The following is a 56,565-nucleotide window of genomic DNA, read 5'->3' on the forward strand; positions in this document are numbered from 1 at the left end:
GAGCCCGCCCGAAGGCGGCCGGCGCGGCACGCGGCGGGACGCCCCGGGCGGCGGCCGAGCCGGCGGACTCCACGACGGCCGCGGCGGCGCCGTCCAGCCGCCCGGCCCCGCCGCCGTCCCCGAGCAGCCGCGCGACCGCCCTCTCGTCGGGCTCGACGCCCACGACCAGGACGATGTCGGCGCGGTCGGCGGCGATGAGGTTGCGGGCCCAGTACAGGGCGTCGATCCCGCCGGTGGCGCCGTTGCACACCGTGAGGTTGGGGCCGCTGAGGCCGTGGTCGATGGCGAGCCACCCGGCGGTCATGTTCGCGCCGGTGTGCGGCAGGCTCATCGGGCTCAGCGCGGCGGAACCCCGCTCGACGATCACGTCCATCGCGCCGCAGACGTTCTCCAGGACCCCGAAGTTGGAGCTGACCACCACCGCGGTCCGGTTCCCGGGGCCGCGGTAGCCGCCGCCGTCGAGGAGCCGCGCCCGGCGGAGCGCGGGCTCGGCCGCGCAGGACGCCAGCCGCGACGCGCGGTCCCGGTACTTCCACCCGCGCCGTTCCAGGTCCCGGGCGGGGTCGAAGCCCTTGCCGCCGGACGTTCCGTCGCCGGACGTCCCGTCGCCGAGCAGGTCGGCGGCCTCGTTCAGGCCCGGCACGGCCAGCCCGGTCCCGGTGATCACCGCGCGGGGCCTCATGCGGCGGCCCCCGCCCCGAGGACGGCGACCGCGTTGATGCCGCCGAACCCGAAGGCGTCGATCTGCGCGGTCGCCAGCGCGGCGCGGCGCGGCTCCCCGGCGACCAGGCCGAGCCCGGCCACCTCCTCGATCGGGTCTTCCAGCCCGGCGATCGGCGGCACCGTGCCCCGCTCCAGCGCCAGCATCGCCATGACGAGGCTGAGCAGGCCCGAACCGCCGAGCGTGTGCCCGGTGACGGCCTTGACGGCCGTCATCAGCGGCCGGGCGTCCGGGGCGCCGAACACCTCGGTCAGCGCCCTGGCCTCCGACACGTCGTTGAGCGGGGTGCCGGTGCCGTGCAGCATGACCAGGTCGATGTCGGCGGGTCCCACCCCCGCGCGGCGGTGCGCGTCGTGGATCGCCGCGGTGATGCTCTCGGGCGTGGGGGCGGTCGGGTGCCGGGCGTCGCAGTTGGTGCCGACGCCCAGCAGCCGGGCCCGGGCCCGCTCCGGGTGCAGACCCGTCCTGGACAGCACGACCGCGGCGGCGCCCTCGCCGGGCAGCATCCCGCGGCGGCTGCGGTCGAAGGGCAGCAGCGCGGTGGGGACCGCGTTCTGGACGCGGTCCAGCGTGCCGAAGACGCTCTCGGCGATGGAGTCGGTCCCGGCGACGACGACGGTCTCGGCCTCTCCCAGGTCGATCAGGTCGGTGCCGAGGGCCAGGGCGCACAGCGAGGCCGCGCACGCGTTGGCGAAGGTGTGCGACAGGCCGACGCCCGGCCGGCCAGCGAGGGCGGTGCCGAAGTGCAGGTCCTCGGGCCGCAGCGGCGCCTCACCGGTCCACCAGAGCTCCGCCGTCCGCTGCTCGCGCAGCGTCGTGCCGATGAGCACGGGGAGGCCGCCGGGCGCGCCGTCGAGGCCGGCCTCGCCCAGCGCCTGCGCGATCGCGGCCTTCAGCCACCGGGTCGCCCGGCCCGGCTCGTCCCGCCCGGGGGTCTCCCGGTCGTCGATCTCGTAGGCGGCCCGGGCGCGGTACCGGCCGGGTGGGAAGGCGCGGAGTTCGGCCAGGCCGCGGGTCCCCGAGCACAGCGCGGCGAAGATCTCCGGGGCCGAGCCGCCCACGCTCGCGACCGCTCCGGTTCCGATGACGTCCCAGCTCATCCGCGGTTCACCTGGTCCCGGAGCCGGTAGCGGGCCAGCTTGCCGGTCGAGGTCGTCGGCAGCTCGTCCACGAACCGCACCTGCGCGGGCCGCTTGTAGGCGGCGAGCCCCTTGCGGATCGCGGCGCGGACGGCGCGGCCCAGGTCCTCCTCCGCGCCCGCCTTCTCCGGGACGACATAGGCGATCGCCTGGGCGAGGCCGGCCTCGTCGGTGCCCGCCACGACGGCGCAGCGCGCGACGCCCGGCACCCCGCCCACCACCGCCTCGATCTCGGAGGGGGCCACCTTGTGGCCGCCGAGGTTCAGCACGTCGTCGGCCCGGCACAGGTACGCCAGGCGGCCCTCGGCCGTGCGGCTGACGATGTCGCCGGTGTAGACGCCGCCGTCGGCGAAGACCTCGCGGTCCTGCTCCGGGCGGTCGAGGTAGCCCAGCGCGACGCTGGCCCCCCTGACGTGCAGCCGCCCGGGCTCCTCCCCGGAGACCACCCGCCCCCGCTCGTCGCGCACCGTCGCGGTGACGCCCGGCACCGGCACGGCGCCCCGGCGCGGGCCCTCGTCGGCGATCAGCACGATGTGGCCGGCCTCGGTCGCGCCGAGCGCGTCCACCAGCGGGGTCCCGAACCGGGCGGTGAAGCGCCCGCTCAGCTCGTCGGGGAGATGCTCCCCCGCCGACAGGCCGAGCCGCAGCGAGGCGAGGTCGGACCGGTCCCGGACGTGCTCGAGGAGCAGGGCGTACATCCGCGGGACGGTGCACAACACCGTCGGCCTGTGCCGGCGGAGCGCGGCCAGGAGCGTGTACACGTCGACCGGCCCCGCCAGCAGCACGGCGTGCGCGCCCGCCGCCAGCGGGCACAGCAGGGAGCTGCCGAACCCGTACCCGAACGACAGCTTCGCCGTCGAGAGCACCACGTCGCCGGGCTTGAGCGGGACGCGGCGCCCGAAGCCGTCGATGACGGCGAGCAGGCCGCGCAGGCTCTGCCGGACGCCCTTGGGACGGCCGGTGCTGCCGGAGGTGTACTGCAGCAGCACCTCCGCCTCCGCGCCCTCCTCCTCGCCGAAGGCGGCGGAGACCTCGTGGCCCCGGACGGCGCGTTCGTCGAACGCCTCGTTCGCCTCCTCGGCCGTGAAGACGGCCAGCCCGTCGGCGAGCAGCGGCCGCAGGGCCCGCCGGCGGGCCTCGGGAACCCCGAAGTGGACCAGGGTGGCCGCGGAGTCCCGGGCGATGAACGCGATCTCCTCGTCGGTGAGCAGCGGGCTGACCGGCACCGCGACGCAGCCGTTCGCCCAGAGCGCCAGGCACGCCAGCACCGCGCCCGCCGAGTCGTCGGAGACGACCAGGCCGCGCGTGCCCATGACGCACCCGCCCTTGCGCAGCCGCGTCGCGTACCGCCGCACGGCGTCGTGCAGCGCCCGGTAGCTCACCACGCCCAGGGTCTCGTCGGTGAAGGCGGCTTGGTCACCCTGCCCCGCGGCGACGCGGTCGCCGACCAGCCTGGCCACCAGTCCCATGCCTCACACCTCCCCGCCGACCAGCCGGAGCAGGTCGTCGACGCTGCGCGCCTCCGCCGCCTGCTCGGGCGCCAGCGTCACCCCGAACCGCTGCTCCATCGCCACCACGACGGCGGTCTTCTGGAGGGAGTCCATGCCGAGGTCGGTGGGGAAGGACGCCTCCGGCGTCACCTCGCCGACGTCGATCTCCATGATCTCCGCGACCATCGCGCGAAGGGCCTCGGACGTCGGCCGCTGCCGTGTGTGCTCCTGCATCGCCATCCCTGTCGTACGGTCAGGACACCGGCTCCGCGCCGGCCGGAGCGAGCGCGGCCAGCAGCCGCCCGGTGCTCGTGGCGACCGCGCACCGTTCGGCCGCGTACCGGACGGCGAGCCGGTGGTATTCCTCGGTGAAGTCGGCCACCGCGTCGGAGACGAAGAAGGTCTCGATGTCGCGGGAGAACGCGTCGCACGCGGTCATCAGGACGCCGACGTGCGCGTAGACGCCGCACACGATCAGCTGGTCGCGGCCCCCGGCCCGCAGCCGCTCCTCCAGATCGGAGCCGACGAAGGCGCTGTAGCGCCACTTGGTCAGCACCGTGTCGCCGGGCTCGGGCGCCAGCTCGTCGACGATGCCGTTGTCGACGGGGTCCTTGCGCATGCCCGGTCCCCAGAAGTCGTGCAGCAGGCCCCGCTCGCGCGTCGTCATCCCGCCCGGCTGCGCGGTGTACAGGACGGGCATGCCGAGGGCGCGGGCGCGGCCGGCCAGCAGCCGGATGTTGCCCACGAGCTCGGCCGCCGGGGACCTGACCTCCTGGTACGGCGCCAGGAAGTAGCGCTGCATGTCGTGGATCAGCAGCGCCGCCCGCGCCGGGGCCGGCCGCCAGTCCACCAGGGGCTCCGGCAGCGCCGACTCCGGCGGCATGGGATAGGGCGGTATCGCGGCGATTCCCATCGGGATGTGTGCTCCGTCCCTGTCGACGCCGCCGGTCAGAGCCGGAGGGTGGCTCCGCCGTCGACGATCAGCTCCTGCATGGTCAGGTGGCGCGCGTGCTCGGACGCCATGAACGCCACGACGTCCGCGATGTCCTCAGGTTCGGCCACCCGGTTCAGGGGGATCCGGTTCCGGTAGTTCTCCAGGGACCCGGCGACGGCGTTCGAGACCGCGTCGCCCTCGCTCAGCAGCGCCCCCAGCATCGTGGTGTTGGTGGAGCCCGGGGAGACCACGTTGCAGCGGATCCCGTGCGGCGCCAGTTCGAGCCCGAGGCACTTGGTGAAGGCCGCGGCCGCGGCCTTGGAGGCGCTGTAGGCGGCGAGCGCCGAGCGCGCCACCGAGCCGGCGTTGGAGGCGACGGTGACGATGGCGCCCTCCCGGCGCGGCACCATGCTCCGGGCCGCGGCGCGCGAGCAGTGCAGCACGCCGTCCAGGTTGACGCGCATGACCTCGGCCCAGGTCGCGTCGTCGAGCTCGGTGACCGGGCCGCTGCGCAGCACCCCCGCCACGTTGGCCAGCACGCCGACCGGGCCGAGGTCGCGCTCGATCTGCTCGAGCGCCTCGTCGACCGCCGTGCTGTCGCCCACGTCCACGGCGTACGGACGGCCCGCGGCCCCGTCGGCCGACAGCTTCCCGGTGAGCGTGGAGAGCCGTTCGGCGTCGACGTCCAGCGCCGCCACGACGGCGCCGCCGGCGGCCAGGCGCCGGGCGACCGCGGCGCCGATTCCGCCGGCCGCCCCGGTGACCACGGCGACTTTTCCGCCGAATCCGTTTTCTGTCACAACCGGCATCCTAGGTAGGGCGTTCATCGGCTTCCAGACATCGAAGGGGCACGGCACCAGGCATCAATCAGATGAAGGGCCTGTTCGGTATTCAGCCGGGGATCGCAGAAAGTCAGGTAGCGCTCGGGGACGTCCTTTTCGCCCGCCACGGAACCGCCCACGCATTCGGTCACCGGGACCGCGGAGACCTCCAGATGCAGGCCGCCGGGATGCAGTCCCCTCCGTTCCAGGATCGTGCGGAACAGCAGCGCCTCCTCCACGATCTCCTCCAGGTGCCGGGTCTTGTGCCCGGACGCGGTGAGCCTGGTGTTGCCGTGCATGGGGTCGCTCAGCCAGACGACCGGATGGCCCGCCCGGCGGACCGCGTCCAGCAGCGGCGGCAGGGCGCCGGCGATCCGCCCCGCGCCCATCCGGGCGATGAGCGTGAGACGACCGGGACGGCGGTCGGGGTCCAGCGCCGCGCACACCCGCAGGACCTCGTCGGGCCGCGCCCGCGGCCCGATCTTGCAGGCGACCGGGTTGGCGACGGCCGACAGCAGCCGCACGTGGGCGCCGCCGGGCTGCCGGGTCCGCTCCCCGATCCACGGCATGTGGGTGGAGCCGAGGAGGCGCAGGCCCGACACCGCTTCGGTCCGGACGAGCGGGCCCTCGTAGTCGAGGACGAGCGCCTCGTGCGCCGTCCACGGGCCGGCGCCGCCGTCCCCGCGCAGCCCGGCCAAAGCGGTGAGGACCCGCGCGCTCGCGTCGTAGGCGCGCAGCATCCGGGCGGGGTCGTGGCGCCGGGCGGCCGCGTCCTCCTCGGGTCCGTTGACCATGTGGCCGCGGAACACGGGAAGCTCCCTGTCGCCGACGCGTTCGGAGGCGTTGCTGCGCGGCTTGGCGAACTGGCCGCCCATACGGCCCATCCGCACGACCGGAAGCCCCGCCGCGCCGTCCAGCCCGTCGGCGAGCCGGGCGAGCACGGACGCCTTGGCGAGGGTGTGGTCGCGGGTGGTCTCGTCGAGGCTCTCGGCGCAGTCGCCTGCCTGGAGCAGCAGGGCCCCACCGGCGGCGACGCGGGCGAGGGACTCCCGCAGGGTCCCCAGTTCGGCCGCGGTGACCAGGGGAGGCAGGGCGGCCAGGCGCGCCCGCGCGGGTCCGAGGCCGGGGTGGTCGTGCCACGACGGCTGCTGCTCGGCGGGGAGGCCGTCCCAGGGCGCGGCGCCGGCGCCGTCCGGCTCGCTGCCGTCGAGGCCGGGCCCGCCCGTCGTCTGCTCGCGCGGGCCGCTCATCGGACCGGCTGGGGGTTCAGGGTCCATGCCAGCAGGTCCTTGAGGATCTCCTCGCCGTGCTCGGTCAGCAGGGACTCGATGTGGAACTGCACCGAGGCCAGGCCGCGGCCGCGGACGGCGTGCACCTTCCCGCTGGCCGGGTCCCGGCAGATCGAGAACGGCCCGCGGCCGTCCGGGGCGGGGATCAGGTCCACGTCGCTGACCGCGCTGTAGGTGTTGTAGAAGCCGACGCGATGGGGTTCACCGAAGAAGTCGATCCGCTCCTGCAGGCCCTGGCTGGGCGTGGCCTGCTCGCGCACCTCCAGGCCGAGCAGCGACATCACGACCTGGTGGCCCAGGCACTCGGCGAGGAACGGCGGGCCGTCCGGTTCCAGCAGCCGCGCCGACAGTTCCCGCAGCCGGGAGATGCGCGGGTCGCGCACGTCCCGGGGGTCGCCGGGGCCGGGCCCGATCACCACCAGGTCGTAGTCGGCGACGTCCACCGGGGCGTCCCACGGCAGGATCGCGACCTGCGGCCCGAGCGCCTCCAGTTGGCGGCCGAGCATGGCGGTGAAGGCGTCCTCGGCGTCCACCACCAGCGCCCGCAGCCCGGGCAGGACGGGCTCCCCGCGCTCGGGACCGAGCCAGAAGCGCGAGAGCGTGGCGTTGCGCGCGGCCAGGGCCGCCTGGACCCGCGGGTCTCCGCCGAGCGATCCCGGCGGGGCCGGGCGGGACGGCATCGGGCGCGGGGGCTTCGCGGGGCCGGCGGCCGCGCGGGAGGGGGTGCGCGCGTCCCAGGGGGTCTGCGCGCCCATGCCCAGCGCGTCCAGCAGGCCGGCCGCCTTCGTCCAGGTCTCCTTCGCCTCGCTCGCGGCGACCGACGTCCGGACGAGCGTCGCGCCCACGTCCAGCCGCAGGACGCCGCCGCGGTCGATGTCGGCGGTGCGGATCACGATCCCCGAGTCCATCGACGGGCCGCCGTCGGCCCCGCGGCCGAACAGCGCCACCACCCCGCTGTAGTAGCGCCTGCCGGTCGGCTCGTACCTGGCCACCACCCGGCAGGCGTTCTCCAGGGGGCTGCCGGTGACCGTGGGCGCGAACATCGTCTCGCGCAGGATGCGCGGCCCGCCCATGCGGGTGCGGCCCCGCACGAAGTACTCGGTATGGGCCAGCCTCGCCATCTCCTTCACGCGGGGGCCCTCCACCTGGCCGCCGCGGTCGCACACCCGCGCCATCATCTTCAGTTCCTCGTCGACCACCATGTAGAGCTCCTCGGTCTCCTTGGGGTCGCCCAGGAACTCCAGCAGCCCCTCCAGGGACGGGCCGGCCTCCGGATAGCGGTAGGTGCCGCTGATCGGGTTCATCGTCGCGACGCCGCCCTCCAGGCTGACGTGCCGCTCCGGGGTGGCGCCGACGAAGGTGCGCGCGCCGGTGTGCACGATGAACGTCCAGTAGGCGGAGGGCTCGCCGACGATCAGCCGCGCGAACAGCCCGAGGGCGTGCCGGACCGTGTAGTCCCTGATCGTGGCGGTGTAGGTGCGCTTGATGACGAAGTTGGACCCGGCGCCGCGGCCGATCTCCTCGCGGATCACGCGGTCCACGATCGCCCCGTAGGCGTCGTCGTCGATGTCGAAGCCCGCTCCGGCGAGCTCGATGTGCTCGTCCGGCAGCAGTTCCAGCGCCCGCTCCAGGGGCAGGACCGCGCGTTCCCGCACCGGCATCGCCAGCACCGGTTCGCCGTCGTCCACGCAGGCGAAGCCCCGCTCGGTGATCTGGCGGTACGGGACGAGCGCCAGCACGTCCCGTCCGCCGATGTTCACAAGTGCGTCGAGCCGTTCCAGCCGATCGGTCTCCTGAAATTCACCCAGCAGGATTTCCAGTCCGCCGCCCACATCGCGCCGATAGAGCAGGGCGAAGGGGCGGTCGGGATTCTGGAGTATTCGGCTGAGCAGTTTCTCGGCGGCGGAACGGGAATTCTTCCTCTCGCCCGGATATGCCATGGAGCCGATTATGCGTTCGGCCATGGTCGGTGGCGACGCATTGCGGACCCGGCGGGACAGCCCGTTCCGCGGCCCGTTCCGCCGCCCGTCTCGCCGGCGGGACAGTCGTCCCGCGCGGCGGGGACGGCGGGGGCGGAGAGCCCTCAGGCCTCCTCGTCGGCCGCCGCCCGGTCGAGCTGCTGGGAGATCCAGTCCCCGAGGTTGCTGCCGGTCACGTCGGCGGCCTGCCGCCACCGGCTCACCTTGCCAGGCTCCACGGTGAACTGCAGCAGGGTGTCGGGCCCCGGCTCGGGCTCGGGCTCGCCCGCCCGGCTGGCCTTGAGATGCTGGCGCAGCTTGTTGCGGGACCAGCCGAAGCGCTCGGCGCGGTCGAGCCAGCGCTCGCGCATGTCGGGCGGCAGCGCGGCCACCTCGGCGTGGTGCTGGATGCTGAGCCCCTCGTGGCGGGCGGGCGGCTCGAACTTGCGCGCCACCCAGGCGTAGTTGCGCAGGGTCTGGTAGTTGAGCCCGGTCTCGTCCAGCGCCTTCTGGTAGCGCTCGGGGTACCGGTTCTGGCCGTAGACGAGCCAGTCGCCCAGCCACCACGCCGACGCGTCGGAGATCACGAAGATCTGCCGGCCGATCCGCTGCCAGTCCTCCAGCGGCAGGCCGGTGGGCAGGTCCAGCCCCGTCCTGGAGGTGAGGGCCTGCTCATCAAGGGTGATCTTGCGCCGCATGGGGGTGCGCGTCCGGTCGATCTCGTCGGCCATGGGTGACGTCCCTACCTCATCTTCACCACGCCGCCGTCCATGATGGCCCGTTCGACCAGCGCGGCATCGTGCTCCAGCCCCAGGGGGCGGAGAATGGACAGTGCTTCTTCCAGTGCGGCGCGCGCCTGGACGCGATCGCCGCGCTCCTGGTGGCAGACGGCCAGCCACAGCAGGCTCTTGATCTCCATGTGGGGGGCCCGGTGCCGGTCGAAGATGGCGCGCGCCCGGACGAACTTCTCGATGGCCCGCCGGTAGTCCTCCAGGCCCCAGTGCGCCGCGGCCAGCATGAAGAGGAAGTGGGCCTCGCCGAGCTGGGACCCGATGCCGGTCACCAGGTCCAGCCCGTGCCGACCCGCGTCGACGGCGCCCCGGTGCCGGCCGAGGATGATGTTGGTCTGGACCAGGTTCTGCAGGGCGAACACCTCGGTGGCGGGGCGCCGGATCTCGCGGGCCAGGTCGAGCGCCTGCTCGCACAGCGCCATGCCGGTGGGCCCGGCGCCCGTGCGCACCATCACCGCGCTCAGCACCGACATGCTCAGGTACTCGGAGTTGCGGTCACCGACCCTGCGCGCCTCCTCCAGCCCGCGCATCGCCATGCGCAGCGCGGAGACGTACTGCTTGCGCCGGTGCCGCCCGTAGGCGACGCAGCTCAGCGACCGCGCCAGGTTCGCATGGTCGTTCTCCCGCTCGAAGATCGCCAGACCGCGCTCGAACAGCTGCAGCCCGGCCAGGTCCTCGCCGTGCTCGGCGCGCAGGATCCCGATGCGCACGTCGGCCTCGGCGGCCAGGGAGAGGTCGCCCGCGGCCGTCGCCGCCTCGCTGATCTGATGCCAGGTGCTCGTGATGCCGCCGGTGTCGCCCTGGAGGTACTGGAAGGCGAAGCGGTGCGCGCCGAGCTGGGCCGCCGCGCGGTAGCGGCCCGCGGCGCAGGCGTGCTCGCCGATCGCCTGCAGGTTGGCCTGCTCCACGGAGAACCACCGCGACGGGTCGGCGACGACCCGGTCGATCACGCCCGCGGGAACGGTCCGCACGGCGACCGCCGCGGCCCCGCCGGGCTCCGGCGCCGCGTAGTACGGGTCGCGGATCATCCTCTGGTCGGCGAGCACGGCCAGGTGCCGCCAGCCGTCCAGGACCCGCTCCAGGGCCGTCTCCCGGGTGAGCGAGGGGATTTCCCCGACTCGCTCGCGCGCGTACTCGGCCATCAGGCCGTCCAGGCGGTAGCGCGGCTGCCCGGTGAAGTCGACGCCCTCCGACCGCAGCACGTGCTGGTCGACGAGCCCGTCCAGCGCCGCCCGCACCAGCGGCCCGTCATGGAGCAGGCCCGCGACCCATTCGGGCAGGTCCGGCGTCCCGATCAGGCTGATCAGCTCGAACAGCCGCCGCTCCTCCTCGGCCAGCCCGGTGTAGGTGGAGGCGAGGCCCTCGCGGACCGACATCCGCTCGGCCGACAGCTGGTCCAGCTGCCGGCCCATCGCGAGCAGGTCGGCGAACGTGCTCAGCGGCCAGCGCTCGTGGGTGTGCAGCCGGGCGCCAGCGATCCTGATCGCCAGCGGCAGCCGGCCGCAGGACTCGACGATGCGCCCGGCCACCTCCGGCTCGCGGTCGACCCGTTCCGGACCGACCATGTGGCGCAGCAGCGTGACGGCCTCGCCCCGGCTCAGCACGTCCAGGTGGACGGTGCGGGCGCCCGGCAGCCAGGCCAGCCGCGACCGGCTCGTCACCAGCACCGCGCAGCCCGCCGTGCCGGGCAGGAAGGGCAGCACCTGGTCGCTCGCCGCCGCGTCGTCGATCACCACCAGCACCCGGCGCCCCGAGAGCCGGGACCGCAGCAGCCCGGCGCGGCCGGTGGTGGCGACGGGGATGGTGGAGACCGGCACGCCCAGGCCGCGCAGCAGGTCCTCGAGGGCGGCGCCCACGTCCGGCGGGGCGCTCGACCCGCCGAGCTCGACGTACAGCAGGCCGTCGGGGAACAGGGGGCGCAGCCGGTGCGCCACGTGCGCGGCCAGCGACGTCTTGCCGATGCCGGGGCGGCCGCGGATCACCGCGATCGGCACCCCGGCGCCCGACCGCGCCGAGGTGAGCGCGTCGGCCACGGCGGAGGTCTCGGCCTCCCGGCCGACGAAGTCGGTGGGCTCGGGCGGGATCTGGTCGGGCACGATCCGCGCGGTCTCGATGGTGAGCGCCTCGGAGGCCAGCAGGGGCAGGCTGTCCAGTTCGGGGGCCTCGGCCAGCACCATCCGGTGCAGGCGGCGCAGCTCGCCCCCCGGCTCCAGCCCGTAATCCTCGGTGAGGATCGAATGCGCCTGACGGTAGGCGGCCAGGGCCTCGGCGCGGCGGCCGCTGCGGCAGAGCGCGAGCATGAGCTGCGCCCAGTAGTGCTCGTGCGTGGGATCGCCGGCGACCAGTTCCCGGATCCGCGGGATGATCTGGCGGTACCGGCCGAGATTGAGCTCGGCCTCGATGAGCAGGTCCTGCGCGGCGCGGCGCTGGGCGTGGCACCGCTCGACCCGTCCGGCCAGGGCGGGGGTGGCCGGAACGTCCTCCAGCGGTGGTTCGCGCCACAGCCGCAACGCCTCTTCCAGTAGCCCCACCGCCTCCAGCGTCCTGCGGCGGCCGAGGCCCGCACGGGCCTCTCGGAGGAGCCTCTCGAACTCCTCGGTGTCGAGTTCGCCGGGGCGGACGTCGAACTGGTAGCCGCCGCTGCGGGTCCTCAGCCGGTCGTTGAGGGCGGGCACCCTCCGCAGCGACCACACGTGCGTGCGCAGCGAGCCGCCGACCGAGCGGGGCCGGTCCGCCCCCCAGAGGGCGTCGATGAGCGCCTCGCCGGGAAGCGGCTCGTTGGCGTGCAGCAGGAAGGTGGCCAGGAGTTCGCGCCTGCGCCGTTGCGGGAGCGGGATCGGTTCACCATCGTCCTGCCGGATCTCCAACGGCCCGAGAACCCGGAACTTCATGGACCCTCCACTGGACTGTGCCACGACTGGTCGATCCCTGCCCCTCTCCACCGCCGGGATGCGGGTCATTCCTGATTTCTCGCATAGGTGCGACCGGTCGTCCCCGCCTCGGGCCCGTCGGCGGCGGCGCGGCGCTCATGCCTCATCAGCAGCAGCGTCGGCACGGTCGCCGCCAGCGTCACCCCCACCACCCACCAGAAGGCGGTCCCGTACGCCGCCGCCCGCTCCGCCTGCGTGGCGGCCTCGTCGAGCCGCCACTGCAGGACGACCGCGAAGATGGCGGTGCCGACCGAGCCGCCGATCCGCTGCAGCATGTTCAGCTGCGGCGCCGCGTCGTTCACCGCGGCCGGGCTCAGCGCCCGGAACGCGGCGGTCATGGCGGGCATCGTGATGAGCCCGATGCCGACCCCGCGGACCAGCGTCACCGCGCCGATCAGCCAGTACGAGGTGGCTCCGTCGAGGAAGGCCAGGGGGGCGCTGGCCAGGCTCATCGCCACGCCGCCGGCCAGCGCGGTCGCGCCCGCGCCGAACCGGTCGGTGGCGCGGCCCGCCAGGTACATGCCGACGGCGGCGCCGACCCCCTGCGGGACCAGCAGCAGGCCCGTGGCCACCGCGCTCTCGGCCCGCGCGGACTGAAGGTAGAGCGGAAGCAGGATCATGCCGCCGAACACCGCCCCGCCCGAGCAGAAGGTGGTCAGGCTCGCGGAGCCGAACGCCCGGGACCGGTAGAGCCGCAGATCCAGCAGCGGATGCGCGGAACGCAGCGCGTGCACGACGAAGCCCGCGGTCAGCACGGCCCCGGCCAGGATCGGCAGCAGGGCCCGGGGCGATCCCAGCTCGCCGCGCGTGCCGATCTCCGCGAGCCCGTAGGTGATCCCGACCATCCCGGAGGCGGCCAGCAGCAGCCCGGCGACGTCCAGCCGGTCGCCGGGCCGCCCCTGGTCGGGCGACAGGTACCGGTGCCCGAGCAGGACGGTGACGATCCCCACCGGCACGTTGATGAAGAAGATCCAGCCCCAGCCCGGCCCGTCCACCAGCAGCCCGCCGATCGCCGGCCCGATGATCGGGGCGATGATCATCGGCACCCCGACCGCGCTCATCACCCGCGCCATGTTCGCCCGGTCGGCCCGCATCACCAGGAGCATCTGCCCGACGGAGGCGATCACCCCGCCCGCGGCGCCCTGCAGGACGCGCAGCACGATCAGCTGCTCGATGGTCTGCGCCAGCCCGCAGAGCAGCGACACCGCGGCGAACACCGCCACCGACGCCAGGTAGAGCCGCTTGACCCCCACCCGCCGGGCCGCCCAGCCCGTCATCGGCGTCACGGCGGCCAGTGCCAGCAGGTAGGACGTCACCACCCACTGAATGGTGATCAACGGAGCGTCGAAACGCGCCGACAGAGCGTGCAGGGCGACATTCACAATGGTCGAGTCCAGGAGCGACATGATCGCCCCCAGCGCGGATATAACGATCGACCAGCGCAGTTCCGGCGAAAACGGGACTCGGGCCCCGTCCCGCTCGGTCGCGCCAACAGCGTCCGCCATGCCACCAGAATCTTGTGCAGTTGATCAGCTCGTCAACCCGGTAACGACATCGCGTGCCACACGGTCGCGGGGTTTAGGACGCCCCGCTGTCGGAAAGATCCAGCCACCACGGATTTCTCCGGGCCCATTCGATTGTTTTGGCCAGTCCATCGCGGAATGAAGTGTGACATTTCCAACCGAGCACCCTGGCCGCCCTGGTGGTGTCGGGCATCCGCCGCATCAGGTCCTCGTACGCGTCGCCCAGCGCGACCCGCGTGTCGACGGGCGAGGGCGGCGCCGCGTGCCCGGTCAGCTCGGCCACCGCCCGCACCGCCTCCGCGACGGTCATCTCGTCCATGCTGCCGATGTTGAACGCCCCGCCCTCCGGCGAGGCCACCGCCGCCAGCGTCCCCTGGACGGCGTCCTCGACATAGGTGAAGCACCGCGTCTGGGACCCGCCGTCGTACACCACGGGTGCGACGCCGTTCAGGGCCCGGTGGATGGACCGGCTCAGCACGTACGCCGGCCGCTGCCGCGGCCCGTACACGTTGAAGTAGCGCACGATCGTGGCGGCCACCCCGTGCTGCCCGGCGAACGCGTACGTCATGTGCTCGGCCATCGCCTTGCTGGTGGAGTAGGTCCACCGGTCAGCGGAGGTCGGGCCCAGGACGCGGTCGCCGTCCTCGGGCCACGGCACGGCCGGGTTCTTGCCGAACACCTCGCTCGTGCTCGCCACCAGGACGGCCGCGCCGGTCCGCGCGACCAGATCCAGCACGTTGCGGGTGCCGCCGCAGTTGATGTCGATGACGTCCAGCGGCCGGGACAGGTAGCGGTCCACGCCCACCACCGAGGCCATGTGGTAGACGACGTCGACGCCCGGCCGGATCGCGTGGGCGAGCGCCTCCGGGTCCCGCATGTCCGCTTGGACGAACGCGGCGTCCTCCCTCAGCCGCCCGAGATGGCCGGGCGGCGGGACGTTGTCGACGATCGTCACGTCGTCGCCGCGTTCGACGAGGGCCTCCGCCAGGTGCGCGCCGACGAAGCCGCACCCTCCGGTGACTACCGCGCGGGCCATGCCGGCCGTCCGATCCCCCGGTACGCGTAGCCCCGGGCGCCGAGTTCGGAGATCTTCTCCGCCGACAGGTAGGCGCGGCCGTCCACCAGCAGGCACGGCGACGCGACCGGCAGCGCTCCCAGGTCCACGTCGTGGAAGCACCGATGGTAGGCCAGGACCGCCACGCAGTCGGCGTCCCGGACGGCGTCGGCCAGCTCGGGCTCCGGCCTCGCGCCGAACACCTCCTCGGCCTCGCCGGGGTCCACGAGGGGGTCGTGCAGCCGCACCTCGGCCCCCGCCTTGGCGAGGGTCTCGATGACGCCGCGCGTCGGCGTGGCCCGCAGGTCGCCGGTGTCGTTCTTGAACGCCAGCCCCAGCACGGCCACCTTCGCGGAGGCGATATCGCGGCCGAGCTCGGCGAGCCCGTCCACGACCAGCCGCGCGGTGTAGTCGGGCATGCCCGCGTTGACCTCGCGCCCCGCGGCCGCCGTGCGGATCTCCAGCCCGCGCCGCGCCGCCGACTCGCGCACCAGCAGCGGGTCCTTGGTGAGGCAGGAACCGCCGACCCCGACGCTGGGCAGCAGGATGTTGACCATGCCGCCGCCCTTGGGGATGGTGTTGGCCGCCGCGATGACCTCCAGCGAGTCCACCTCGTACAGCGAGCAGTACTTCGCCAGCTCGTTGGCCATCGCGATGTTGAGGTCGATCCACCAGTTGTCGGCGAGCTTGACGATCTCGGCGACCTCCGCCGACGCGACGGTGATCGTCTCGACCTCCAGGGCGCGCCGCCAGAAGGCGGCCGCCTCCGCGGTGCCCTCGGGGTCGAGCCCGCCCACCACGATCGGCAGGGTTCGCAGCTCGCGCATCGCGACGCCCTCGGCGAGCCGCTCCGGGGTGAACACCAGCCGGAAGTCCCGCCCCGCCCGCAGCCCGCCCGCCTCCAGCAGCGGGGCGACCAGCCCGCGGGTGGTGCCCGGCGGCACGGTGCTCTTCACCACGACGAGCTGACCGCGCCGCAGATGACCGGCCAGGGCCTCGCAGGCCCGCCGGAGCTGCCCGTCGGCCAGCGAGCCGTCGTCGGCGACGGGCGTGCCCACGGTGATCAGCACGACGTCCGCGTCCGCGGCGGCGGCCGGATCGGTCGTGGCCCGCAACCGCCCGGACGCGAACCCGCCGCGCAGGGTCTCGGCCAGCCGGTCCTCCTGGAACCGGCAGCGGCCGGAGTTCAATTCCTCGACCAGTTCCGCGTCGATGTCGACACCGACCACCCGCATTCCGCGGTCCGCCAGGGTGGCCGCGACGCACGCGCCCACATATCCCAGGCCGATGATCGCCACGGTCGTCTCGGCGGAATCCTCGGTAACGCTCATTCCACCTCCTTGAGAGCAAGAGAGAAGCATGCGCCGGGAGCGGAAATTTATCCGGCGCCAACCTCAATTCAGCTGAATCCTAAGAAATACCGGCACTCGATATAAAGGCGTAAAAAACGCGGCGGAGATTTTCGGCGCGGCGGTCGTCTCGCCGGCGAGACGCGACCGGCCGGGTCAAGGGCCCGGCGCCCGCCGGCGCGCGGCGCGACAGGCCCGTGAGCACCCCGGAGGCGGGAGACAGGGCCACCGGGGGCAGGCCCGCCGCCCTCGCTCTGACAGCGAATTCGTCAAAGCCTCGTCAAAGCCCGGACCGCCGCGCGGCATGGCCGCGCGGCTGATTCAGCCGGAGGACGAGCCGTCGGTCTCTACCGCTGTCCCCCGTCGTTCATGGGGCTGCACTCCAGAACCCGATAGCCCTGCAACATCCTGCTGTCAGGCGATCCGAGGCACGGGCCGACGACGTCCAACCGCAGCCCCGCCGCGGCCGTCAGCGCCCTGAACCCGGTCTCCGTACGGGCCTGGCCGCCGGTGTTCAGCAGCATGCTCACGTCGTTCATCACCGCGCCGAAGTCGCGCATCGGCTCGGCGCGCTCCGGCAGGACGGGCTCCACGATCAGCAGGACGGCCTCCGGCCCCATCGCCGCACGGCAAGCCCTCAGGATCCGCCCCGCCTGCTCGTCGTCCCAGTCGTAGAGGACGTTCTTCAGCAGGTAGGCGTCGCCGCCCTCCGGAACCGACCGGTAGAAGTCGCCCGTGACCAGCCGGACCCGGTCGCGGACCCCGGCCGCGGTCAGCACCGCCTCCGCTCCCCCGATCGCCACCGGGAGGTCGAACAGGACGGCGTCGAGCCCGGGATGGGCGGTGAGGACGGCCGAGAGCAGCGTGCCGTCGGCGCCGCCCACATCGACGATCGTGCCGAAGCGCGCGAAGTCGACCCGCGCCAGGAGCCGGGGGGCCAGGAGCCGGGTGTGCGCGGCCATCCCCGCGTAGAAGGTCGCGAACTCCCCCGCGTCCCACTCGAACGCGCCCTTGCCCGTGCTGAGACTCAGCGCCGGGCGGCCCGTCCGGACGCTGTGCGCGAGATTGCCCCAGGTCCTCCACGCCTCGTCGCCGCAGAACAGCCTGCCCAGCGGCAGGACCGAGCCGTCCGTCCCGGCGCGCAGCGGGGCCGCCTCCGGCGTCGCCGCGAACGAACCGTCGTCGCGTTCGCGCACCAGCCCCAGGCAGCTCAGGGCCCGCAGGAGCCGGACGGTCGCCACCGGGTCGGCGCCGGTCGCGCCGGCCAGTTCCGCTCCGGTGCGGGGACGCTCCGCCAGATGGTCGAAGACACCCAGTTCGCCCGCGGTGTGGACGATCTGGGCGGGCAGGTGGCCGAACAGCAGGTCGAGGGCCGAGGTTCGCGGTGTCGTCATCTCAGGCGCCGTCTCCAGCGGGTCCCCCAGCCGGCGGCGCCCCGCCCAGCACCACGTGAACGTTGTCGATGAGCCTGGTGATGCCCACCGTCGCGGCCACCGCGAGGACGGCCGGGCCGGTCGCCTCCGCGGTCACGGACTCGAAGGTGTGCGGCTCGACCAGTTCCAGATAGTCGGTCTTCACCGGCGGGTCCAGGGCCGCGGCGTCCTCCAGGACGCGGCGGCCCGCCTCCAGTACCGCCCGCGGCCCGCGCTCCGACTCGGCCTGACCGGCGCGCAGCGCGCGGACGAGCGACAGCGCCGAGTCGCGCTCGGCGGGCGAGAGATGGGCGTTGCGGCTCGACAGCGCGAGCCCGTCGCCGTCCCGCACCGTCGGGACCGCCTCGATGGCGACGGGCACGTCGAGGTCGGTCACCATCCGCCGGATGACGGCGAGTTGCTGGGCGTCCTTCTCACCGAACATCGCGATGTCGGGAAGCACGCTGTTGAACAGCTTGAGCACGACCAGCAGCACCCCGTTGAAGTGGCCGGGGCGCCGCTCGCCCTCCAGGACATCCGCCATGGGGCCCGGTTCCACCGTCACCCACGGCTCGTGCGGGTACATCTCGTCGCGGTCCGGGGCGAAGACGACGTCGACGCCCTCGGCGCGGCAGATCTCCAGGTCGGTGTCGAGGGTCCGGGGATACCGGTCGAAGTCCTCGCCGGGACGGAACTGCCGGGGGTTGAGGAAAATGCTCACGATGACGGCGTCGGCCCGTTCCCTGGCGTGCCGGATAAGGACACGATGCCCTTCGTGCAGCGCGCCCATCGTCGGCACGAACGCGACCACACGGCCCTCTGCGCGCAATCCTTCCCGCACTTCCCTGAGCCGCCGTCTTGATTCGACCAGGACGGGCAGGGCGTGGACCGGTGGCGCACTCACATTCATTCTCCTCCCCGGCGAATCCGGTGGTCGCGTACACGGCCGGAGTGGACCTCAGGCAACCACGCCGCCTCGGACAGGGGAAGGGAGCATGCGACGTCTCGCCGGCGGGACGGTTCACCTGCCATTACTTCCCACGTCGGGGCGGCCCCGGACGCCGGCGGGCGGGTCCCCGCGGACAGATCTGGTCCCCGAACGCTGCAGCGCGGTGTGCGCGTTCCTCAACCTCCCGAGGACGGGTCCGGCTTGCACAGTCGGCGGGCGCTCAAATCTGGGTCTTGCGCAACCCCAAATACGAGAGTTGCGTTCTACACGGCGGCGTGCGGTGCACCGGCCGTTCCCATCCCGATGTCCACCCCCGTCGAGGCCGGAGCCATGCTGAAGTGAGGGAGAGATCGTGAGCGCCCAAGAGCCCGTGTACTGGGACCCCTACGACCCGCGGTTCTGGAACGACCCTTATCCGACCTACCGCCGCCTCCGCGAGGAGGCACCGCTCTACTACAACGACGAGCACGACTTCTACGCCGTCACCCGCTTCGCCGACGTCGAACGCGGCCTGCCGGACTGGCAGACCTTCTCCTCCGCCCGCGGCGGCATCCTCGAACTCATCAAATCCGGCATCGAGATCCCGCCGGGCACGCTCATCTTCGAGGACCCGACCATCCACGACGTCCACCGCCGCCTCCTCGCCCGGGTCTTCACCCCGCGCCGGATCGCCCAGCTGGAACCCAAGGTCCGCGACTTCTGCGCCAGGACGCTGGACCCGCTGGTGGGCGAGAAGGAGTTCGACCTCGTCAAGGCGGTCGGGATCGACATGCCGATGCGGGTGATCGGCATGCTGCTGGGCATCCCCGAGGCCGACCAGGAGGCCATCCGCGACACCGGGAACGAGGCCCTGCGCACCGAGCCCGGCCGGCCGATGGACCACCAGGACGGCACGCACTTCAGCAACGAGATGTTCCGCGACTACATCGAATGGCGCGCGAACAACCCGACCGACGACCTGATGACCGAGCTGCTGACGGCCGAGTTCGAGGACGAGGACGGCACGACCCGCACCCTCACCCATGACGAGGCCCTCACCTACACGACGGTCGTCGCCGGCGCGGGCAACGAGACCACCGGACGGCTCATCGGGTGGACGGGATCACTGCTGGCCCGGCACCCCGACCAGCGCAGGGAACTGGCGGACGACCCGTCACTGATCCCCGGCGCGATCGAGGAGGTCCTGCGCTACGAACCGCCGGGCCCCTCCATCGCCCGCTACGTCACCCGCGATGTCGAGTTCCACGGCCGGACCGTGCCCGAAGGCAGCGCCATCCTCTTCATCGTCGCCGCCGCCAACCGCGACGAGAACCAGTACCCCGACCCCGACCGCTTCGACATCCACCGCAGGATGAGCCAGCAACTGACCTTCGGCCTCGGCCCGCACTACTGCCTGGGCGCGGCGCTGGCCCGTCTCGAAGGCCGCATCGCCCTGGAGGAGATCCTCAAGCGCTTCCCCCGGTGGGACGTGGACTGGGACAACGTCAAACTGGCCCAGACCACGACCGTCCGCGGCTGGGAGACCCTCCCGATCACCATCGGCTGACCCGGCGGGCGGCGGGGTACGCCTGCCCGACGTCACCGTGCCGACCCGTGGGGTGACAGCGCCGTCCGGCCACCGGTTCCGGCTACCGGGGCAGACGATCTGGCTCGGGGCGGTGGTCAGAGACCCGCTTCGCTTCGGGCCGGATCGTGGTGACGGATCGGAAGGCGAGGGTGAGGCGCAGGATCACGGTCATGGCGCCGGCGGTGGCGGCGACGCAGATGGCGGCGAACGCGTCGGGGATCCAGGTCCAGCTCTGACGCGGCCCGATCGGCACGACGATCGGCGCCGCGATGATCCACGGGAGCGCACCCGCCAGGACCCATGCTCCGGTCAGCACGGTGCGGCGAAGCCGTGAGGCAGGGGGCGCGGGGCGGCGCAGGAGCAGTGCCGAGCGCCCTGCCGCCAGAAGCATCGCCACAGCCAGAGCCGTGGTCGCGCCAACGGTCAGGTAGTAGGTGGACGCGGACGGGGCGCCGTCGGGACGACCGCCCGCCAGCAGGCGGGCGGCGCCGAAGCCGACGTGCATGATCGCACCGTCGTGGACGAGTCCGTGGAGATTCTGCTGGACGACGATGGCCAGGTTCTGCTCAGGCAGCAGGAACAGCATCGCCGAATAGCCGGGGGTCGCGCCCGTGTGCCAGACGGCGCCGTCCAGCGGCGCCCCCAGACCTCCGATTCGCCAGCCCAGCCCGGCCCCCGTCCCGGCACCGTTGTGGAGCTTGGCTTCCTGGCGCATGAGCCGTACCGATTCGGCGGAGAGGACGTTTCTTGCGTTCCGGAGTTGGAAGGAGGCGAGGGCGGCCAGATCGTCGAGGTCGCCGCCGAGGTACCCGTAGCCCGCGCCGGAGTCGTCCACCCCGTCGGCGATCGCGGCGGGGACGCCCCAGAGAAGCTGGTGTCCGGGGGCGAGGCGGCGCGCGCGAGCCGATGCGGCGTCGGCGATGGCACCCTTCATACCCGCCGGGGCGAGCACCGCTTCACGCAGGTAGTCGGCGTAGCGGCGCTTGGTGACCGCCTCGACCACGGCCGTCAGGACCAGGTAGTTGGCGCTGGTGTAGGCGTACTCGGTGCCGGGCGGTCCCAGGGGGCGCACGCCGTCCAGTGCTCGGACGCGTTCGGCCGGGCGGGGGCAGCCGGCGTCCAGGCAGTCGGTGACCTTGGCCGTGGCCGCGGCGGGCAGTCCGGCCGTCTGGTTCAGCAGGTGGCGGATCGTGACCTTGGCGGCGTGCGCGGCCCCTCCGAAACGGAACTCCGGCAGGTGGTCGGTGACCCGGTCGTCCGGGCGCAGCCGGCCGGACTGGACGAGGGTCATCACGGCGGTCGCGGTGACCGGTTTGGCGATCGAGCCCCACAGGAACGCGGTGCGGGGCGTCACGCGGTCGCCCCGGCCGTCGGTCCCCCAGGAACGCCGGTGGATGGGGCCGTCCGGGCCGACCACGGCGTAGGAGAGCCCGGGGGTGTGCGTCGCCTCCATCCGCTCCCGGATGTACGCGTCGATCGCGCCGAACCGGTCGGGCTGCGCGGACGCGGGCGGGGCGCAGACGAGCAGGACGGACAGCAGGGCCGACATGCCCGCGGCGGCGGTCCGGAGGCGGACGCGCATCGAAGTCTTCATGGCTCCCCCCATAACAATATGGCGATACGGTTTTTATCGTATGCTGGTATGGTTATCAAGTGCCGAGGACAGCCGACCACCAACAGCGGCGGCGGCAGATCGCGGTGGCCGTCTGCGGCCTGATCTCCGAGCACGGCCTCGACGCCGTCACCGTCGCCCGGACGGCCGCCGCCGCGGGGATCTCGGTCGGTCTCGTGCAGCACTACTTCCGCACCAAGGACGACATGCTCCTGCACGCCTTCTCCCACGTCAGCGCGCAGATCCGGGGCAGGATCGAGGAGCGGATCCGAGCCGGGACCGAGCACCGGCGGCCCATCTCACGGGTGCTGGCCGAGGCGATGGCCGAGCTCATTCCCCTCGACGGCGAGCGCCGCACCGAGTTCCGGGTGGCCAGGGCCTTCGCCGGCCGTGCCCTGGACGCGCCGCGGCTGGCCGAGGTCGACGTCCGGACCGCCGACGGGCTGCGCGCGGACCTCGCCCAGGCCGTCCACAACGGCAAGGAATGCGGTGAGGTCGAGGAAGACCTCGACCCGTGGCCCGCCGCCGTCCGCCTCGCCGCGGTGACGGAGGGCCTGGCGATGCAGGTCTACCGCGACCCCGCCGGTGTGAACGGAACACCCGCCGCGCGGCTGGTCGCGGACGTCATCGACGCCGAACTCGCCGCCGTCTTCACCGGCGAGTGCCACCAGTACCGCTCAGCGTGACGCCCCAACGCCGCTGACCGGGGAAGGGCGGGTTCTCACCCGGACTCCTCTTCTGTGTCCCTCAGGGCCGTGAACGCGCGTGACTTCGAGCCGAGGATGTGCCGGGAGTAGAGCCGGGCCGCCTCGTCGCCGTCACCGGAGCGGACCGCCGCCACGATCTCGCGCAACTCCGACGCGCTGGTGGGGTAGCCGGCCGAGATGGCCTTGACGCGCAGCAGCCGGACGCGTCCGCGCAGGCCCTCCGCCAGCCGCTGGATCACGGGGCTGCCCGCGCCGGTGAAGATGACCTGGATGAACTCGTCCTTGATCTGCAGCATCGTGACGGGGTCGTCGGAGTACTCCACGGTCGCCTCCGCGAACGCCTCCATGGCCGCCTCGAGCTTGATCATCTGCGACCGGGCGGCCCGCTCGGTGAACAACCTGACCAGCAGTCCCTCGACGGCGGCCCTGGCCTCGTAGAGATCGGACGCCTCTTCCACGGTCGGCGCCGCCACCACCGCGCCCCGGTTCGGCACGACCTCGACCAGCCCCTCGGACGTCAACTCGCGCAGCGCCTCCCGCACGGTGGCGCGGGAGACGTTGAGCCGCTCCATCAGCTCGCGCTCCACGAGCCGCCGGCCGGGCTTGATCTGCAGTTCCAGGATCGCTCTGCGCAGGACGTCGGTCACCTGCTCGCGCACCGGCCGGGCGTTCCCGCCGGACAACGAGAGATCGAGGAAGTCGGACCCGCGCCGGCCGTCCGTCCGCGCGGTCGTCCGCTCCGTGTCGTCCCCGGCCATGCGGCAGCCCCCTGCTCACCATATTGTCCGACACTCGAGCACTCGCGGGCCGCTGGGCGGCACCCGCCCGTCCAGGTCCCATGATAGCGGCGGACACTGCCGCCACAACGTGCCCGAAGCCGTCATAGGATTGTCGGACAAAAATATTGACGGACCCGAGAGCGAGAACCTAGTGTCTGCGGGAACGCGATTCTCGCGAGGCAGGAGGCTCCTTGACTGCCCACCACGTGATGCGTCTCGCTCCCGACTTTGGTCCGACAATCTCAGCGCCGACGGTGCCGTCGAGGCGCCGTCCGGGACCCGCTGACGAGTACTGGCGGAAGAACGACGAGAGCCATGCCTTCCCCCGGGGGCTCTACGACGCCATGGCCGGGGCGGGCCGGCTGGGCATCGCCCTTCCCACGATCGTGAAGCACGGCTCGGCGGAACCGCGCCGGGAGATCCTGCCGACCGACACGACCCGGATCTCCACCCGCGCCCGCCGGGACGGCGACGGCTGCAAGGTGTGGATCACCGAGCGCGCACTGGGCGGGCCGGTGGCCTTCCGGCGCGAGCGGAAGCGGCAGCCGAATCGGGGCGGTCACTGACAGCGGGCCCCGGCTCTCGGTGCCGACACCCCCGGTTCTCGGAAGGGAGCCTCAGCAGATGTCCCTACGTTCGATCACCGCGTCCCTCCTCTGCCTCGCGCTGGCGGCCACCGGCTGCGGCGGAAACGGCGGCGGCCGGGGCGACGGCACGATCACGCTCCGGGTGGCGGAGTCGTTCCCGCAGAAACACGTGATCGCCAGGACGCTGTCCCAGCGGTTCATGCAGAACGTGGAAAAGGCGTCCGGCGGCCGCATCGAGTTCGACTACTTTCCCGGCGAGCAGCTCGGCAAGGCGGCCGATCTGATCGACGTGGTCAAGGGCGGCGTGGCCGATATCGGCTACATGGCGCCGCAGTACGCCAGCGAGAGCATGCCGCTGGGCGGGGTCATCGGGCTGCCGGGAATCTATCCGGACGCCGCGTCCGGCGCCCCCGCCTACTACGCGCTGGTGACCGGCAGGCTCTACCAGGAGGAGATCAGGAAGGACGAGGTCTTCCCGCTGTTCAGCTTCGTGACCGGCGAGTACCAGGTGGTGACCGCCGGGAAACGGGTGACGACGCCGGCCGGGATGCACGGCCTGCGCGTCCGGACGACCAGCGGCTACATGGAGATGACCGCGAAGGAGTTCCGGGCGGTCCCGGTGTCGATGGCCGCGCCTGAGATGTACCAGGCGATGGAGCGCGGCACGATCGACTCGGCCATGATCAGCGCCGAGAGCATCCGGCCCTACGGGCTCGACGACATTCTCCGGTACATCACCACGAACCTCTCCCTCGGAGGATTCGGCGGCTTCTACGCCATCAACGACGACACCTGGAGAAAACTGCCGCCGGATCTGCGGAGAATCATGGTCGAGGAAGGCAGGAAGGTCTCCATCGACTCGGGCCGGGTCTTGACCGAGGACAAAAAGCAGGTCCTCCGGGATTTCGAGAAGAAAGGCATCACCCTCACCACGGTTGCGGCGGAGGAGAAGGCGAAGTTCGACCGGGTCTCCGGTGAGATCCAGCGGTCGTGGGCCAGGGACATGAACGGGCGCGGGCTGCCGGGCGACGACATCCTCGCGGAACTGCGCCGACTCGTGAGGGACGGCGGATGACTACCCCGGAGAACGGAGCTGAGACGGTGCGGCCGAAGAGAGGACCGCTGGAGAAGGCGGAGGACGCGCTCCGCCTCGTGGTGGGCGCGGCCCTCCTGCTGATGGTGACCGCCATAACCCTGGACGCCGCGGGCCGCTACCTGTTCGGCTCCTCGCTGCCCGGCACGATCCGGATCACCGAGTGGTTCCTGATGCCCGCCGTGGTGTTCCTCAGCTGGGGCGCCGCGCAGCGCCACCGCAAGCACGTGGCGGTGGACCTGCTGCGGCAGCGGCTGCCCGTCCGGGCGGTCGCGGTGCTCAAGCGGCTCGCCGACGCGCTCGGGCTGGTGCTGTTCGGGCTGGTGCTGTGGACGACCGCGGGGTTCGCGGTCGACTACTGGGGCCGGTGGAGCGTGGAGTCCCCGTCCCTGCCCGCCGGACCGTCCCGCGCGATCGTGGTCGTCGGCGCGGCGTTCATGGTGCTCCGGCTGGCCGTGCAGGTCGTGCGGGGCGGCGAGGCCGCCGGCGACGAGGAGTGACGGTGGAGATCCTTCTTCCTTTCCTGCTCCTGTTCGCCCTCCTGGCGATCGGCGTTCCGGTGGCGTTCTCCCTCGGCCTGTCCGGCCTGGCCGGCCTGCTGATGTCGGTCGGGCCCCAGGCGACGCTGACGGTGCTGGGCACCGCGACCTACCGGGGCGGCAGCGACTTCCTGCTGACCACGGTGCCGGCCTTCCTGCTGATGGCGGAGTTCCTGGCGGGCGGGCGCATCGCCACGAACCTGTACGAGGCGATGTTCGCCTGGTTCGGCCGGATCCGCGGCGGGCTGGCCATCGCGACGACCGTCGCGTCCGGCGGCATGGGCGCGATGACCGGTTCCAGCACCGCCACCGCCGCGACCTTCTCCGCGGTCGGCGTCCCGCACATGCGCGAGTACGGGTACCAGGACCGGCTGAGCGTCGGGTCGATCGCCGCGGCGGGGACGCTGGCGTCCATCATCCCGCCCAGCGTCGCGCTCATCGTGTACGGCATCGCCACCGAGACCCCGATCGGTGATCTGTTCGCCGCCGGGGTCGTCCCCGGCGTCATCACCGTCGCCGCGTACGCGCTGGTCATCTACCTGTGGGTGCGGTGGCGGCCCGGCATCGCGCCCGACCGCCCCGAGCCGATGCCGCTGGCGAGGAAGCTCCGGCTGCTCGTCAACGTGTGGCCCACGATCCTGCTGGTCGTGATCGTGCTCGGCGGCATCTACTCGGGCGTCGTGACCGCCACCGAGGCGGGCGCGGTGGGCGCGGTCGGCGCGCTGCTGCTCAGCGTGTCCACCGGCGGCCTGCGCATGGCCGACCTGCGCAGGTGCCTCATGCGGGCCGCGGAGACCACCACGATGATCATCTCGATCGTGGTGTTCGCGACCATCTTCGGCTACTTCCTCACCTCGACCCGGGTCGCGCCGGCCATCGTGGACGCCATCGAGTCCGCCGGCCTGCCCAAGCTGGGCGTCATGGTGCTGATCGTGCTGCTGTACCTGGTGCTGGGCACGTTCATGGACCAGATCGCGATCCTGCTGGTCACCCTGCCCATCACGTTCCCGCTGGTCACCAGCCTCGGTTACAGCGAGATCTGGTTCGGCATCCTGGTGATCAAGCTCGGTGAGATCGGGCTGATGTCGCCGCCCCTCGGGCTGAACGTCTACGTCGCCGCGGGCTCGGTCCCCAGGGTGAAACTGGGCGAGGCGTTCCGCGGCGTCGTCCCCTTCATGGTCATGGAACTGCTGCTGATCGTGCTGCTGTTCCTCGTCCCGGCGCTCGCCACCTGGCTGCCCGGACGATGAGCGCCCTCTCCCGCGAGACGGAGGAGAACCCCTTGGGCCCCCTTGACGGCATCCGAGTCCTCGACTTCACCAGCACGTTCCTCGGCCCCTACTGCACGATGATGATGGCGCAGCTCGGCGCGGACGTCATCAAGGTGGAGCCGCGGCACGGCGACGTCGTGCGCGGTGTCGGCGCCGCCCGCAACCCCGGCATGTCCGCGACGTACATGACCGTCAACGCGGGCAAGCGCGGGATCGTCCTGGACCTGAAGTCGCCGGAGGGCCGGCGGATCCTGGACCGCATGGCCGCCGGCGCCGACCTGGTGATCCACAACATGCGGCAGGAGACCGCGGTGTCGCTCGGCATCTCCCACCGGCGCCTCCGCGAGGTCAACCCGCGGATCATCGTGGTGGAGGCGTTCGGGTTCGCCCCGGACGGCCCCGACGCGGGACGGCCCGCCTACGACGACGTGATCCAGGCCGCCTGCGGCCTGGCCGATCTGGAAAGCCGGCGGCAGGGGCGTCCCCAGTACGTCACCACGATCCTCGCGGACAAGGTCTGCGCGCTCGTCGCCATGTACGCGGCGATGGCCGCCCTGTTCGAGCGCGAGCGGACCGGCGAGGGGCAGAACGTCGTCGTCCCGATGTACGAGAGCATGGTGAGCTTCCTCCTCCACGAGCAGCTCGCGGGCGAGGCGTTCGTCCCCGCGCTCGGCCCGGCCACCTACCCGCGGACGACCTCGAGGTTCCGCAGGCCGTACCGGACGAAGGACGGCCACATCGGCGTGATCCTCTACACCGACGGCCACTGGCGCTCCTTCTTCGAGTCCATCGGCCGGCCCGAGCTGGCCGGCGACCCGCGCTACCGCGACATCGGCGCCCGCACCCGCAACATCGACGAGCTGTACTCCCTCGTCGAGACGGAGCTGGCCGCCGGGACGACCGGGCACTGGATGCGCCGCTTCCGCGAGCTGGACTGCCCGGCGATCGAGGTCCGCACCGTGGACGACCTGATCGCCGACCCGTACCTCAACGAGGCCGGGGTCATCGTGGAGCAGGACCACCCCAGCGAGGGCCGGGTGCGCAACCTCGGGATGCCGGCCCGCTTCTCCCTGCACTCGCGTGCGCCGGGAAGCCTCCGGCACGCTCCCCGGCTCGGGGAGCACACCCGGGAGGTGCTCGCCGAGTTCGGCTACTCCCCCGAGCAGGTGGCCGCCTGGGCCGAACGGGGCGTCGTCGGCGCCGAGCCGCGGGCGACCGGATGAGCACCACGATCGCGACGGAGCAGGACCGCCGCGTCCTCCGCATCACCCTGAACGTCCCCGAGACGCGCAACGCCCTGTCGACCCGGATGATGGGCGAACTGTCGGAGGCCATCCGGGGGGCACCGGGCAGGGGCACGCGGGCGGTGCTCCTGACCGGTGCCGGCCCGGCGTTCTGTTCCGGAATGGACCTCCGGGAACGCAGCGGCGGGAAGGCGGCCTCGGGACGTCCCCTGATGGAACTCGTCCACGCGATCGGCCAGGTGCCCGTACCGGTGGTGGCCGGGGTGCGGGGCGCCGCGCGGGCGGGCGGCCTCGTCCTCGCCGCCGCGTGCGACATCACCGTCGCCGACGCCCGCGCGACGTTCGCGATGCCCGAGCCCCTCCTCGGCCTCGTCCCGGAGATGACGCTGGCGGTGCTGGCGTCCCGGGCACCGTCGGCGCCGCTGCGCCGCCACGTGCTCACCGGCACGGTCTTCGACGCCGCCGCGGCGCTCCAGATGGGACTGATCTCGCAGGTCAGCCCGGCCGGAACGTTCGACCAAGACATCGCGGGCATCCTCGACGACCTGAACCGCTGCTCTCCGGACGCCGTGGCCGCCACCAAGCGAAGACTCGCCACGGCCCTGCCCCCGCTGGAGAACCTCCTGGCGGCGGCCGACGCCTCCGACGCCGGCTTCACCGCACCCCACGCCCGAGAAGGCGTCGAAGCGATCCGGGAAGGAAGGACACCGCCCTGGCTGACGCCGCCGGACCAGGGGCAGGCCCCTTGATCGGGCGCTGGTCCTGGACGACCGCCGCCCGGCCCTCGCCGACCGGCCTGGCAACCACCGGGTGGCCTGGCGGACGAGTCGCTACGTGGCGCAGTGATAGTTCTCGGCGGATTTCGGGTCGCCCTGGCCGTTGTACCGGGCGGCCTTGGGGTAGGCGCAGAGGTCGCGGGTGACGCGTGTGCCGTTGTCGGTGACCGACGCCGGGAGCGTGGCGGGGGCCTGGCCCTTCTCCACCCAGTTCACGAGGGCCGTCAACGCGTCGTCGGGTACCGGTCCGCCGGCGCCCAGCAGGCCGCAGTGCCCGACGCCGGGTGCGAGGAACAGCCGGTAGAAGGAATCGGTCTCCTGAGCGCCGCCCATGGCCGTCTGCACTCGGCGGTAATAGTCCACCGTGCCCTGCGGGAAGATCAGTGGGTCCGCCTGGCCGTGCCAGGTGATGATTTTGCCGCCGGCGTTCTTGAAGGCGGTCAGGTCCGGGTCGTCAGCACCGATGATCTGGTTGTACTCGGCCCGGGACTGCCGGATCAGACTTTCGAGTCGCGCGGGCGTGATGGTGGAGGTGTCGAACGAGGGGTTCTTCTCGAGGAAGTACGTGACCCAGTCGGCGATCATGCTGATGGGCGAGCCGCTCCTGCCGAAACTCGTGCCGGCGAGAACGTCGAACGAGGCTCCCTTGGGAAGGCCGTACCACAGCGGCCTCCCGCCGTCGGCGGAGATCGGTCCCTGCCAGATGCGGCGCACGACCTCGGCGTCCTTCGCGGTGAGGGTCTTCTCGCGGAAATCGCATCCGACCTTCTTGCCGATCATGCTGCGCGGGTCGAAACCGCACGTCTCCGGCCGGTCGATGATGCCGTCGGCGACCCCGTCGTCCTTGTCGCAGGCGGCCACGGCGGCGTCGGTGAACGTTTTGAAGACGCACGAGCTCGGGAAGTGCCTCTCGTCGTTCATCACCACCTGCGGCCACATCTCGGACGGGACGAAGCGATCGAAGTTGGTCGCCGGGGCCGATGCCACGACGCCGTCGTAGTCCGTGGGATGGCGCTGCGCCTCCATCAGGCCCTGGCGGCCGCCGTTGGAGCAGCCGTTCCAGTAGGAGTAGGACGGGGGCTTGCCGTAGAAGCCCGCGACGATCTGTTTCGCGGCCACCGTCATGTCATGCACGGAGCGGTGGGCGAAGTTGGTCAGCAGCTCGGTGTTGACGGTTCCGTCGGATTTCAGCGCCCAGGGTGCCGGGGTGATGGGGTTGAAGCCGACGCCCGCGTCGGTCGCCGCCGCCGCGTACCCCTGCCGCACGGCCGCGGGCAGGGTCGGGACGGCGCCGAGTGTGAGGTAGGGGGTGACGGGTCCCAGCAGGAACCCGGCGGAGTAACCGCCGCCGCCGGTTCCCTGGAACCGCCCGTTCCATCCGCTGGAAGGCAGCCACACCACGACCTTGACGTCGTCACCGGCTCCCGGGTGCGTCAGGGTGAGCGTCACCTCGCAGTGCGCCGGCACCTTGGAGATCGCGTCAGCCGCCTTCCGAGTCGTCTCCATCGACGTGACGGCCGCGCCGGGGACGGCCGGACGGGTGGCGATCCGGCAGGCGTCACCGGTATCGGCGTGCACCGAACCGGTCATGCCGGCGGGCGAGGCGATCGCGACCGTCAGAACGATAAGGGTGAAGGGGGATTTCCTCGATCGGGGCTTCATCGTCCTCCTTGTTCTGCGCGTTTCCGCGGCTATGGGGCACGCCGCGGTAGAACGGGAGCGCCTTGAGTTCATCGGACGGTACGGCGTTCCAAGAAACGGCGCTGCGCACGTTCCGCTAAGAAGCGGGAGCCCGCTGGCGGCGGGGGCTCACGTTCTTGACAAAGGGAAGTTCGGTGGGCGCGCGACAATGCGGCGCGGTCGATACGGCGCGGTGCGATGAGCCTACGGAAGGAGGCGAAAATCGTTCCCGGACGAGGGGACGCGAGCCCGGGCGGCGACGTGGTTCAGATCAGGTCTTGTCGCCCATGGCCGGGTTGCTCATTCGTCCTTCAGCAGCAGTTTCGTGCGGAGGACGATCTCCATTTCGAATTTCCAGTCGGGATCGTTCATCTCGTCGCCGAACAGTTCCTGCAGCCGGCGCATGCGGTACCGCACGGTCTGGGCGTGGACGTGGAGGCGGGCGGCGATCTCGGGCGCCCTGCCCCCGGACGCCAGCCAGGCCAGCAGGGTCTCGTCCAGGCGGTCCCGCTGCTGGGGTTTCAGCGCGGCGAGCGGCCCGTACCTGCGGGCGGTCATCAGCCGGATCACGTCCTCGTTGTGCGACAGCAGCAGTGTGGACAGCTCGTCGCTGCAGCGGACGTAGTGGTCGCATCGGATGACGCCCCGCCGGACCAGTGACAGCGCCTGCCCGGCCAGGCGCACCGACAGGGCGGCCTCGGCGAGCGACACGCTCGGGCCGATGGCGAACGGTGTGTCGCGCAGTGCGCGGGCCAGCATGTCCTGCCGGCCGGGGGCGTCGGGGTCCGGTACGAGCAGGCGGGGGTCGGGCCGTTCCAGGTCCATCAGCACGTCCGGACCGATGGCGGGTGCCAGCCGGCCCGCCCCGGCGTCCCAGTCGGCGATGGCCACGCCGGCCACGGTCGCCGGAAGCCTCCAGTCCGCCTCCCGCGCCAGGTCGGCGAGTGCTTCGCCGGACGTGGCCTGGTCCTCGCTCAGCACCAGCTCGAACAGACGGCGGCGCAGGCTCTTCAACCTGTCGGTGGTGCTCTGGCGCGCCTGGGCGTATCCCTGGACGGAGTATTCCGCGATCTCCTCGACGTAGGCGAAGACCATCTCGGCGAGCAGCGACATCCTCTCGGCCGGCCAGCCCGCCCGGCGTCCCACCTCGGCGATCCGGCGCCAGCCGACCCGTGCCGCGACCCGGTAGGCCGCCTGGAGCGCCGCCAGGTCCCTGCCGGCCCGGTACTCGCCGCGGCCGAGATCCCTGAAGACCTTGATCTCGTGGTCGCGCGGCGCCGGCGGGTCGGCGGCGCGGTCCACGAACCGCTCCAGCGCCTGTTCGACGACCGACCGAAGGTCGCCCTGGTCACGTCCTCGGCACGGATGGTCGAACTCGGCGACCGAATGCCGGATCTCCGCGCCGATCTCCTCCGCCAGTGACGGCAGTTCCGGGCGGAGCCTGGCGACCTCGGACGTCAGGCCGGGGAGCGGTGTGCGATCGCGGCCGGCGGGGGCGCGTCGGACGGTGGTGACCTGTGGCATGGACGGACTCCCTCACAGGGCGCGGGGGCCGCTGGGAAGGGCGGCTCCTGTGGGCGGATCTGGTGTTGTTCCATCCCCCGGCTGACGTGGTCCTCAAGGGTCACCGACCGCCCTCTCCCCGTCGCCGGCGCTCGTGACGGGCGCGTACTGCATGTCGACGACAAGGGCCACCATCCGGATGAGCCGGTCGGTGAACTCCTCGGGGTCGAGCGGATCCTCGCCCTCGACGACCCAGGCGTTGACGAGCACGGACGCGCCGCCGACCAGGAACACGGCGAGGTCCTCGATCGTGCGCGGATCGAGCCGCTCGCCGTAGAGCTGCCCGAGTGCCTCCCGGTTGTACGGGATGAGCAGGGCGCCCAGCGCCTTGTTGATTCCGTAGCCGCACGCCCCGGTGAAGATCACCCGGTAGAACGCCCGGTGGCCGGCGAAGTGGCGCGCCAGGGCCAGCACCTGACCGCGTCCCGTCGTGTCCGCTATGCCGGTGACGCTCGGTACCAGCTCGCGCCGCCCGAGATCGAGCGCGGTCTCCAGCAGCAGCGTGTCACGATCCCCGAACTGCTGGTAGACCACCTGCCGGCTCACGTCCGCGGCCTCGGCGAGGTCGGAGATCGGGACGGCCGCCGTGCCCCGCTCGGTCACCAGGTCGATCGTGGCCCGCATGAGGGCGGCCCGCGAACGGCGGACCCGCCGGTCCTTGACGGGTGCGCTCCCCGGCAGCTGGTACGTCACAGCCACGATGATGGACAGGTGTCAATAAAATAGCAAGTGTCCATGTCCCGTCGATCAGGGACGGCGTCATCGGCCCTCCTACTCCCACGCGTCGGCGGACGAAGGCGGACACGGTTCGGGCGAGGGGATGCGCACCGGCTTCCGGATCCGTTTTGGACCGCGCCAGATTCACGGCCGCAGGCGATGAATTTCCGTTGTGTTGCGGTCTAGCATGTCGTGGATGGACAAGCGTGACCCGGGCTTTCTCAACGCGCGCGTGCCCAACTTCGCCCGCGTGATGAACTACCTCGACGGCGGGAAGGACAACTTCGCCGTCGACCGGGTCATGGGGGACGAGCTTCTCAGGATCGCACCCGAGGTCCCGACGGTCGTCGCGGAGTCGCGCAAGTTCGTGTCCAGGGCCGTCACGTTCCTGGCGGAGGCGGGTGTCCGGCAGTTCGTGGACGTCGGGTGCGGTCTGCCCACCCATGGGAGCGTCCACGAGATCCTGCACGACCTCGGGGTGAACGCCCGCGTCGTCTACGTGGACGAAGACCCTGTCGTGGTGGCCCACGGCAAGGCGATCGTGGCGACGCGGGGGGAGGCGGTCACGGACGACTGCCCGGTGACCAGGGTCGTCCAGGCCGATCCGCACGATCCCGACGCGATGCTGGACCATCCGGAGCTGACCAGCGTGATCGATCTCCGGCGCCCGACCGCGATCCTCCTGCGCGCCCTGCTCGCCGTCTTCGACGACGACACCGCCGCCAGGGTCGCCGAGCGCCTGGTCGCCCGCCTCTCCCCCGGCGGCTACCTGCTGCTCGGCCATGCCTTCCGCGATCCGTTCGAGGAGAAGGCCGACGAGATGTCCAGGCACTTCAACCAGGGCCCCCTCATGGAGGGAGATCGCAGGCACGTCCGGAGCCTCGCGCACGTCGCCCGGTTCCTCGACGGACTCGACGTGGTCCCGCCCGGCCTGACGCCCCTGCCCGCCTGGCGCCCCCGCTTCGGGGAACCCAGCGTCGACCCCGAGACCTTCTGGGTGGCGGGCGCCGTCGGCCGCAAACCCTGACGGGTCAGGCTCCCCAGGGGAGCATGGTCAGGTGGAGGGGGTTCTCGCCGGCCACTTCGCCGCCGAGGATGCGCAGGGCCTGGTCGAGGTCGTCGAGGCCGAACCTGTGCGAGTGGAGCTGGGAGAAGGGGTAGTCGCCGTCGGCGAGCATCTGCACGGCTTGCCGCGTGCTGGCCGCCGAGGATCCGAACACTCCCCGGATCTGGTGCTCCTGCGTGATCAGGGTGGTCAGGTCGAGACCGTCCAGCGCCGCGGTCTTGATGCCGGCCGCCACGAGCCGGCCGCCCTGCCGCAGGGTCGCGAGTCCGTCCTTGGTGGGCGCGGTGGCGCCCGGGACGGTGTCGATGACGACGTCGACGCCCTGCCCGTCGGTGAGTTCGCGAACGCGGGAGACGGTGTCGTGCGCCGTGGTGTCGATGAGCTCGTCGGCCCCGAACCGGGAGAGCAGGGCGGCCTTGTGCCGGTCGCGGGCGAGCCCGGTCACGATGATCTGGCGGGCGCCGGCGCGGTGGGCGACGGCCGCGCAGGTGAAGGCGCGCTGGCCGGCGCCGAGGATCAGGACGCGGTCGCCGCGCCGGACGCGTGCCGCGCCGGTCGTCCAGTGGATGGCGTTGCTGAGCGGGTTGAAGAGCGTGGCGTCCTCGTCGTCGAGGTGCGGGGGGATCTCCACCATGAAGGTGCCCGGCAGCAGGACCATGTACTGCGCGTTGCCTCCCCACAGCCCGGTGCCGGTCGAGAGCGGGATGGTCGAGTAGCGGCGCTCGTCGCGGCACCGGTCGCCGGTCCGGCCCGCGCATTCGGCGCACCGGCCGCATCTGATTCCCGGGTCGACGGCGACCCGGTCCCCGGGGCGGACGTTCCACTGCTCGGCGGCCTGTTCGTCGACCAGTTCCAGTACGCCGACCATTTCGTGGCCTGACACCAGCGGCAGCGGTGCCAGGGTGGGCGAACTCTTTCGCAGGTGTCCGGTGTAGAGGTCGTAGTCGCTTCCGCACAGGCCGTTGGCCGTCACGCGGAGGATCGCGCCACCGGGAGGCGGGCTGTCGGGTACGGGAAGGGACTGGAGCCGGATCTCCCGGTCCCCTACTGTGACTGCCGCCTGCGACTGCATATCGCTCCCTTCCAGAAACTGCTCTGCACGACCGCGTCGCGCGGGTCAGACGGTGCTTGGGCCTGCCGGGCGCAGGCGGAGGTGGTGCGGGCCGAGTTCGTCCAGCGTGGCGACGCCGAGCAGCCGCATGGTGCGCAGGATGTCGGCGCGCAGGATCTCGCCGGCGTGTTCGACGCCTTGCCGCCCCCCGGCCATGAGGCCGTAGAGGTAGGCGCGCCCGACCAGGACGGCTTTGGCGCCCAGCGCGACGGCGGCCACGACGTCACCGCCGGTCAGCACACCCCCGTCGAGGTAGACCTCGGCCTGGTCGCCGACGGCTTCGACGACGCCGGGCAGGAGTTCCAGAGGGACCGGCGCCCTGTCCAGTTGGCGGCCGCCGTGGTTGGACACCACCACCGCGTCCGCGCCCAGGTCGACGACTCTGCGCGCGTCCCGGACGCTCTGGATGCCTTTCACCACCAGGGGCCCGGACCAGGCCTGGCGCAGCGCCGCCAGGTCGTCGAAGGTGAGGGCGGGGTCGAGGAGTTCGTCGACGACATCGGCGAAGGTCGCGGTGGAGGAGTCGACGCAGGCGAACGACAGCGGCCGCGTGGTCAGCAGGTTGAGCCACCAGGACGGGTATCTGGCCATGTCGAGCATGGTCGACATGGCCAGCGACGGCGGTATGGTCAGGCCGTTGCGGACGTCGCGGAGCCGTGCTCCCGCGACGGCCGTGTCGACGGTCAGGATCAGCGCCGAGTACGCCGACGCCTCGGCGCGGCGCACCAGTTCCATGGCCGCGGCACGGTCGCGGCCCATGTAGAGCTGGAACCAGTTGTCGCCCTTGGGCGCCGCCGCCGCGAGGTCTTCGGGCGTGGTCGTGCCCATCGTCGACAGCGCGTAGGGGATGCCCAGCGCGGCCGCCGCGCGGGCCACGGCCGGTTCGCCTTCGGCGTGCATCAGGCGGGTGAACCCGGTCGGGGCCAGGACGAGGGGCAGTGCGGCCGGTCTGCCCAGCAGGGTCGTGGAGGTGTCCACCCGGGAGACGTCGCGCAGCACGCGGGGCTGGAACTCGACCCTGGCGAAGGCGGAGCGGGCACGGGCCAGGCTGGTCTCGGTCTCGGCGGCGCCGTCGACGTAGTCGAAGACGGCCCGGGGAACGCGGCGGCGCGCGATCGCCCTCAGGTCCCTGATCGACGCGGCCCGCGCCAGGTGGCGCGGCCGTGTACGGGCGCCGGAGGCGGGCGCGATGAGCGGTCGCAGTTCCGACCACCGGGGCAGGCGCCGGTTCATGGACGCGGGTGCCGGTCTCATCGGCCGCCGTCCCAGCCGGCGACCTTGGGCACCGAGGAGTAGTCGCGGAAGAAGCGGCTGGCCGAGTCCGGGTCGATCGGCACGTGCACCAGCGCGGGCCCGCCGTCGCCGGCGGCGATGGTGCGGACCCCGCGCAGGTCGGCCAGGGTGTCGATCCGGTGGTAGTCCAGGCCGAACGCGGGTGCGAGGGCGGCCAGGTCGGGGTGGGGCACCGCGGCCAGGTGGCTGGGGATCCCGCGGCCCCGGGTGTACTGCACCTCGGCGCCGTAGCCGCCGTCGTCCAGGACGACGATGATGAGCCGCAGCCGCTGTTCGGCGACGGTGGCCAGTTCCTGCAGGGCCATCATGAGGGATCCGTCCCCGGTGAAGTGGACGGTCCACTGGCCGGTGCCGGCGAGGGAGGCCCCCATCGCCGTGCCCAGCCCGAGCCCGATCGACCCGGCGTGGATCGGGTAGATGAAGTGGTCGGGGCCCGCGGGTTCGACGTAGGCCACGATGTCGGCGGTGGCCTGGCCGGTGTCGGAGGCCAGCACCGCCCCCGGCGGGAAGCATTCGCGCATGGCCAGCGCCACCTCCCCCACCAGGAACGGCGCGCGGACGTCGTCCTCGGCGGGGCGGCCGGGCGGCCGGCGCATCTCGGCGACGCGGTTGAAGGGCGGCAGGGGCGCGGGAGCGCGGCGGGCGGCGCCCTGGTTCTTGCGGAGGTCGTCCAGGAGCGCCTCGCAGGTGAGGTGCGCGTCCCCGACGATGCCCAGGTCGGGGACCCTCCAGCGGCCGATGGCGGCGGGGTCGGCGTCGATGTGGACGATCGTGGACCCGTCGAGCAGTTCGGTGGCCGTCCACAGGTTGAGCGAGCAGCCGACGGCCAGGACCAGGTCCGCGGCGCCGATCACGTCCGCGCCGCGTCCGGTGGCGAAGCCCCCGCAGATGCCGATGTGGCGGTCCCCGCCGAGCAGGCCCTTGCCCAGCAAGGTCGTGGCCAGGGGGGCGTCCAGGTGTTCGGCCAGGCGGTGGACGGCGTCAATGGCCTCCGGGGCGGCGGCGCCCCGGCCCGCGAGGATGACCGGGTTCTTCGCGGCGGCGAGCAGTTCGGCACCGGCGGCGATCGCCTCCGGGCTCGGCGTCACGGGCCGCGCCCGCCAGCTCAGCGCGTGCTCGGGGAGCGTTTCGGGGAGTTCGCCGGTGAGCAGGAGGGAGTCGGCGACCTCGTACAGCAGGCTGGTGTCGACCCCCAGGACGTAGGGGCGGCGCTCGGTGAGCGCGCCCGCGAACACCGCGCGGACGTCGTCGGCGAGGAACGCCAGGCCGCGGGTCTCGCGCCAGCCCGCGCCGGTCAGGGCCACCAGTTCCCGGGTGGGGAACCGCTGGGAGTTGTGCAGGTCGGCGCGCGGCGTCACTCCGGTGAGCAGCACCAGCGGGGTCCCGTGCCGGGCGGCCTCGGTCAGCGCGGTGACCGTGTTGGTGAATCCGGGGCCCTGGGTGACCGACGCGAACCCGACCGATCCGGTACGCCGGGCCCAGCCGTCGGCCATGCTCACGGCGGCGTCCTCCCGGCGGGCGCCGACGAAGCGGACACCGAGCTGGTCGAGGGCCGTGGCGACGGCGATGTTGCCTTCGCCGAGGAGACCGAACTGAACGGTCACCCCCGCGTCGCGCAGGTACCTGGCGATCATCTCGCAGGCGAGCATGGGCGCTTTCCTCCATCCCCTGTCCCACCCGGGTGGGTGTGGGTGTGCCGGTTCATCACGGTGTGCCGGGTCATCACGCGCCGGGCCGCCATGGCCGGTCGCGGTCGTGCGGCCGGTCGTCGTCGTGGCCGTGCGGCCGTGCGGCGTCCTGCGGCTGTGCGCGCCGCCGGTAGGCGGACAGGGACGCCCGGCGCGTGTAGCGCCAGAAGTCGATCACCCGCCACGGCATGTTGGCGATCACCCGGCCGCGGGAGTTGGCGTACCAGGTGGTGAACCCGGGCTGGGTCCAGATCATCTTGGCGTGCGCTTCGTCGACGGCGCGGGTGTAGTCCTCCCACTCCTCTTCGCGGATCTCGACGGAGCGGACCCCGGCGTCGACCATCCTGCACATCAGGTCGGTGAGGTAGTGGGCCACGCACTCGGCCAGGAAGATGAAGCTGCCGCCGTGGCCCAGCGAGCTGTTGGGCCCGTAGAGGATGAACAGGTTGGGGAACCCGGGGGTCGCCACGCCCAGGTACGCGCGGCCGTCGTCGTCGTTCCACGCCTCGCGCAGCGTCACCCCGTCGCGTCCCTTGATGGTCAGGGGGTGGGTGGGGCGCTGGGCCTCGAAGCCGGTCGCCAGCACCACGATGTCGGCGGGCCGGCGCTCGCCCGTCGAGGTCACCACATGGTCGCGGGTGAGCTCGGCCACGCCCTCGGTGACGAGCGTGACGTGGTCCCGTTTGAGGGCCCGGAACCATCCGTTGTCCAGCAGCATCCGCTTGCCGAAGGGCGGGTAGTCGGGCAGCGTCTTGTCGACCAGGTCGGGGCGGCCGTCCAGCTCGGTGCGCAGGTAGCGCTCGAAGAACCGGCGGTGGCCCTCGTTGATCTCGTTGATGGAGCGGGGGCGCAGCGGCCAGTCCGGGTCCAGTTGCAGGGAGGGGTGGACCTTGTCGTTGAAGATCCAGCCGAGCCGGACCCGGTACCACTCGTAGTAGAACGGCACGTGGCGGATCAGGTAGTGCATGCCGGCCGGGATCGACTCGAAGTAGTAGTCGCTCGGCGCGACCCACTGCGGCGAGCGCTGGAAGACGGTGAGCTCGCCGACCTGGTCGACGATGGCCGGCACGATCTGCATGGCGCTGGCCCCGGTGCCGACGATCGCGACGCGCTTGCCCCGCAGGTCCAGCCCGGCGGGCCAGTGCGAGGCGTGGAAGACCTGCCCGCCGAAGTCGTCCAAGCCCGCGATGTCGGGCAGTTTGGGTTTGCTGAGCTGGCCCACCGCCGAGACCAGTACCGGCGCCCGGTGCCGCTCGACCCCGCCGGCGGTGCGCACGGTCACCGACCACAGGCCGTCCTGGTCGTCCCAGACCGCGTCCAGGACCTGCGCGCCGAACCTGACGTTGTCGACCAGGTTCAGATCGCGGGCCATGTCGCCGACATAGGTCTCCAGCTCCTCCCGCTTGGCGAAGTGCTGACTCCACTCCCGCTGGTAGAAGGAGAAGGAGTACAGGTAGCTGGGGGTGTCGACGCCGCAGCCCGGATAGGGGTTGTTGACCCAGGTGCCTCCCACCCGGTCGTTCTTCTCGAAGATGACGTGCGGGACGCCGGCCGTCGTCAGGTCCCGGGAGAGCGTCAGCCCGGAGATCCCGGCCCCGATGATGATCACCGACAGGCCCGACGACGCGGCGTCGCGCTCGCAGGACGGCGGGATCCGGGGGGCGAACCCCAGTTCCTCGGCGACCATCGGCTCGTACTCGGGCGGGACGTCCTCGCCCATGCTGGCGCTCATCAGCTCCAGCAGCTCCCGGCCCTTCGGCGCGGGCCGGGCGACCGGCTCGCCCTTGGACCACCGCAGCGTCGCCTGCGCGGCGGCCACCCGCAGCTCCTCCTGCACCTCGGGTGGGAGCCCGCCGGTGGGGTTGTCGTCCAGGCCCTTGGGCCGGGTGGTCCGGTAGCGCTCGCCGAGCCAGGCTCGGTCGCCGGTGAGCTGGTAGAGGACGGGCAGCAGGGTGGGCACGTTGGCGTCGCGCAGCGCCCGCACCAGTTCGTCCTCGTTCAGCCCGTCGAGGTCGTCGGCGGTGGCCCTCAACGCTGTCTCCTTCCGTGGGGGTGGGCGGCGGCGGTCACGGCGACGGCGGCGACGGCACGCGCTGGTCGTCGCGCACGGGACGCGCGCCCAGTTCGGATCGGATGACCTTGCCGGTGGTGCTGCGGGGGACGTCCCGGCCGTCGATGAACTCGATCAGGCGCGGGCGCTTGAACCGGGCCAGCCGGCTCTGGCAGTGCGCGTCCAGCGCGGCCCGGTCGGGGGCGCGGCCGGGATGCGGCACCACGAACGCCTTGACCGTCTCGCCCCACCGGTCGTCGGGGACGCCGATGACGCAGGCCTCGGCCACGTCGGGGTGCGAGGCCAGCGCGGCCTCCACCTCCAGCGGGTAGACGTTCTCGCCACCGGTCTTGATCAGGTACTTCTTGCGGTCGACGAAGCGCAGCGCGCCGTCGTGGGTGCGGACCAGCAGGTCTCCGGTGTGCAGCCGGCCGCCCTGGAAGGTCTCGGCCGTGGCCTCGGGACGGTTGAGGTAGCCGCTCATCACCGACGGGCCCCGCACCACGCACTCGCCGGGTTCGCCGACCTCGGTCTCCGATCCGTCGGGGCGGACGATCCGGATGTCCAGCATCGGCGTGGGGTACTTCCGCCAGTCCCGCTCGCCGGTGCCGCTGATCCGGTTGGCGGCCACCAGCAGGCTCGACTCGGTCTGCCCGAACAGATCGACGAAGTCCACGCCCCGCTCCAGCAGATCGTCGAGCAGCCGCGCCGGCAGCAGGTTGCCGTAGCCGCCGCCGAAGCGCAGGCCGCGCAGCGGAGACCGGCGGGCGCGCGCGGCGTCCAGGAACTCGGCGAACATCCCCGGCAGGAACCACGACCAGGTGCCGCCGCGGTCGTCGACGGCCTCGACCAGCCGCTCGGGATCGGCGCGGCGGAAGGTCAGGTAGCGGCCCCCCGACAGGAACGTGGCGTTGAGGGGCTCCTCGCCGCTGGTGTGGAACAGGGGCAGCCAGCCCAGGAAGGCGTCCCGGCCGGTCAGGCCGAACCACGACACCAGCCGCAGGGCCCGGACGGCCGCCGCCGCCTGGCTGATCATGGCCCCCTTGGGCTGCCCGGTGGTGCCGCTGGTGTAGATGACGGTGTGGATGTCCGACGGCCGCCCGAGCTCGGGAACCGAGGCGGGATCGGTGCTCTCCAGCACCGCGCCCAGGCTCCGGGTCCGCCCGCCGCCGCTGCCGTGCAGGTCGAGCTCCACGCGGTCGGCCGCCCCCGCGGCCTCCTCGGCGACCTCGCGGTGCCGCCGGTCGAAGAACACGATCTTGGCGCCGGAGTCCCGGACGCAGTACTCGGCGTCGCGGACGCCGTAGCGGGTGTTGATCCCCACGACGGTCACGCCGAGCTTGGCGACGGCCAGGTTCACCGCGATGTACTCGGGGCAGGGGTCCGACATCACGGCGACCCGGTCGCCGCGGCCGACCCCCTGCCGGAGCAGGAAGGCGGCCACGCCCGCCGCGAGCCGGTCGAGGTCGCGGTAGGTCAGGCGCACGCCGTCCTGCGACTCCACCGCGACGCGGTCCGCGTGCTGACGGGCGCTCTGCCGGAAGACCTGCGCGATGCCGACGGCCCGTGCCGCCTCGGCGTCCTGTGACTGCTGCATGTCCTCACCCTCCCTGGACCTCATCGGGTTGCCCCGGCCCGCCGGTTCACGACCGCCGGCGCGGGGACGGTGCTCATCGGGCGGCCATCCGCATCGCCCCGTCCAGCCGGATCGTCTCGCCGTTGAGGTAGTCGTTCTCCAGCACGCCCACGGCCATCCGGCCGAACTCGGCGGGATCGCCGAGCCTGGCCGGGTAGGGAATGGCCGACACCAGATCGGCGCGCAGTTCGGGCCGCAGGCGCCCCAGCATCGCGGTGTCGAAGGTGCCGGGGGCGATCGTGTTCACCCGGATGCCGTACCTGGCCAGGTCCCGCGCGGCCACCAGCGTCATCGCGTGCACCCCCGCCTTGGAGGCGCTGTAGGAGGTCTGCCCGATCTGCCCCTCGAACGCGGCGATCGACGAGGTCAGCACGCAGGCGCCCCGGCAGCCCCCGACCGGCTCGTTGCGGCTCATCTCCGCGGCGACCAGTCGCAGCACGTTGTAGGTGCCGACCAGGTTCGTGTGCACCACCTCGGCGAACACGTCCAGGTCGCCGGCGGCATGGGAGCGGTCCACGATCCGCAGGCGGTCGCTTCCCCGGCCCGCGCAGTGCACCAGCACCCGCACCGGCCCGTCGGCCCGGGCCGCCTCGATCGCGCGCTCGACGTCGCCGGCCGCGGTCACGTCCGCCGTCACCAGGCGGGCGCGGCCGTCCAGGCCGAGGCCGGGCCGGTCCGGCTCGCGGTCCACGACGGTGACCTTGGCGCCGCGCTCGAGCAGCCGCCGCACCGTGGCCAGGCCCAGTCCCGACGCACCGCCGGTCACGACGGCCGAGACCCCCTGCAACTCCATCCTCGCCACTCCCTTTCCTCGCGGCCGGGCGCCTGCCGGCGCCGGCCGTTCCGTCACAGTCCGAGCGACTTGCTGATGATCGACTTCATGACCTCGCTGGTGCCGCCGTAGATGCGCGTCACGCGCGCGTCGGCGTACAGCTGCGAGATCGGGGACTCGGTGATGTAGCCGAAGCCGCCGAACAGCTGCAGGCAGCGGTCCAGCACCCGCCCCTGCGTCTCGGTGCAGAACAGCTTGGCCCTGGCCGCGTCGGCCGGCGACAGCGCGTCCTCGACCAGCTCGGCGACCGCGGCGTCCAGCATCGACTGGGCCGCCTCCAGCTCGGCGCTCATCGCCGCGAGCTCGAACTTGGTGTTCTGGAAGGAGCCCAGCGGCTTGCCGAACACCGTCCGCAGCCGCGCGTACTCCACGGTCATCTCGATGGCCGTCCGCGCCTGCGCCACCGCCCCCACCGCGATCGCCACGCGTTCCTGGGGAAGGTTGGAGGTCAGGTACCCGAAGGCCGCGCCCGCCTCCCCCAGCCGGTTGGCGACCGGGACGCGGACGTCGTCGAAGGTCAGCTCGATGGTGTCCTGCGCCTTGAGGCCCAGCTTGTCCAGCGCGCGGCCCTTGGTGAAGCCCGGCATCCCGTCCTCGACCACCAGCAGGGTCAGCCCGTTCCGCCGGTTCCCGGGGTCGGTGGCGGTCCGGGCCAGCACGATGACCAGGTCGGCCAGGCTTCCGCCGGTGATGTAGGTCTTGGCTCCGCGCAGGACGTAGTGGTCGCCGTCCAGGACCGCGCGCGTCGCGACGGCCGCGAGATCGGATCCGGTGTCGGGCTCGGTCAGCGCGATCGCCGTCATCAGCGCGCCCGAGTTCAGTCCGGCGAACCAGCGCCGCCGCTGCAGGGCGTCGGCGTAGCGGAGGAAATAGGGCAGCACGACGTCCAGATGCGTTCGGAGCGGTCCAATCGTGACCGCCGCCCGGGCCGTCTCCTCCTGCAGGACGACGTTGAAGAGGTAGTCCTGGCCGCCCCCGCCCCACTCGGCGTCCATGTTCATCCCCATCACACCCAGATCGCCCAGGCGGCGGAACACCTCGCGGGGCACCGAACCGGCCGCCTGCCAGTCGGTGTACCGGGGCGAGACCTCCTTGCCGATGAAGTCGCGCACCATCTGGCGGAAGGCCTCGTGCTCGTCCCGGAACAACCTGCGTCTCATCCGCTGCCCTCTCCAGCCCTTCTGCGCGGCCGGTCCTCGCGGTCGCCCGGGGGCGCCGCATCCTGGTTCTTCATCCCTGGTCGTTCGCCGGGCCGGCCCGCTCGCCTCCGGTCCCCACGGCCGCTACGCGACGAGCTCGACCAGGGTGGCGTTGGCGGTGCCTCCCCCTTCGCACATCGTCTGCAGCCCGTAGCGCAGGCCCTTGTCGCGCATGTGATGCACCATGCGCGTCATCAGGGAGGTCCCGGAAGCCCCCAGCGGATGCCCCAGCGCGATGGCCCCGCCGTGCACGTTGAGCCGCTCGGGGCGGGCTCCCAGCTCGTCCAGCCACGCCAGCGGGACCGGCGCGAACGCCTCGTTGACCTCGAACACGTCGATGTCGCCGATGCCCAGCCCCGCCCGCGCCAGCAACTTCCTGGTCGCCTCGATGGGAGCGGTCAGCATCAGCACCGGATCGCCGCCGCACACCGCACCGGCCCGGTAGCGCACCAGCGGGGGCACCCCCAGCGCGCGGGCGCGCTCCGGGGTGGTGACCAGCACCGCCGACGCGCCGTCGGAGATCTGCGAGGAGTTCCCGGCGTGGATCCTGCCGTCGCTCTTGAAGGACGGCCGCAGCCGCGCGAGCGCCTCGACGCTGGTCGTGCGCCGGACGCCTTCGTCCTCGGCGAACCGGCGCCCGCCGGCCAGGACGGGGACCAGCTGCCCGTCGAACGCGCCCGCGTCGATGGCGGCCGCGGCCTTGGCGTGCGACTCCACCGAGAAGGCGTCCAGCCGCCGCCGGCTCATCCCCCACTTCTCGGCGATCATCTCCGCGGAGATCCCCTGGTTGAAGTCGAACCCGTCGTAGCGGCCCAGGACCGCGGGCCCGTAGGGCTGCCCGACCTGCCGGGCGGCGCCCAGCGGCACCCGGCTCATGCACTCCACCCCGCCGGCGACGACCATCTCCGCCTGGCCGGACATGACGGCCTGGGCCGCCTGGTCGAGCGCCTGCTGGCTGCTTCCGCAGGCGCGGTTGACCGTCACGCCCGGAACGTGCTCGGGCCAGCCGGCGGCCAGCACCGCGAACCGCGCGAGGTTGCTCGACTGGTCGCCGAGCTGGGTCACGCAGCCCAGGATGACGTCGTCCACCTCACCGGGATCGATTCCGGTGCGGCCGGCCAATGCGTTGAGAACCTCCGCCGCCAGGTCGACGGGATGAAATGAGGCCAGCGCTCCATCACGTTTTCCATGCGCGGTGCGGACCGCGTCCACGACCACTGCCTCCGCCATACCCGCCTCCTTGTACCGATCGGTCTGTACACGATAGGCTGAATGAACATGGAGGATCAAGTGCTCTCTGATGTCCGCATTCTCGACCTCACCCGGCTCCTGCCCGGAGGGCTGTGCACCCTCGTCCTCGCGGACCTGGGCGCGGACGTGATCAAAGTCGAAGCCCCAGGTGGCGGCGACTACGCCCGCGCGCGGGCGCCCCACCTTCCGGGCGGGGAGGCGACGACGTCATCGGCGAGTTTCCGCGGTCTGAACCGCAACAAGCGGTCGGTGGTCATCGACCTGAAAGCCGAAGGCGGACCGGACGCGCTACTGGCCCTGGCCCGGACGGCCGACGTGGTGGTGGAGTCATTCCGCCCCGGAGTTCTCGACCGGCTGGGAATCGGCTACGACGACCTCCGCGCGGTGAATCCGGGAATCGTCGTCTGCCAGATCTCCGGCTGGGGGCAGACCGGCCCGCTCTCCCAGACGGCGGGGCACGACGTGAACTACCTGGCGGCGATGGGACTGCTGTCGCACACCGGGCGCCCCGACGATCCGCCCGCGCTGCCCGCGACGCAGGTCGCCGACTCGTCCGCCGGCCTGTTCGCGGCCACCTCCATCCTGGCGGCCCTGCACGAACGCCGGCGCTCGGGGCGGGGGCAGCTCATCGACGTGTCCATCGCCCACTCCGCGCTGATGCTGGCGTCCATGACCGCCGCCGGCGTCCTGGCCACGGGCGAGGCGCGCCCGACCGCCGAGGGCGTCTGGAGCGGCGGAGCGGTGTGCTACCAGCTCTACCGCTGCAAGGACGGCTGGCTGGCGTTCGGCGCCCTGGAAGAGAAATTCTGGGCGAACTGGTGCCACGGAGTCGAGCGCCCCGATCTGCTGGGCCGAAGATATGACCCACCGCACTCGCACACCCATCAGGAAGTGACACAGATAATGGCGAGCCGTACCCGTGAGGAGTGGCGCCGGTTCTCCGCCGCGCACGATTCCTGCCTCACCGTGGTCTCGGGCCTGGACGAGGCACTGGACTCACAGACCGTCCGCGACCGGGGCATGGTGCACCATCTCCCCCATCCCGGAACGCCCGACGGCTACCGGGCGCTGGGCCTGCCGGTCTCCTTCTCCCGCACCCCGCCGGACCCCGCGCGGCTTCCCGCGCCGGCGCTCGGCGGTGATTCGGAGCGGCTCCTGAAGGAATGCGGCGTCCCCGCGGAGACCACCCGGCGCCCTCGGATGGCGGGTGAGATCTGATGGGCAAGAACAACGGCGCCACCCGAGAGAAGATCCTCGACACGGTCACCGAACTGTTCGTGGACAAGGGCTATCACGGGACGGGCGTCCAGGAGATCTGCAAGGCGGTCAACCTCGGACGGGGAGCCCTGTATTACCACATCGGCAGCAAAGAGCAGATCCTCTTCGAGATCAGCATGTCCCTGCTGCAGATGGCGCACGACGCGACGGTGCCGCACGTGCAGACCGACGACCCGCCGGAGGTCAAGCTCCGCAACATCGCCCGCGCGTTGCTGCGGCACCACGCCACGCACGGCGGCGGGTGGCAGGTCGCGATCCGCGAGGCGCGGTTCCTGTCGGAGGAGCACCAGCGCAAGGTGGTCGGTGCCCGGCGCGAGTTCGAGCAGATCTGGTACCGGGTCCTGCGGGACGGGGCCACAGCCGGGCAGTGGGGGCCGGTCGACGGCATCGACGTCCGCGCGGTCCTGGGCATGTTCAACTACACGGCGCGCTGGATGCGGTCCGACGGGCCGCTGAGCCCCGAGCAGATCGCCGACCGCTTCGTCGATCTGCTGCTCGACGGCCTCAAGGGCAAGCCCGCCGACCAGTGACGAAGGAGAGCACCGTGGAGATCTCCCACGATGACCAGGGTCCCGTACGGGTCATCACGATGTCGGGGCCCGGGGGCCTGAACGTCTTCACCCTCGACGTGCACGAGGAACTCGGCGCCCGCCTCACCGAGGCCGACGGCGACGACCGCGTCAGGGTCATCATCCTGCAGGGCACCGACCGGAGCTTCTCCGCCGGCGCCGACATCGACTCCTTCCCCGCCGCGCCCTGTGACCCCACCACGTTCGTCACCGAGTTCCTCCAGGCCAACAGCCTGCCCGAACGGCTCCGCAAGCCCGTCCTGGCCGTCGTCCGCGGCAGCGCCACCGCCGGCGGCTTCGAACTCGCCCTGGCCTGCGACTGGATCTTCGCCCTGCCCGAGGCCAGGTTCTCGCTGCCCGAGGCCCGCTTCGGCCTGGTGGCCGGGTACGCCGCGGCCCGCCTGACGCACATCGTCGGCGCCCACCACGCGCGCCGCCTGCTGATGACCGGCGAGTCCCTGACCGCCGACGGCGCCGCGACTCTCGGCCTGCCCGTCACCGTCGCCGACGATCCGCTCCAGGCGGCCCTCGGGATGGCCGACCAGATCTGCCGCGGCACGCCCCACGCCATCCGCCTCATCAAGCAACGCACGGTGGCCCTGGGGCGGGCCTTCGACCCGGACTTCGGCATCTCGGTGGCCGCTTACGCCCAGCTCTGGAACCTCCCCGACACCCGGGAGGCGATCACCGCCTGGCGCGAGAACCGCCCCGCCCGGCAGCGGCCCCTGAACGACCCCTGGCAAACATGACCTGAACAATGGCACGCCTCAGCAGAGCACCCCCCTTTCCTGGAAAACGCTAATTCTCGGCGCCACCACTTCTACGACGCACTACCTCAAGCCGATCTCGATCATTACCCTGCGAGACCGGTCGCCGAATCACGCCCCGACTGGTCGGCGTCCTCACCCAGGGGCGCTTGCGCGCAGACCACCTGCGACGCGCCCCCACCTGACCTTGGCGACCGGCTCCAGCGCCCTGCCGACGCGTCCGAGCACTCCGGCCGATCGACCGGCAGACGGACCGCCCCGACGCGAAGATCGTCAGATCCCACGGCCTCGAAGACCGATGCGCTCCCCGCTGGGAACCTCGACTTCCATTTACGACTGAACGGCACTCCAAAAGTCTTGTACCGATCGGTCTGTACACGTAACCTTGGTGCGATCCGACCGGGAAACGCCTGCGGCGACCGGCCGGTGATATGTCGCAGTCGAGGAGGCTTCAATGAGCGACATCACCATGCAATCGGCGGACGGGCGAAGAGCGGGACGCGGCCAGCGGCGCGTTCTGGTGTCGGCGGCGATCGGGCAGTTCGTCGAGTTCTACGACTTCGTCGTCTACGCCTACGTGGCTTCCACCCTGGCCACGCTGTTCTTCCCCTCCCACGACCGGTTCGCCTCGATGCTGGCGACCTTCGCCGTCTACGCGGTCGGGTTCGGGATGCGCCCGCTGGGCGGGCTGCTGTTCGGCCATCTGGGCGACCGCATCGGACGCCGCGGCGTCCTGGCGGCCATCATCCTGCTCATGGGCGGATCCACCGCGGTGATCGGCGTGCTGCCCACCTACTCCCAGATCGGCTTCGTGGCGCCGCTGCTGCTGATCGCCGCCCGCCTGGTCCAGGGCCTGTCGGTCGGCGGCGAGGCCATCGGGTCCAACGCCCTGGTCGCCGAACACGCGCCCGACCACCGCCGCGGCGCGAACGTGGCGCTCGCGTACGCCTTCGGCGTGATCCCCGCGGTGTTCGCGGCCCTGTTCGTGCTCGCGCTGAACAACATCCTGGGCGACGCCGCCTTCGAGTCCTGGGGATGGCGGATCCCGTTCCTGCTCGGCGGGGTGATCTCCCTGGTCGGCCTCTACATCAGGCGCCGGGTCAGCGAATCACCGGCCTTCGAGGCCGTCCGCAGCACCGAGCGGGTGGCGAAGGCACCGCTCGTGAGCGTCTTCCAGGAACACCGCCGCGCCCTGGGCTTCGCGTTCGTGATGGCCTCGCTGTCCGGTCTGGGCTTCTACTCCCTCACCGGATACTTCCCCTCCTACCTCACCGAATCGGTCAAGCTCAGCGCCACCGACGCACTGGTGTCCAACAGCATCGCCCTCACCGCCGCGTTCATCTCCATGCCCCTGGCCGGACTGCTGTCGGACCGGATCGGCCGCCGTCCCGTCCTGGTCATCGGCGCCGGCACCAGCGCCCTGGCGGCCGTTCCGGCCTACGTCCTGGCCAGCTCGGGATCGATCGGCACCGCGATCGCCGGGCAGAGCCTGCTCGCCTTCACCCTCGGCATCTTCTTCGGCGGCGTCGGCATCGTCTGGCTCGAACTGTTCCCCACCCGAACCCGCTACAGCGGCGCCGCCATCGGGCTGAACGCGGCGTACGTCATCTTCGGCGGCACCGCGCCGATGTTCGGCACCTGGCTGGTCGGCGTGACCGACAGCCTCCTGGCCCCCTCGGTCTACCTGGCCGTACTCGCCACAGTGGTGTTCCTGGTCGCGTGCCGGCTGCCCGAGACCCACCGCACCTCACTGCTCCGAACCGAAGACTCCGACCACGCCACCCCCGACCTCACCCCGGAACTGGAGCCCAAGAAGGCGACCCCCTAATCCCCATCACTCACGACAGGGATACCAGCCGACCATCACGGCCCGGCCGCCCGGCCCACCCAGCCAGGCGGCCGGGCCCAGGCATACGCGCGGCCAACCACAACGACACCCTGAAGCCTTCACGATCTTCTGGGGTGCCTCAGACCATTGCGTTGGCTGGACGGGCGGGGATTACCTCGGGCGTTATGGACGTGGTGTGGGGGGCGGTCAGGATGGCGGGTCCGCAGGTGGGTGCCTTGGAAGGAAGTGCTGCGTGAGCGATGGGCTCGTCGAGACCATGCCGTTCGCCCGGGAGCTGGGCGTCGAGATCGACACGGCGGGGGCGGAGGAGGTGACCGGGCGGTTGGCGTGGGCCCCTGAACGCTGCACCGCGGGCGGGGCCATGCACGGTGGGGCGCTGATGGCGCTGGCCGACAGCCTGGGCGCGGTGTGCGCGTTCCTGAACCTGCCGGAGGGGGCGTCCACGACGACGCTGGAGTCGAAGACCAATTTCTTCCGGGGCGTGCGGGAGGGCGAGGTGCGCCGCGTGTCCCGGCCTTTGCACACCGGGCGGCGGTTCATCGTCGTGCAGACGGACCTGTACGGCGGGGACGGCCGACGCGTCGCCCAGGTGACGCAGACGCAGGCGGTCCTCGCCGGGTGACGGCTGTGACCAGGGGGAACGTGCGACCATGAGGGCACTCGTACAGGGAGGCACCCATGGACGACGTCGTTCTGGTCATCGGCACCCGCAAGGGGCTGTTCATCGCCCGCGGCGGCGGGGGCGGCTGGGAGGTCGATCCGGTCCGCTTCACCTCGGCCCCTGTCACGGCCGCCGCGGTCGACCCCGCCGGCGGGCGGATCCTGGCCGCGGTCAACAGTCCTTTCTGGGGCGTGTCGCTGGTGGTCTCCGACGACCGCGGGCGCACCTGGACCGAGCCCGCCGCGAAGGCCGAGGACGCGCCGATCGCGTTCCCCGCGTCCACCGACGCCTCGCTCAGGGACATCTGGCAGCTGCGCCACTCCCCCACCGAGCCCGGCGTCGTCTACGCCGGGGTGGAGCCCGCCGCCCTGTTCCGTTCCGAGGACGGCGGGCACAGCTTCGCCCTCGTCCGGGGGCTCTGGGACCACCCGCACCGGGCGACGTGGCAGCCGGGAGGCGGGGGCCTGTGCCTGCACACCGTCCTGCCGCACCCCACCGACCCGAGCACCCTGACGGTCGCGATCTCGACCGGTGGCGTCTACCGCTCCACCGACGGCGGCGCCACCTGGGAGCCGCGGAACAAGGGCATCCGGGCCGACTTCGTCCCCGAGGACCCCTATCCCGAGTACGGGCAGTGCGTGCACAAGGTCGACGCGCACCCCTCCAGGCCGGACCGGTTCTTCCTCCAGCACCACGGCGGCGTGTACCGAAGCGACGACGACACCGCCTCCTGGACGCGCATCGACGACGGCCTGCCCGGCGACTTCGGCTTCCCCATCGCCGTGTCCCCGACCAGGCCCGGCACCGTCTACGTCATCCCGCTGACGGCCGACGTGGACCGTACCCCTGCCGGCCACCGCTACCAGGTCTGCCGTTCCGACGACGCGGGGAGGACCTGGACGGCCCATACCAAGGGCCTGCCGGACGAGCCGTGCTACGCGACCGTGCTGCGCGACGCGTTCTGCACCGACCAGAGCACCGGCCTGTACTTCGGCACCCGGGACGGCTGCGTCTACGCCAGCGGGGACGACGGCGAGTCCTGGACGGAGGTCGTGCGCCACCTGCCCGACGTGCTGTGCGTGCGGGCGGCCACGCCGTGAACGTGACGGTCCGCCTGCCGGGCGCGCTGCGCGACATCGCGGGCGCACGGGCGGCGATCCCCGTGGAGGTGCCGGCGGGCGCCACGGTCGGTGACGCGCTGGACGCCCTGGGCCGTGAGCTGCCCGCCGTGGCGCGCCGCGTCCGCGACGAGCGGGGTGCGCTCCGCCCTCACGTCAACGTCTTCCTCGGGGCGACCAACATCCGGGACCTGGACTTCCTCGCCACGCCGGTGAGCCCCGATGTCGAGGTCCACATCCTGCCCGCCGTGTCGGGCGGCTGACGCCTTTACGTTGTAGATCACGAACACTGACTGTCACACCCGCGTGCCATCGTCGGTGTCACCCGACGAGAGGGTGGTGACGATGGACCGCGATGCGTGGCGGCCCTGGCTGGAACGGTGGAGCGAGGAGTGGATCGACGCCCACGACCCCGAACGCGACCGTCCCCACGACGACGACGTCCTGCGGCACCGCTGGCTGGGCTTCGCCCCCGCCGCCCCGGAGCGGATCGCCGCGGCCGAGGCCCGGCTGGGGCGGGCACTGCCCCCCTCGTTCCGCGAGTTCCTGCTGGTCACCGACGGATGGCGGTACGCGGGCAGCTTCATCTGGAGGCTGGGCGGCGCCGGCGAGATCGGCTGGATGCGCGACCTGGACGCGCACTGGATCGAGGCCTACGCACCGAACATCCCGGCGCGGGCGCTGCAGATCTCCCTGGAGGGCGACGCGGCCGTCCTGTTCCTCGATCCAGGTGACGTCGACCCCGACGGTGAATGGGCGGCCTACTTCCAGGCCTCCTGGACGGGCGACGGCCCCCGGCGCCATCCCTCCTTCCACGCCCTCATGCGCCACCTGTACGCGGGCTTCCACGCGCTGCGCCGCCCGCCGGGCCCGACCCGCGACTTCTGGACCGAGGCGACCGAGCGGGCACGCCTCGCCGCGCTCGCCGGGGAGGTCGACGGGCCGCTGGAGGTCCTGGAGGAGGCGTGCCGGTTCGGGATCGAACGCGCCCGGCTGCTGCGCTTCCAGATGCTCACGCTGCTCGGGAACCATGAGATGCAGGTGCAGCACCTCCTCCTGGACGAGGACGCGTGGCTCGCCGGCGACCCGATCCTCGAGGCGGAGCTGCTGCCGCTGCTGTACTCCGAGCACCGGCGCCGGCACCAGTGGGGCGGTTCGGTGCTGGAGTTGCTGAAGGAGCACGGCCCCGAGCGGCTCAGGCCGCTGGTGGCCCGGTACGAGGCGCGGGCCCGCGAGCCCGGTCACCGGCCGCGGTTCGGGCCGCCGGAGTTCGACGAGCGGGTGCGCGCCGTCCAGGCCGGGCTGTCCCTGTCGGGGATGGACGCGGCCTGGCCCGCGCTGCGGGACGCGATGGCCTTCTGGCGCCCGGTGAGCGAGCACCACATCGCGCCGGTGGTCCTGTTCAGCGATCCCCTGCTGGCCACGCTGATCACGCCGGAGCGCGGGCGGGAGATCCTGGCGGTGCGGCGCTGGGGCGGGCCTGGGTGACCCTTGTTTCAGCCCTTCGCCTCGGCCCCGGGCGCGACCAGGTGGGAGTCGAAGAAGGCGAAGATCCGATCCCAGCCGTGGGCCGCGTCCTCCCGGCCCTTGCCGTGCCCCAGGATCACCTTGGAGATCGCGCTCATCGGCGCGGGGAGCTCCGCCTCGGTGAGGAAGCTGTGCCCCGCGCCGGGGTACTCCTTCACGTCGTGCGGGACGTCCAGCACGGTCAGGGCCCGCTCCAGCTTCCCGGCCGCGCCCGAGAGCATGCGGTCGCGGCCGCCGTAGCTGGCCACGACCGGGCAGGCCCCGTCCAGGGCCCGCACCGGGTCGCGCGGCAGGATGCCGTAGTTCACCGCCGCCGCCTGGAAGTCGTACCTGGCCGCGGCCACCAGGGCGAACCCGCCGCCCATGCAGAAGCCGATGACGCCGACCCGGCCGGTGCTGTCGTCCCGCCCGGCGAGCCAGGCGCGGGCGCCCTCGATGTGGTCGAACATCGGGCCGCGCCTGGCGAACAGCTGCCGCATGGCGGCGCGGACGCAGCGCAGCCACGGCGCGCCCCGGTAGAAGTCGGGCAGCAGGGCCAGGTAGCCCTGCGCGGCGAAGCGGTCGGCCTGGGCGCGCATGTCCTCGTTCGCGCCCAGCGCCTCGAACACGACGACCACGGCGGGCCAGGGCCCCTCGCCCTCGGGCACGGCGAGGTAGGCGGGCAGCCGCCCCGCCCCCGCGGGAATGGTGATGTCCGGCATGCGACCCAACCTTGGCCCTCCCGCGGCCGCGTGCCCAGATCCCGGCGGGTGTGACACGCGTCTCAGCGCGGGGAGCCCGGCCGGCGCGGGGCGGTCAGACCTTGCGCCACTTGGGGATCCAGGCGCCGTCCTCGATCTCGTAGTCGCCGAACAGCGCGGGGGCCTCGCGGCGCATGACCTCGCCGACGCGGCCGAACAGCAGCCGGATCTCCTCCTCGGCGCCCGGCGCGGTGCGGTTCTCGACGATGTGCCGCAGGGTGCGGACGTTGGCGGTCCACACCAGGCCGGTGGCCACGCCCTCGGGCGCGAAGCGGCGCATGAACGAGGTCTTGTGCTTCTTCTCCTTGAACGGCACGCCCTCGTCGTCGAGCCCGAAGCGCCCGGCCATCCAGCCCTGGAACTCCTCCATCTGCTCCAGCAGCGCGGTGGCCCGCTTCATCAGCTCGGGGTCCTCGCGGGCCCACTCGGGGAACCAGAACGGGATGTCCTGCAGCCGCACGAACCGCAGCGACTCCTGGGAGATCGCGACGCCGGGGCGGTGCCGGACCAGCTCGTGGGTCAGCACCCGGCTGACGTTGTGCAGCACGAAGCTGAAGCTGACGTGCTCCAGCACCGATCCGTGCATGCTGCGCAGGATGTTCTCCAGGTACTGGTCCTGGTCGGTGCGGATCTTGGTGACGTTGGGGTTGAGGCCGGGCTCCCAGGAGCGGTAGCACAGCCGCCCGGCGAACTCGGCGAGGTTCTGCGGATCGTTCAGCTCGGCGTCCAGGTCGCCGCGGTCGAGCCGTTCCAGCCACGACTCCCCGCCGACGTCCCGCAGGTACCGGGCCACCTCGTCGTAGTCCAGCTCCGGCCGCGCGACCAGGTACACCTCCGGCTCGACGCTCTTCACTCTGTCCCCCACGCCTTGTCCGCCGCTTCACATCGAGCGCAGCCCGGGGCTGCGCCGAGAGCACGCTACGCCATCCCGTCCCGTCCCCGCTCCCCACCCCGCCGTTCGTCAGGTGCGTCCGGGATGACACTCATGAATCTATCCCGCAGACTGGATGTTTCCAGACGGAAGGGCCATGTGGTGGGTGCGACATGGGTGGTGCCGGTGCGGGCGGCGCACCGGGCGAGGCCGGTCGGCCTCGGTGATCGTTTCGAGGACGGGCCGTGACGGAGCTGAAGGTCCTCGGCGCCTGCCCGCTGGACTGCCCCGACGGCTGCTCGTGGGTGGTCACCGTCCGGGACGGGGAGGCGGTCGCCCTGCGCGGCAACCCCGGCCACCCGTACACGCGGGGCGCGCTGTGCACCAAGGTCAACCGGTGGCTGGAGCGCGCGTCCCAGCCGGACCGGATCCTGTACCCGCTGCGCCGGGCCGGCCGCAAGGGCGAGGGGCGCTTCGAGCGGATCACCTGGGACGAGGCGCTCGACGAGATCGCCGCCCGGGTGGGGCGGGTGGTCGAGGAGCACGGCGGGGAGGCGGTCTGGCCGTACTGGGGCACCGGCACGCTCGGCTACGTCCAGGGCCTGGAGGGGCAGGCGGGGCGGCGGCTGTTCAACCTGCTCGGCGCCTCCGGGCACGAGGCCGACATCTGCTCGGCGGCGGGCATCGCGGGGCTGAAGTGCACGATCGGCTCGGCCGGCGGCATGGATCCCGAGGACCTCGCGCACTCCCGGCTGATCATCCTGTGGGGCACCAACCCGCTGACCAGCGGCCACCACGTGTGGAAGTTCGTGCAGGCCGCGCGGCGGGAGGGCGCGCACGTGGTCGCGATCGACCCGGTGCGGACCCGCACGGCCGCGCAGGCCGACGAGCACCTGGCGCCGCTGCCGGGCACCGACGCGGCGCTGGCGCTGGGGCTGCTGAACGTCGTCGTCGGCCTCGGCGCGCAGGACGAGGACTTCCTGGAGCGGCGCACGCTGGGCTGGCCGGAGTTCCGGGCCCGGATCGGGGAGTTCCCGCCCGCCCGGGCCGCGGAGATCACCGGCGTGCCCGAGGAGCGGATCGTCGCGCTCGGCGAGCGGATCGCCCGGACCCGCCCGACCGCGATCCGCGCGACGCAGGGCCTGCAGCGGCACGCGGGCGGCGGCTCGGCGCTGCGGACGCTGGCGTGCCTCCCGGGCGTGACCGGCGACTGGGCGCGCCTGGGCGGCGGCCTGGTCTTCTCCACCTCCGGGCACATCAGGCTGAACCGCCGGGCGCTGTACCGCGACGACCTGCGGCCCGGCGGCCCGGGCTTCCGCCGGGTGCTGTCGATGAGCCGGATCGGCGAGGGCCTGCTGGAGGTGGACGGCCCGCCCGTCAAGGCGCTGTTCGTGATCGCCGCCAATCCGGCCGGCAGCGCGCCCCACCAGAACAGGGTCCGCGCGGGGCTGTCCCGCGAGGACCTGTTCACGGTGGTGCTGGAGCAGTTCCCGACCGACACCACCGACTACGCCGACATCGTGCTGCCCGCGACGATGCAGCACGAGCACGCCGACCTGCACGAGGGCTACGGGCACCTCTACCTGGCCTGGAACGAGCCCGCCGTCGCCCCGCCCGGAGAGTGCCTGCCGACGACGGAGACGTTCCGGCGGCTGGCCCGGCGGATGGGCCTGGACGACCCGGCGCTGCAGGAGTCCGACGAGGCGCTGGCCGAGCAGGCGCTGGCGTCCGGGCACCCCTACCTGGAGGGGATCACGCTCGACCGGCTCCGCAAGGAGGGGTTCGTGCGGCTGGCGGTGCCCGACCCGTTCATCCCGTACGCCGACGGGTTCCCCACGCCGTCGGGGAGGCTGGAGTTCGTGTCCGCGCGGGCCCGGGGCGCCGGGCTGGACCCGGTCGCCGGGTACACGCCGCCGGCCGAGGTCGCCGACCCCGTGCGGGCCGCGGCCTACCCGCTCGCGCTGATCTCGGCGGCCTCGCACCACTTCCTCAACACCGTGTTCGGGAGCGACGTGGAGCTGCGGCGCCGCGCCGGGAACGGGCCGTCGGTGCGGCTGCATCCCGGCGACGCCGCGGCGCGGGGCCTGGTGGACGGGCAGCGGGTCAGGGTCTTCAACGACCGGGGCGCGTTCGAGGCGGTGCTGGAGACGACCGACGCGGTGCGGCCGGGCGTCGCGGCGACGACCAAGGGCCACTGGGCGAAGTTCTCCGGCGGCGCCAACGCCAACGCCGTGGTGGCCGAGCGCGCCACCGACCTGGGCGGCGGGCCGACGTTCCACGACACCCGCGTCGAGGTGGAACCGCTGCCCTGATCCGCCGCGTCAAGATCTTCCGGAACGGTACGGTGTGGGCGCACGGAGGGGCGGATGACGATGCGGGCCGAGCTGGATCGGGCGAGGAAGTACGAGCGGCAGGGCAAGCCCGGGGAGGCGGTCCGCCTCTACGCGGAGGTCGCCGCGGCGCTGGAGGCGCGGGGCGACTGGGCGTCGGCGGTGGCGGTCCGGGGCCGGCAGGCCCGCGCGCTCCAGGACGCGGGCCGCCTTGGGGAGGCGATGCGGGCGCTG

General features: G+C 72.4%; 49 protein-coding genes. 19 read left to right on the forward strand and 30 right to left on the reverse strand.

Annotated features, from left to right (window positions below):
- The 15 genes from ACFPZN_RS40315 to panC all read right to left on the reverse strand — a co-directional run.
- A partial coding sequence (locus tag ACFPZN_RS40315) for a beta-ketoacyl synthase N-terminal-like domain-containing protein (protein WP_378287850.1) occupies positions 1-682 on the reverse strand: 682 nt, incomplete at its 3' end.
- Positions 679-1,821, reverse strand: a complete 1,143-nt coding sequence (locus ACFPZN_RS40320) for a beta-ketoacyl synthase N-terminal-like domain-containing protein (protein ID WP_378287851.1) — start codon at positions 1,819-1,821, stop codon at positions 679-681. The genes ACFPZN_RS40320 and ACFPZN_RS40315, both read right to left, overlap by 4 nt.
- Positions 1,818-3,329, reverse strand: coding sequence for a class I adenylate-forming enzyme family protein (locus tag ACFPZN_RS40325; protein ID WP_378287852.1), 1,512 nt, complete (start codon positions 3,327-3,329; stop codon positions 1,818-1,820). The genes ACFPZN_RS40320 and ACFPZN_RS40325 overlap by 4 nt, the downstream gene beginning before the upstream one ends.
- Before the next feature lie 3 nt (positions 3,330-3,332).
- Positions 3,333-3,584 carry an acyl carrier protein gene (locus tag ACFPZN_RS40330; protein WP_378287853.1) on the reverse strand — a complete coding sequence of 84 codons (252 nt, stop codon included), beginning with the start codon at positions 3,582-3,584 and terminating at the stop codon, positions 3,333-3,335.
- 19 nt (positions 3,585-3,603) lie between these two features.
- Entirely contained in the window at positions 3,604-4,263 is a 660-nt protein-coding gene (locus ACFPZN_RS40335; RefSeq protein WP_378287854.1) for an isochorismatase family protein, read from the reverse strand.
- Between the two features lie 35 nt (positions 4,264-4,298).
- The gene (locus ACFPZN_RS40340) at positions 4,299-5,084 is read right to left on the reverse strand and encodes a 2,3-dihydro-2,3-dihydroxybenzoate dehydrogenase (protein ID WP_378287855.1); all 786 of its coding nucleotides are present in this window, start codon (positions 5,082-5,084) and stop codon (positions 4,299-4,301) included.
- Between the two features lie 23 nt (positions 5,085-5,107).
- Positions 5,108-6,382, reverse strand: coding sequence for a 3-deoxy-7-phosphoheptulonate synthase (locus tag ACFPZN_RS40345; protein ID WP_378287856.1), 1,275 nt, complete (start codon positions 6,380-6,382; stop codon positions 5,108-5,110).
- Positions 6,352-8,334 (reverse strand): anthranilate synthase family protein, encoded by a 1,983-nt coding sequence (locus tag ACFPZN_RS40350; RefSeq protein WP_378287857.1) that lies wholly within the window; start codon positions 8,332-8,334, stop codon positions 6,352-6,354. The genes ACFPZN_RS40345 and ACFPZN_RS40350 overlap by 31 nt, the downstream gene beginning before the upstream one ends.
- Before the next feature lie 143 nt (positions 8,335-8,477).
- Positions 8,478-9,083: an LmbU family transcriptional regulator gene (locus ACFPZN_RS40355; RefSeq protein WP_378287858.1), complete on the reverse strand. Its 606-nt coding sequence runs from the start codon at positions 9,081-9,083 to the stop codon at positions 8,478-8,480.
- 11 nt (positions 9,084-9,094) lie between these two features.
- Positions 9,095-12,034, reverse strand: a complete 2,940-nt coding sequence (locus ACFPZN_RS40360; protein ID WP_378287859.1) for an AfsR/SARP family transcriptional regulator — start codon at positions 12,032-12,034, stop codon at positions 9,095-9,097.
- A gap of 65 nt (positions 12,035-12,099) precedes the next feature.
- Entirely contained in the window at positions 12,100-13,578 is a 1,479-nt protein-coding gene (locus ACFPZN_RS40365) for a DHA2 family efflux MFS transporter permease subunit (protein ID WP_378287860.1), read from the reverse strand.
- 73 nt (positions 13,579-13,651) lie between these two features.
- Positions 13,652-14,632, reverse strand: a complete 981-nt coding sequence (locus tag ACFPZN_RS40370; RefSeq protein WP_378287861.1) for an NAD-dependent epimerase/dehydratase family protein — start codon at positions 14,630-14,632, stop codon at positions 13,652-13,654.
- Positions 14,617-15,981 carry a nucleotide sugar dehydrogenase gene (locus ACFPZN_RS40375; protein WP_378287862.1) on the reverse strand — a complete coding sequence of 455 codons (1,365 nt, stop codon included), beginning with the start codon at positions 15,979-15,981 and terminating at the stop codon, positions 14,617-14,619. The genes ACFPZN_RS40370 and ACFPZN_RS40375 overlap by 16 nt, the downstream gene beginning before the upstream one ends.
- Before the next feature lie 365 nt (positions 15,982-16,346).
- Positions 16,347-17,393, reverse strand: a complete 1,047-nt coding sequence (locus ACFPZN_RS40380; RefSeq protein ID WP_378287863.1) for a methyltransferase — start codon at positions 17,391-17,393, stop codon at positions 16,347-16,349.
- 1 nt (position 17,394) lies between these two features.
- A complete protein-coding gene (gene panC / locus ACFPZN_RS40385; RefSeq protein WP_378287864.1) occupies positions 17,395-18,321 on the reverse strand; it encodes a pantoate--beta-alanine ligase in 927 nt (308 codons plus the stop codon).
- Positions 18,322-18,712: 391 nt separating this feature from the next.
- Between panC and ACFPZN_RS40390 the strand changes: the two genes are divergently transcribed.
- Positions 18,713-19,906, forward strand: a complete 1,194-nt coding sequence (locus tag ACFPZN_RS40390) for a cytochrome P450 (protein WP_378287865.1) — start codon at positions 18,713-18,715, stop codon at positions 19,904-19,906.
- Positions 19,907-19,988: 82 nt separating this feature from the next.
- On the opposite strand, the gene ACFPZN_RS40395 is transcribed toward ACFPZN_RS40390, so the two are convergent.
- Positions 19,989-21,521 carry a serine hydrolase domain-containing protein gene (locus tag ACFPZN_RS40395; RefSeq protein ID WP_378287866.1) on the reverse strand — a complete coding sequence of 511 codons (1,533 nt, stop codon included), beginning with the start codon at positions 21,519-21,521 and terminating at the stop codon, positions 19,989-19,991.
- Between the two features lie 59 nt (positions 21,522-21,580).
- Between ACFPZN_RS40395 and ACFPZN_RS40400 the strand changes: the two genes are divergently transcribed.
- Complete coding sequence (locus tag ACFPZN_RS40400; protein WP_378287867.1) at positions 21,581-22,225, forward strand: TetR/AcrR family transcriptional regulator; 645 nt, start codon at positions 21,581-21,583, stop codon at positions 22,223-22,225.
- A gap of 35 nt (positions 22,226-22,260) precedes the next feature.
- On the opposite strand, the gene ACFPZN_RS40405 is transcribed toward ACFPZN_RS40400, so the two are convergent.
- On the reverse strand, positions 22,261-23,004 hold the full coding sequence (locus ACFPZN_RS40405) for a GntR family transcriptional regulator (protein WP_378287868.1): 744 nt from the start codon (positions 23,002-23,004) through the stop codon (positions 22,261-22,263).
- 275 nt (positions 23,005-23,279) lie between these two features.
- Between ACFPZN_RS40405 and ACFPZN_RS40410 the strand changes: the two genes are divergently transcribed.
- From ACFPZN_RS40410 to ACFPZN_RS40435, 6 genes are read left to right on the forward strand one after another with little or no spacing between them, the layout of a single operon-like run.
- Positions 23,280-23,591 (forward strand): hypothetical protein, encoded by a 312-nt coding sequence (locus ACFPZN_RS40410; protein ID WP_378287869.1) that lies wholly within the window; start codon positions 23,280-23,282, stop codon positions 23,589-23,591.
- Positions 23,592-23,649: 58 nt separating this feature from the next.
- Complete coding sequence (locus tag ACFPZN_RS40415; RefSeq protein WP_378287870.1) at positions 23,650-24,687, forward strand: TRAP transporter substrate-binding protein; 1,038 nt, start codon at positions 23,650-23,652, stop codon at positions 24,685-24,687.
- Positions 24,688-24,713: 26 nt separating this feature from the next.
- A complete protein-coding gene (locus ACFPZN_RS40420) occupies positions 24,714-25,205 on the forward strand; it encodes a TRAP transporter small permease (RefSeq protein ID WP_378287871.1) in 492 nt (163 codons plus the stop codon).
- A gap of 2 nt (positions 25,206-25,207) precedes the next feature.
- On the forward strand, positions 25,208-26,494 hold the full coding sequence (locus tag ACFPZN_RS40425) for a TRAP transporter large permease (protein WP_378287872.1): 1,287 nt from the start codon (positions 25,208-25,210) through the stop codon (positions 26,492-26,494).
- 32 nt (positions 26,495-26,526) lie between these two features.
- Positions 26,527-27,738, forward strand: a complete 1,212-nt coding sequence (locus ACFPZN_RS40430) for a CaiB/BaiF CoA transferase family protein (RefSeq protein WP_378287873.1) — start codon at positions 26,527-26,529, stop codon at positions 27,736-27,738.
- On the forward strand, positions 27,735-28,508 hold the full coding sequence (locus tag ACFPZN_RS40435) for an enoyl-CoA hydratase/isomerase family protein (protein ID WP_378287874.1): 774 nt from the start codon (positions 27,735-27,737) through the stop codon (positions 28,506-28,508). The genes ACFPZN_RS40430 and ACFPZN_RS40435 overlap by 4 nt, the downstream gene beginning before the upstream one ends.
- Positions 28,509-28,589: 81 nt before the next feature.
- Here ACFPZN_RS40435 and ACFPZN_RS40440 read toward each other — a convergent pair whose 3' ends face one another.
- The 3 genes from ACFPZN_RS40440 to ACFPZN_RS40450 all read right to left on the reverse strand — a co-directional run bounded on the left by ACFPZN_RS40440 (position 28,590) and on the right by ACFPZN_RS40450 (position 32,471).
- On the reverse strand, positions 28,590-30,197 hold the full coding sequence (locus ACFPZN_RS40440; RefSeq protein ID WP_378287875.1) for a tannase/feruloyl esterase family alpha/beta hydrolase: 1,608 nt from the start codon (positions 30,195-30,197) through the stop codon (positions 28,590-28,592).
- Positions 30,198-30,515: 318 nt separating this feature from the next.
- On the reverse strand, positions 30,516-31,739 hold the full coding sequence (locus tag ACFPZN_RS40445) for a PucR family transcriptional regulator (protein ID WP_378287876.1): 1,224 nt from the start codon (positions 31,737-31,739) through the stop codon (positions 30,516-30,518).
- Positions 31,740-31,832: 93 nt separating this feature from the next.
- A complete protein-coding gene (locus ACFPZN_RS40450; RefSeq protein WP_378287877.1) occupies positions 31,833-32,471 on the reverse strand; it encodes a TetR/AcrR family transcriptional regulator in 639 nt (212 codons plus the stop codon).
- 220 nt (positions 32,472-32,691) lie between these two features.
- Here ACFPZN_RS40450 and ACFPZN_RS40455 point away from each other — a divergent pair, with 220 nt between their 5' ends.
- Positions 32,692-33,522, forward strand: coding sequence for an SAM-dependent methyltransferase (locus ACFPZN_RS40455; protein WP_378287878.1), 831 nt, complete (start codon positions 32,692-32,694; stop codon positions 33,520-33,522).
- Positions 33,523-33,526: 4 nt separating this feature from the next.
- Here ACFPZN_RS40455 and ACFPZN_RS40460 read toward each other — a convergent pair whose 3' ends face one another.
- The 8 genes from ACFPZN_RS40460 to ACFPZN_RS40495 all read right to left on the reverse strand — a co-directional run bounded on the left by ACFPZN_RS40460 (position 33,527) and on the right by ACFPZN_RS40495 (position 44,600).
- Positions 33,527-34,633 (reverse strand): zinc-dependent alcohol dehydrogenase, encoded by a 1,107-nt coding sequence (locus ACFPZN_RS40460; protein WP_378287879.1) that lies wholly within the window; start codon positions 34,631-34,633, stop codon positions 33,527-33,529.
- Between the two features lie 45 nt (positions 34,634-34,678).
- Positions 34,679-35,926, reverse strand: coding sequence for an alpha-hydroxy acid oxidase (locus tag ACFPZN_RS40465; protein ID WP_378287880.1), 1,248 nt, complete (start codon positions 35,924-35,926; stop codon positions 34,679-34,681).
- Complete coding sequence (locus ACFPZN_RS40470; protein ID WP_378287881.1) at positions 35,923-37,614, reverse strand: thiamine pyrophosphate-binding protein; 1,692 nt, start codon at positions 37,612-37,614, stop codon at positions 35,923-35,925. The genes ACFPZN_RS40465 and ACFPZN_RS40470 overlap by 4 nt, the downstream gene beginning before the upstream one ends.
- Before the next feature lie 73 nt (positions 37,615-37,687).
- A complete protein-coding gene (locus tag ACFPZN_RS40475; protein ID WP_378287882.1) occupies positions 37,688-39,685 on the reverse strand; it encodes a flavin-containing monooxygenase in 1,998 nt (665 codons plus the stop codon).
- A 34-nt stretch (positions 39,686-39,719) separates the two neighbouring features.
- Complete coding sequence (locus ACFPZN_RS40480; RefSeq protein ID WP_378287883.1) at positions 39,720-41,300, reverse strand: class I adenylate-forming enzyme family protein; 1,581 nt, start codon at positions 41,298-41,300, stop codon at positions 39,720-39,722.
- 73 nt (positions 41,301-41,373) lie between these two features.
- A complete protein-coding gene (locus ACFPZN_RS40485) occupies positions 41,374-42,132 on the reverse strand; it encodes an SDR family NAD(P)-dependent oxidoreductase (RefSeq protein ID WP_378287884.1) in 759 nt (252 codons plus the stop codon).
- 53 nt (positions 42,133-42,185) lie between these two features.
- Positions 42,186-43,331 (reverse strand): acyl-CoA dehydrogenase family protein, encoded by a 1,146-nt coding sequence (locus ACFPZN_RS40490; RefSeq protein WP_378287885.1) that lies wholly within the window; start codon positions 43,329-43,331, stop codon positions 42,186-42,188.
- Between the two features lie 123 nt (positions 43,332-43,454).
- Positions 43,455-44,600, reverse strand: a complete 1,146-nt coding sequence (locus ACFPZN_RS40495; protein WP_378287886.1) for a thiolase family protein — start codon at positions 44,598-44,600, stop codon at positions 43,455-43,457.
- Between the two features lie 60 nt (positions 44,601-44,660).
- Between ACFPZN_RS40495 and ACFPZN_RS40500 the strand changes: the two genes are divergently transcribed.
- The 8 genes from ACFPZN_RS40500 to ACFPZN_RS40535 all read left to right on the forward strand — a co-directional run bounded on the left by ACFPZN_RS40500 (position 44,661) and on the right by ACFPZN_RS40535 (position 52,351).
- Entirely contained in the window at positions 44,661-45,839 is a 1,179-nt protein-coding gene (locus ACFPZN_RS40500) for a CaiB/BaiF CoA transferase family protein (protein WP_378287887.1), read from the forward strand.
- On the forward strand, positions 45,839-46,429 hold the full coding sequence (locus tag ACFPZN_RS40505; RefSeq protein WP_378287888.1) for a TetR/AcrR family transcriptional regulator: 591 nt from the start codon (positions 45,839-45,841) through the stop codon (positions 46,427-46,429). Before ACFPZN_RS40500 ends, ACFPZN_RS40505 begins: the two co-directional genes overlap by 1 nt.
- 14 nt (positions 46,430-46,443) lie before the next feature.
- Positions 46,444-47,217, forward strand: coding sequence for an enoyl-CoA hydratase/isomerase family protein (locus ACFPZN_RS40510; protein WP_378287889.1), 774 nt, complete (start codon positions 46,444-46,446; stop codon positions 47,215-47,217).
- 472 nt (positions 47,218-47,689) lie between these two features.
- The gene (locus ACFPZN_RS40515; protein ID WP_378287890.1) at positions 47,690-49,063 is read left to right on the forward strand and encodes an MFS transporter; all 1,374 of its coding nucleotides are present in this window, start codon (positions 47,690-47,692) and stop codon (positions 49,061-49,063) included.
- Between the two features lie 253 nt (positions 49,064-49,316).
- On the forward strand, positions 49,317-49,706 hold the full coding sequence (locus ACFPZN_RS40520) for a PaaI family thioesterase (RefSeq protein ID WP_378287891.1): 390 nt from the start codon (positions 49,317-49,319) through the stop codon (positions 49,704-49,706).
- A 56-nt stretch (positions 49,707-49,762) separates the two neighbouring features.
- A complete protein-coding gene (locus ACFPZN_RS40525) occupies positions 49,763-50,845 on the forward strand; it encodes a WD40/YVTN/BNR-like repeat-containing protein (protein WP_378287892.1) in 1,083 nt (360 codons plus the stop codon).
- On the forward strand, positions 50,842-51,126 hold the full coding sequence (locus ACFPZN_RS40530) for a ubiquitin-like small modifier protein 1 (RefSeq protein WP_378287893.1): 285 nt from the start codon (positions 50,842-50,844) through the stop codon (positions 51,124-51,126). Before ACFPZN_RS40525 ends, ACFPZN_RS40530 begins: the two co-directional genes overlap by 4 nt.
- A gap of 82 nt (positions 51,127-51,208) precedes the next feature.
- Entirely contained in the window at positions 51,209-52,351 is a 1,143-nt protein-coding gene (locus tag ACFPZN_RS40535; RefSeq protein ID WP_378287894.1) for an SMI1/KNR4 family protein, read from the forward strand.
- An 8-nt stretch (positions 52,352-52,359) separates the two neighbouring features.
- Here the strand turns inward: ACFPZN_RS40535 and ACFPZN_RS40540 are convergent, their stop codons facing one another.
- Together ACFPZN_RS40540 and thyX are read right to left on the reverse strand one after the other, a co-directional pair.
- Complete coding sequence (locus tag ACFPZN_RS40540) at positions 52,360-53,091, reverse strand: dienelactone hydrolase family protein (protein WP_378287895.1); 732 nt, start codon at positions 53,089-53,091, stop codon at positions 52,360-52,362.
- 94 nt (positions 53,092-53,185) lie between these two features.
- Positions 53,186-53,983 (reverse strand): FAD-dependent thymidylate synthase, encoded by a 798-nt coding sequence (gene thyX, locus ACFPZN_RS40545; RefSeq protein WP_378287898.1) that lies wholly within the window; start codon positions 53,981-53,983, stop codon positions 53,186-53,188.
- A gap of 263 nt (positions 53,984-54,246) precedes the next feature.
- Between thyX and ACFPZN_RS40550 the strand changes: the two genes are divergently transcribed.
- Together ACFPZN_RS40550 and ACFPZN_RS40555 are read left to right on the forward strand one after the other, a co-directional pair.
- Positions 54,247-56,313, forward strand: a complete 2,067-nt coding sequence (locus tag ACFPZN_RS40550) for a molybdopterin-containing oxidoreductase family protein (protein WP_378287896.1) — start codon at positions 54,247-54,249, stop codon at positions 56,311-56,313.
- Positions 56,314-56,367: 54 nt separating this feature from the next.
- Positions 56,368-56,565, forward strand: a 198-nt coding sequence (locus tag ACFPZN_RS40555) for a hypothetical protein (protein ID WP_378287897.1), incomplete at its 3' end; no start/stop codon positions are given.

Origin of the sequence: Actinomadura rugatobispora (assembly GCF_042656285.1) — a bacterium.
GTDB classification, from domain to species: Bacteria; Actinomycetota; Actinomycetes; order Streptosporangiales; family Streptosporangiaceae; genus Spirillospora; species Spirillospora rugatobispora.

Bases quoted from the DNA above. Each gene is read 5' to 3' on its own strand.
- ACFPZN_RS40320 (WP_378287851.1), bottom strand. From the start codon at position 1,821: ATGAGCTGGGACGTCATCGGAACCGGAGCGGTCGCGAGCGTGGGCGGC.
- ACFPZN_RS40325 (WP_378287852.1), bottom strand. From the start codon at position 3,329: ATGGGACTGGTGGCCAGGCTGGTCGGCGACCGCGTCGCCGCGGGGCAG.
- ACFPZN_RS40330 (WP_378287853.1), bottom strand. From the start codon at position 3,584: ATGCAGGAGCACACACGGCAGCGGCCGACGTCCGAGGCCCTTCGCGCG.
- ACFPZN_RS40335 (WP_378287854.1), bottom strand. From the start codon at position 4,263: ATGGGAATCGCCGCGATACCGCCCTATCCCATGCCGCCGGAGTCGGCG.
- ACFPZN_RS40345 (WP_378287856.1), bottom strand. From the start codon at position 6,382: ATGGACCCTGAACCCCCAGCCGGTCCGATGAGCGGCCCGCGCGAGCAG.
- ACFPZN_RS40350 (WP_378287857.1), bottom strand. From the start codon at position 8,334: ATGGCATATCCGGGCGAGAGGAAGAATTCCCGTTCCGCCGCCGAGAAA.
- ACFPZN_RS40355 (WP_378287858.1), bottom strand. From the start codon at position 9,083: ATGGCCGACGAGATCGACCGGACGCGCACCCCCATGCGGCGCAAGATC.
- ACFPZN_RS40360 (WP_378287859.1), bottom strand. From the start codon at position 12,034: ATGAAGTTCCGGGTTCTCGGGCCGTTGGAGATCCGGCAGGACGATGGT.
- ACFPZN_RS40365 (WP_378287860.1), bottom strand. From the start codon at position 13,578: ATGGCGGACGCTGTTGGCGCGACCGAGCGGGACGGGGCCCGAGTCCCG.
- ACFPZN_RS40370 (WP_378287861.1), bottom strand. From the start codon at position 14,632: ATGGCCCGCGCGGTAGTCACCGGAGGGTGCGGCTTCGTCGGCGCGCAC.
- ACFPZN_RS40375 (WP_378287862.1), bottom strand. From the start codon at position 15,981: ATGAGCGTTACCGAGGATTCCGCCGAGACGACCGTGGCGATCATCGGC.
- ACFPZN_RS40380 (WP_378287863.1), bottom strand. From the start codon at position 17,393: ATGACGACACCGCGAACCTCGGCCCTCGACCTGCTGTTCGGCCACCTG.
- panC (WP_378287864.1), bottom strand. From the start codon at position 18,321: ATGAATGTGAGTGCGCCACCGGTCCACGCCCTGCCCGTCCTGGTCGAA.
- ACFPZN_RS40395 (WP_378287866.1), bottom strand. From the start codon at position 21,521: ATGAAGACTTCGATGCGCGTCCGCCTCCGGACCGCCGCCGCGGGCATG.
- ACFPZN_RS40405 (WP_378287868.1), bottom strand. From the start codon at position 23,004: ATGGCCGGGGACGACACGGAGCGGACGACCGCGCGGACGGACGGCCGG.
- ACFPZN_RS40415 (WP_378287870.1), top strand. From the start codon at position 23,650: ATGTCCCTACGTTCGATCACCGCGTCCCTCCTCTGCCTCGCGCTGGCG.
- ACFPZN_RS40435 (WP_378287874.1), top strand. From the start codon at position 27,735: ATGAGCACCACGATCGCGACGGAGCAGGACCGCCGCGTCCTCCGCATC.
- ACFPZN_RS40440 (WP_378287875.1), bottom strand. From the start codon at position 30,197: ATGAAGCCCCGATCGAGGAAATCCCCCTTCACCCTTATCGTTCTGACG.
- ACFPZN_RS40445 (WP_378287876.1), bottom strand. From the start codon at position 31,739: ATGCCACAGGTCACCACCGTCCGACGCGCCCCCGCCGGCCGCGATCGC.
- ACFPZN_RS40455 (WP_378287878.1), top strand. From the start codon at position 32,692: ATGGACAAGCGTGACCCGGGCTTTCTCAACGCGCGCGTGCCCAACTTC.
- ACFPZN_RS40460 (WP_378287879.1), bottom strand. From the start codon at position 34,633: ATGCAGTCGCAGGCGGCAGTCACAGTAGGGGACCGGGAGATCCGGCTC.
- ACFPZN_RS40465 (WP_378287880.1), bottom strand. From the start codon at position 35,926: ATGAGACCGGCACCCGCGTCCATGAACCGGCGCCTGCCCCGGTGGTCG.
- ACFPZN_RS40470 (WP_378287881.1), bottom strand. From the start codon at position 37,614: ATGCTCGCCTGCGAGATGATCGCCAGGTACCTGCGCGACGCGGGGGTG.
- ACFPZN_RS40480 (WP_378287883.1), bottom strand. From the start codon at position 41,300: ATGCAGCAGTCACAGGACGCCGAGGCGGCACGGGCCGTCGGCATCGCG.
- ACFPZN_RS40485 (WP_378287884.1), bottom strand. From the start codon at position 42,132: ATGGAGTTGCAGGGGGTCTCGGCCGTCGTGACCGGCGGTGCGTCGGGA.
- ACFPZN_RS40490 (WP_378287885.1), bottom strand. From the start codon at position 43,331: ATGAGACGCAGGTTGTTCCGGGACGAGCACGAGGCCTTCCGCCAGATG.
- ACFPZN_RS40495 (WP_378287886.1), bottom strand. From the start codon at position 44,600: ATGGCGGAGGCAGTGGTCGTGGACGCGGTCCGCACCGCGCATGGAAAA.
- ACFPZN_RS40505 (WP_378287888.1), top strand. From the start codon at position 45,839: ATGGGCAAGAACAACGGCGCCACCCGAGAGAAGATCCTCGACACGGTC.
- ACFPZN_RS40515 (WP_378287890.1), top strand. From the start codon at position 47,690: ATGAGCGACATCACCATGCAATCGGCGGACGGGCGAAGAGCGGGACGC.
- ACFPZN_RS40525 (WP_378287892.1), top strand. From the start codon at position 49,763: ATGGACGACGTCGTTCTGGTCATCGGCACCCGCAAGGGGCTGTTCATC.
- ACFPZN_RS40535 (WP_378287894.1), top strand. From the start codon at position 51,209: ATGGACCGCGATGCGTGGCGGCCCTGGCTGGAACGGTGGAGCGAGGAG.
- ACFPZN_RS40540 (WP_378287895.1), bottom strand. From the start codon at position 53,091: ATGCCGGACATCACCATTCCCGCGGGGGCGGGGCGGCTGCCCGCCTAC.